The sequence below is a fragment of the Kitasatospora sp. NPDC058478 genome (assembly GCF_042720345.1).
Lineage (GTDB): Bacteria > Actinomycetota > Actinomycetes > Streptomycetales > Streptomycetaceae > Kitasatospora.
The window spans coordinates 1-56251 of sequence record NZ_JBHXML010000012.1 but is presented as its reverse complement, the minus strand read 5'-3'; the positions used below and the strand labels follow the sequence as shown (position 1 = coordinate 56251).

Annotated in this window: 52 protein-coding genes, 1 tRNA gene and 1 pseudogene (1 of these 54 cut by a window edge); 27 read left to right on the top strand and 27 right to left on the bottom strand. The window is 69.4% G+C overall.

What is annotated here, in order from left to right:
• The 7 genes from kdpC to ACFWPT_RS09270 form a co-directional block, all read right to left on the bottom strand.
• Positions 1 to 162: the beginning of a potassium-transporting ATPase subunit KdpC gene (kdpC, locus tag ACFWPT_RS09300; protein ID WP_380480738.1), read on the bottom strand. 474 nt of this gene lie to the left of the window's left edge; the window shows 162 of its 636 coding nt (coding positions 1-162); the start codon lies at positions 160 to 162; its stop codon lies beyond the left edge, outside the window.
• Positions 163 to 176: 14 nt separating this feature from the next.
• Complete coding sequence (gene kdpB, locus ACFWPT_RS09295; RefSeq protein ID WP_063348922.1) at positions 177 to 2291, bottom strand: potassium-transporting ATPase subunit KdpB; 2115 nt, start codon at positions 2289 to 2291, stop codon at positions 177 to 179.
• Positions 2291 to 3952: a potassium-transporting ATPase subunit KdpA gene (kdpA, locus tag ACFWPT_RS09290; protein WP_380480736.1), complete on the bottom strand. Its 1662-nt coding sequence runs from the start codon at positions 3950 to 3952 to the stop codon at positions 2291 to 2293. The genes kdpB and kdpA overlap by 1 nt, the downstream gene beginning before the upstream one ends.
• A 1-nt stretch (position 3953) precedes the next feature.
• On the bottom strand, positions 3954 to 4043 hold the full coding sequence (gene kdpF / locus ACFWPT_RS09285) for a K(+)-transporting ATPase subunit F (RefSeq protein ID WP_037971201.1): 90 nt from the start codon (positions 4041 to 4043) through the stop codon (positions 3954 to 3956).
• Positions 4044 to 4466: 423 nt separating this feature from the next.
• Positions 4467 to 6464, bottom strand: a complete 1998-nt coding sequence (locus ACFWPT_RS09280; RefSeq protein ID WP_380480783.1) for an APC family permease — start codon at positions 6462 to 6464, stop codon at positions 4467 to 4469.
• A gap of 287 nt (positions 6465 to 6751) precedes the next feature.
• On the bottom strand, positions 6752 to 8584 hold the full coding sequence (locus ACFWPT_RS09275; protein ID WP_380480734.1) for an APC family permease: 1833 nt from the start codon (positions 8582 to 8584) through the stop codon (positions 6752 to 6754).
• A 437-nt stretch (positions 8585 to 9021) separates the two neighbouring features.
• Positions 9022 to 9102: transfer RNA gene (locus tag ACFWPT_RS09270), tRNA-Tyr, on the bottom strand.
• A gap of 216 nt (positions 9103 to 9318) precedes the next feature.
• Here ACFWPT_RS09270 and ACFWPT_RS09265 point away from each other — a divergent pair.
• From ACFWPT_RS09265 to ACFWPT_RS09250, 4 genes are all read left to right on the top strand, one after another.
• Complete coding sequence (locus tag ACFWPT_RS09265; protein WP_063348915.1) at positions 9319 to 9807, top strand: YajQ family cyclic di-GMP-binding protein; 489 nt, start codon at positions 9319 to 9321, stop codon at positions 9805 to 9807.
• 286 nt (positions 9808 to 10093) lie between these two features.
• Positions 10094 to 10936 carry a vWA domain-containing protein gene (locus tag ACFWPT_RS09260; RefSeq protein WP_380369647.1) on the top strand — a complete coding sequence of 281 codons (843 nt, stop codon included), beginning with the start codon at positions 10094 to 10096 and terminating at the stop codon, positions 10934 to 10936.
• 5 nt (positions 10937 to 10941) lie between these two features.
• Positions 10942 to 11799, top strand: coding sequence for a hypothetical protein (locus ACFWPT_RS09255; RefSeq protein WP_380369650.1), 858 nt, complete (start codon positions 10942 to 10944; stop codon positions 11797 to 11799).
• Positions 11799 to 13988 (top strand): hypothetical protein, encoded by a 2190-nt coding sequence (locus ACFWPT_RS09250; protein WP_380369653.1) that lies wholly within the window; start codon positions 11799 to 11801, stop codon positions 13986 to 13988. The genes ACFWPT_RS09255 and ACFWPT_RS09250 overlap by 1 nt, the downstream gene beginning before the upstream one ends.
• Positions 13989 to 14260: 272 nt before the next feature.
• On the opposite strand, the gene ACFWPT_RS09245 is transcribed toward ACFWPT_RS09250, so the two are convergent.
• Positions 14261 to 15025 carry a hypothetical protein gene (locus ACFWPT_RS09245; RefSeq protein ID WP_380480732.1) on the bottom strand — a complete coding sequence of 255 codons (765 nt, stop codon included), beginning with the start codon at positions 15023 to 15025 and terminating at the stop codon, positions 14261 to 14263.
• Between the two features lie 730 nt (positions 15026 to 15755).
• On the bottom strand, positions 15756 to 16286 hold the full coding sequence (locus ACFWPT_RS09240) for a hypothetical protein (protein WP_380369658.1): 531 nt from the start codon (positions 16284 to 16286) through the stop codon (positions 15756 to 15758).
• Positions 16287 to 16542: 256 nt separating this feature from the next.
• Between ACFWPT_RS09240 and ACFWPT_RS09235 the strand changes: the two genes are divergently transcribed.
• Complete coding sequence (locus tag ACFWPT_RS09235) at positions 16543 to 16956, top strand: hypothetical protein (RefSeq protein WP_380369660.1); 414 nt, start codon at positions 16543 to 16545, stop codon at positions 16954 to 16956.
• Here the strand turns inward: ACFWPT_RS09235 and ACFWPT_RS09230 are convergent.
• From ACFWPT_RS09230 to ACFWPT_RS09220, 3 genes are all read right to left on the bottom strand, one after another.
• Positions 16901 to 17566 (bottom strand): hypothetical protein, encoded by a 666-nt coding sequence (locus ACFWPT_RS09230; protein WP_380480730.1) that lies wholly within the window; start codon positions 17564 to 17566, stop codon positions 16901 to 16903. The two genes, ACFWPT_RS09235 and ACFWPT_RS09230, sit on opposite strands and share 56 nt — an antisense overlap.
• A 436-nt stretch (positions 17567 to 18002) precedes the next feature.
• On the bottom strand, positions 18003 to 19181 hold the full coding sequence (locus ACFWPT_RS09225) for a helix-turn-helix domain-containing protein (protein ID WP_380369665.1): 1179 nt from the start codon (positions 19179 to 19181) through the stop codon (positions 18003 to 18005).
• Positions 19168 to 19989, bottom strand: coding sequence for a hypothetical protein (locus tag ACFWPT_RS09220; protein ID WP_380369668.1), 822 nt, complete (start codon positions 19987 to 19989; stop codon positions 19168 to 19170). The genes ACFWPT_RS09225 and ACFWPT_RS09220 overlap by 14 nt, the downstream gene beginning before the upstream one ends.
• Before the next feature lie 392 nt (positions 19990 to 20381).
• On the opposite strand from ACFWPT_RS09220, the gene ACFWPT_RS09215 reads away from it, so the two are divergent.
• Positions 20382 to 21332 carry a hypothetical protein gene (locus ACFWPT_RS09215; protein ID WP_380369671.1) on the top strand — a complete coding sequence of 317 codons (951 nt, stop codon included), beginning with the start codon at positions 20382 to 20384 and terminating at the stop codon, positions 21330 to 21332.
• A 115-nt stretch (positions 21333 to 21447) separates the two neighbouring features.
• On the opposite strand, the gene ACFWPT_RS09210 is transcribed toward ACFWPT_RS09215, so the two are convergent.
• The 4 genes from ACFWPT_RS09210 to ACFWPT_RS09195 all read right to left on the bottom strand — a co-directional run bounded on the left by ACFWPT_RS09210 (position 21448) and on the right by ACFWPT_RS09195 (position 27924).
• Entirely contained in the window at positions 21448 to 23349 is a 1902-nt protein-coding gene (locus tag ACFWPT_RS09210; protein ID WP_380369674.1) for a hypothetical protein, read from the bottom strand.
• A gap of 475 nt (positions 23350 to 23824) precedes the next feature.
• Entirely contained in the window at positions 23825 to 24226 is a 402-nt protein-coding gene (locus ACFWPT_RS09205) for a hypothetical protein (RefSeq protein WP_380369677.1), read from the bottom strand.
• A 5-nt stretch (positions 24227 to 24231) separates the two neighbouring features.
• Entirely contained in the window at positions 24232 to 26205 is a 1974-nt protein-coding gene (locus tag ACFWPT_RS09200) for a hypothetical protein (RefSeq protein WP_380369680.1), read from the bottom strand.
• Between the two features lie 372 nt (positions 26206 to 26577).
• Positions 26578 to 27924, bottom strand: a complete 1347-nt coding sequence (locus tag ACFWPT_RS09195; protein ID WP_380480728.1) for a transcriptional regulator — start codon at positions 27922 to 27924, stop codon at positions 26578 to 26580.
• 159 nt (positions 27925 to 28083) lie between these two features.
• On the opposite strand from ACFWPT_RS09195, the gene ACFWPT_RS09190 reads away from it, so the two are divergent.
• The 14 genes and pseudogenes from ACFWPT_RS09190 (at position 28084) to ACFWPT_RS09125 (ending at position 39705) form a co-directional block, all read left to right on the top strand.
• On the top strand, positions 28084 to 28290 hold the full coding sequence (locus ACFWPT_RS09190; protein WP_380480726.1) for a hypothetical protein: 207 nt from the start codon (positions 28084 to 28086) through the stop codon (positions 28288 to 28290).
• Between the two features lie 65 nt (positions 28291 to 28355).
• Positions 28356 to 29351: an NAD-dependent epimerase/dehydratase family protein gene (locus ACFWPT_RS09185; RefSeq protein ID WP_380480724.1), complete on the top strand. Its 996-nt coding sequence runs from the start codon at positions 28356 to 28358 to the stop codon at positions 29349 to 29351.
• 33 nt (positions 29352 to 29384) lie between these two features.
• A complete protein-coding gene (locus ACFWPT_RS09180) occupies positions 29385 to 30353 on the top strand; it encodes a thymidylate synthase (RefSeq protein WP_380369690.1) in 969 nt (322 codons plus the stop codon).
• Positions 30354 to 30359: 6 nt separating this feature from the next.
• The gene (locus tag ACFWPT_RS09175; RefSeq protein WP_380369693.1) at positions 30360 to 32078 is read left to right on the top strand and encodes a carbamoyltransferase; all 1719 of its coding nucleotides are present in this window, start codon (positions 30360 to 30362) and stop codon (positions 32076 to 32078) included.
• Positions 32075 to 33130: a hypothetical protein gene (locus ACFWPT_RS09170; RefSeq protein ID WP_380480722.1), complete on the top strand. Its 1056-nt coding sequence runs from the start codon at positions 32075 to 32077 to the stop codon at positions 33128 to 33130. Before ACFWPT_RS09175 ends, ACFWPT_RS09170 begins: the two co-directional genes overlap by 4 nt.
• On the top strand, positions 33127 to 33972 hold the full coding sequence (locus ACFWPT_RS09165) for a radical SAM protein (protein WP_380369697.1): 846 nt from the start codon (positions 33127 to 33129) through the stop codon (positions 33970 to 33972). Before ACFWPT_RS09170 ends, ACFWPT_RS09165 begins: the two co-directional genes overlap by 4 nt.
• Positions 33973 to 34076: 104 nt before the next feature.
• The gene (locus ACFWPT_RS09160) at positions 34077 to 34586 is read left to right on the top strand and encodes a topology modulation protein (RefSeq protein WP_380480720.1); all 510 of its coding nucleotides are present in this window, start codon (positions 34077 to 34079) and stop codon (positions 34584 to 34586) included.
• A gap of 37 nt (positions 34587 to 34623) precedes the next feature.
• Positions 34624 to 35424, top strand: coding sequence for a class I SAM-dependent methyltransferase (locus tag ACFWPT_RS09155; RefSeq protein WP_380369702.1), 801 nt, complete (start codon positions 34624 to 34626; stop codon positions 35422 to 35424).
• Positions 35421 to 36200, top strand: a complete 780-nt coding sequence (locus ACFWPT_RS09150; RefSeq protein WP_380480718.1) for a phosphotransferase — start codon at positions 35421 to 35423, stop codon at positions 36198 to 36200. The genes ACFWPT_RS09155 and ACFWPT_RS09150 overlap by 4 nt, the downstream gene beginning before the upstream one ends.
• Positions 36197 to 36673 carry an NUDIX domain-containing protein gene (locus ACFWPT_RS09145; protein ID WP_380379427.1) on the top strand — a complete coding sequence of 159 codons (477 nt, stop codon included), beginning with the start codon at positions 36197 to 36199 and terminating at the stop codon, positions 36671 to 36673. The genes ACFWPT_RS09150 and ACFWPT_RS09145 overlap by 4 nt, the downstream gene beginning before the upstream one ends.
• A 372-nt stretch (positions 36674 to 37045) precedes the next feature.
• A complete protein-coding gene (locus tag ACFWPT_RS09140; RefSeq protein ID WP_380379424.1) occupies positions 37046 to 38494 on the top strand; it encodes a hypothetical protein in 1449 nt (482 codons plus the stop codon).
• The gene (locus ACFWPT_RS09135) at positions 38494 to 38889 is read left to right on the top strand and encodes a hypothetical protein (protein WP_380480716.1); all 396 of its coding nucleotides are present in this window, start codon (positions 38494 to 38496) and stop codon (positions 38887 to 38889) included. Before ACFWPT_RS09140 ends, ACFWPT_RS09135 begins: the two co-directional genes overlap by 1 nt.
• Before the next feature lie 108 nt (positions 38890 to 38997).
• Positions 38998 to 39192 (top strand): annotated as a pseudogene (locus ACFWPT_RS09130) (HNH endonuclease); the annotation flags it as partial.
• A 279-nt stretch (positions 39193 to 39471) separates the two neighbouring features.
• Positions 39472 to 39705, top strand: a complete 234-nt coding sequence (locus ACFWPT_RS09125) for a hypothetical protein (protein WP_380480785.1) — start codon at positions 39472 to 39474, stop codon at positions 39703 to 39705.
• 39 nt (positions 39706 to 39744) lie between these two features.
• Here ACFWPT_RS09125 and ACFWPT_RS09120 read toward each other — a convergent pair whose 3' ends face one another.
• The 5 genes from ACFWPT_RS09120 to ACFWPT_RS09100 form a co-directional block, all read right to left on the bottom strand.
• Positions 39745 to 40365, bottom strand: coding sequence for a hypothetical protein (locus ACFWPT_RS09120; protein WP_380379416.1), 621 nt, complete (start codon positions 40363 to 40365; stop codon positions 39745 to 39747).
• A 19-nt stretch (positions 40366 to 40384) separates the two neighbouring features.
• Positions 40385 to 40618: a hypothetical protein gene (locus tag ACFWPT_RS09115; protein ID WP_380379413.1), complete on the bottom strand. Its 234-nt coding sequence runs from the start codon at positions 40616 to 40618 to the stop codon at positions 40385 to 40387.
• A 212-nt stretch (positions 40619 to 40830) separates the two neighbouring features.
• The gene (locus tag ACFWPT_RS09110) at positions 40831 to 41856 is read right to left on the bottom strand and encodes a hypothetical protein (RefSeq protein WP_380379410.1); all 1026 of its coding nucleotides are present in this window, start codon (positions 41854 to 41856) and stop codon (positions 40831 to 40833) included.
• 147 nt (positions 41857 to 42003) lie between these two features.
• The gene (locus tag ACFWPT_RS09105) at positions 42004 to 42990 is read right to left on the bottom strand and encodes an ImmA/IrrE family metallo-endopeptidase (RefSeq protein ID WP_380379408.1); all 987 of its coding nucleotides are present in this window, start codon (positions 42988 to 42990) and stop codon (positions 42004 to 42006) included.
• 1089 nt (positions 42991 to 44079) lie between these two features.
• Positions 44080 to 45063 (bottom strand): hypothetical protein, encoded by a 984-nt coding sequence (locus ACFWPT_RS09100; protein ID WP_380480714.1) that lies wholly within the window; start codon positions 45061 to 45063, stop codon positions 44080 to 44082.
• A 183-nt stretch (positions 45064 to 45246) separates the two neighbouring features.
• On the opposite strand from ACFWPT_RS09100, the gene ACFWPT_RS09095 reads away from it, so the two are divergent.
• Positions 45247 to 45369 (top strand): hypothetical protein, encoded by a 123-nt coding sequence (locus ACFWPT_RS09095; RefSeq protein ID WP_380379403.1) that lies wholly within the window; start codon positions 45247 to 45249, stop codon positions 45367 to 45369.
• A 78-nt stretch (positions 45370 to 45447) separates the two neighbouring features.
• On the opposite strand, the gene ACFWPT_RS09090 is transcribed toward ACFWPT_RS09095, so the two are convergent.
• The 3 genes from ACFWPT_RS09090 to ACFWPT_RS09080 form a co-directional block, all read right to left on the bottom strand.
• Positions 45448 to 45993 (bottom strand): hypothetical protein, encoded by a 546-nt coding sequence (locus ACFWPT_RS09090; protein ID WP_380480712.1) that lies wholly within the window; start codon positions 45991 to 45993, stop codon positions 45448 to 45450.
• A 137-nt stretch (positions 45994 to 46130) separates the two neighbouring features.
• A complete protein-coding gene (locus tag ACFWPT_RS09085) occupies positions 46131 to 46622 on the bottom strand; it encodes a hypothetical protein (protein WP_380480710.1) in 492 nt (163 codons plus the stop codon).
• 42 nt (positions 46623 to 46664) lie between these two features.
• Entirely contained in the window at positions 46665 to 47318 is a 654-nt protein-coding gene (locus ACFWPT_RS09080; protein WP_380379395.1) for an ArsR/SmtB family transcription factor, read from the bottom strand.
• 138 nt (positions 47319 to 47456) lie between these two features.
• Here ACFWPT_RS09080 and ACFWPT_RS09075 point away from each other — a divergent pair, with 138 nt between their 5' ends.
• The 5 genes from ACFWPT_RS09075 to mug all read left to right on the top strand — a co-directional run bounded on the left by ACFWPT_RS09075 (position 47457) and on the right by mug (position 52861).
• The gene (locus ACFWPT_RS09075; RefSeq protein WP_380480708.1) at positions 47457 to 48833 is read left to right on the top strand and encodes an MFS transporter; all 1377 of its coding nucleotides are present in this window, start codon (positions 47457 to 47459) and stop codon (positions 48831 to 48833) included.
• Between the two features lie 397 nt (positions 48834 to 49230).
• Positions 49231 to 50658: an APC family permease gene (locus ACFWPT_RS09070; protein ID WP_380480781.1), complete on the top strand. Its 1428-nt coding sequence runs from the start codon at positions 49231 to 49233 to the stop codon at positions 50656 to 50658.
• The gene (locus ACFWPT_RS09065) at positions 50655 to 51092 is read left to right on the top strand and encodes a hypothetical protein (RefSeq protein WP_063348912.1); all 438 of its coding nucleotides are present in this window, start codon (positions 50655 to 50657) and stop codon (positions 51090 to 51092) included. Before ACFWPT_RS09070 ends, ACFWPT_RS09065 begins: the two co-directional genes overlap by 4 nt.
• A gap of 207 nt (positions 51093 to 51299) precedes the next feature.
• A complete protein-coding gene (locus ACFWPT_RS09060) occupies positions 51300 to 52322 on the top strand; it encodes a phosphatase PAP2 family protein (RefSeq protein ID WP_380480706.1) in 1023 nt (340 codons plus the stop codon).
• Positions 52319 to 52861, top strand: a complete 543-nt coding sequence (mug, locus tag ACFWPT_RS09055) for a G/U mismatch-specific DNA glycosylase (RefSeq protein ID WP_380480704.1) — start codon at positions 52319 to 52321, stop codon at positions 52859 to 52861. Before ACFWPT_RS09060 ends, mug begins: the two co-directional genes overlap by 4 nt.
• 36 nt (positions 52862 to 52897) lie before the next feature.
• On the opposite strand, the gene ACFWPT_RS09050 is transcribed toward mug, so the two are convergent.
• The gene (locus ACFWPT_RS09050) at positions 52898 to 53797 is read right to left on the bottom strand and encodes a sigma-70 family RNA polymerase sigma factor (protein ID WP_380480702.1); all 900 of its coding nucleotides are present in this window, start codon (positions 53795 to 53797) and stop codon (positions 52898 to 52900) included.
• A gap of 73 nt (positions 53798 to 53870) precedes the next feature.
• Between ACFWPT_RS09050 and ACFWPT_RS09045 the strand changes: the two genes are divergently transcribed.
• Positions 53871 to 54557, top strand: a complete 687-nt coding sequence (locus tag ACFWPT_RS09045; protein ID WP_380480700.1) for an FMN-dependent NADH-azoreductase — start codon at positions 53871 to 53873, stop codon at positions 54555 to 54557.
• A 1-nt stretch (position 54558) separates the two neighbouring features.
• On the opposite strand, the gene ACFWPT_RS09040 is transcribed toward ACFWPT_RS09045, so the two are convergent.
• Complete coding sequence (locus ACFWPT_RS09040; protein ID WP_350876994.1) at positions 54559 to 55515, bottom strand: M48 family metalloprotease; 957 nt, start codon at positions 55513 to 55515, stop codon at positions 54559 to 54561.
• A gap of 3 nt (positions 55516 to 55518) precedes the next feature.
• Entirely contained in the window at positions 55519 to 55944 is a 426-nt protein-coding gene (locus ACFWPT_RS09035; protein ID WP_063348908.1) for a BlaI/MecI/CopY family transcriptional regulator, read from the bottom strand.
• Between the last annotated feature and the right edge of the window lie 307 nt (positions 55945 to 56251).

Here is a 56251-nt window from a genome sequence, read left to right as displayed (position 1 = left end):
GTCGGACTTCACGAGCGAGCCGTTGGCCTTCTCGGTGAAGGCGACCTGGCTGATCCCGGTGACCAGCAGCGGGTAGGCGATCCCGAGGATCGCGGTGAGCACCAGCAGCGCCCGCAGTGCGGTGAAGTGGGTGCGGACGGTCGTCGGCAGGGGCTTGGACATCGGATTCTCCTCTCTCAGCTCAGGCCGGGGATGAACTGGACGATCAGGTCGATCAGCTTGATGCCGACGAACGGCACCACCAGACCGCCGAAGCCGTAGACCCCGATGTTGCGGCGCAGCAGGGAGCTGGCGTCGGACGGGCGGTAGCGCACGCCGCGCAGGGCGAGCGGGATCAGGCCGATGATGACCAGGGCGTTGAAGATGATCGCCGAGGTGATCGCGGACTGCGGGCTGTGCAGGCCCATGATGTTGAGGTGGCTCAGGCCCGGGTAGACCCCGGCGAACATCGCGGGGATGATCGCGAAGTACTTGGCCACGTCGTTGGCGATCGAGAAGGTGGTCAGCGCACCACGGGTGATCAGCAGCTGCTTGCCGATCTCGACGATCTCGATCAGCTTGGTCGGGTTGGAGTCCAGGTCGACCATGTTGCCGGCCTCCTTGGCCGCCATGGTCCCGGTGTTCATGGCCACGCCGACGTCGGCCTGGGCGAGCGCGGGGGCGTCGTTGGTGCCGTCGCCGGTCATCGCGACCAGCTTGCCGCCCTCCTGCTCCTTCTTGATCAGCGCCATCTTGTCCTCGGGGGTGGCCTCGGCGAGGAAGTCGTCCACGCCCGCCTCCTCCGCGATCGCCTTGGCGGTCAGCGGGTTGTCGCCCGTGATCATGATGGTCTTGATGCCCATCCGGCGGAGCTCGTCGAAGCGCTCCCGCATGCCCTCCTTGACCACGTCCTTGAGGTGGATGACCCCGAGGACGCGGGCCGGCTTGGCGCCGACCTTGGTCGCCACCACCAGCGGGGTGCCGCCGGCCGCGGAGATCCCGTCGACCAGGGCGGAGACCTCGTTGCCGACCGAACCGCCGTTCTCGGTCACCCAGTTGGTGACCGCGCCGGCCGCACCCTTGCGGACCTGGTGGACCGCCTCGGCCTCGTCCAGGTCGACGCCGGACATCCGGGTCTGGGCGGTGAACGGGACCCAGGTGGCGTGCGTCAGCTCGCCCTGGGCGCGGGCCCGCAGGCCGTACTCGGTCTTGGCGAGGACCACGATCGAGCGGCCCTCCGGGGTCTCGTCCGCGAGGGAGGACAGCTGCGCGGCGCTGGCCAGTTCCTCGGTGGACACGCCCGGGGCGGGCAGGAACTCGGCGGCCTGGCGGTTGCCCAGGGTGATGGTGCCGGTCTTGTCCAGCAGCAGGGTGTTGACGTCGCCGGCCGCCTCGACGGCCCGGCCGGACATCGCCAGCACGTTGCGCTGCACCAGCCGGTCCATGCCGGCGATGCCGATCGCGGAGAGCAGCGCGCCGATGGTGGTCGGGATGAGCGCCACGATCAGGGCGACCAGGACGATCATCGACTGCGGGGCGCCCGCGTAGGTGGCCATCGGCTGCAGGGTCACCACGGCGACCAGGAAGACGATGGTCAGCGAGGCGAGCAGGATGTTCAGCGCGATCTCGTTCGGCGTCTTCTGCCGGGCGGCGCCCTCGACCAGGGCGATCATCCGGTCGATGAACGACTTGCCGGGCTCCGAGGCGATCTTCACCACGATCCGGTCGGACAGCACCTTGGTGCCGCCGGTCACCGCCGAGCGGTCACCGCCGGACTCGCGGATGACCGGCGCGGACTCGCCGGTGATCGCCGACTCGTCGACGCTCGCGACGCCCTCGACGACGTCGCCGTCGCCGGGGATGATCTGCCCGGCCTCGACCACCACGTGGTCGCCGAGCCGCAGCGCGGTGCCCGGCACCTCCTCCTCGGCCTGCGTGGCGGGCCAGTCGGTGAGCCGGCGGGCGACGCTCTCGGTCTTGGTCTTGCGCAGGGTGTCGGCCTGGGCCTTGCCGCGGCCCTCGGCGACGGCCTCGGCCAGGTTGGCGAAGATCGTGGTGAGCCAGAGCCAGACGGTGATGGACCAGGCGAACACGGACGGACTGGCGATCGCGGAGACGGTGGTGACCACCGAGCCGACCTCGACCACGAACATGACCGGGTTCTTGACCATCACCCGGGGGTCGAGCTTCTTCACCGCGTCCGGCAGGGACGCGACGATCAGCTTCGGGTCGAGCAGGCCGCTGGCCACTCTGTGCTGCGCGGCGGGCTCGGCCTTGTCGGCCGGTGCGGGGTTGAGCGTAGGGGTGGACATCAGGAGAGACCTTCCGCGATCGGCCCGAGAGCCAGGGCCGGGAAGTAGGTGAGGCCGACGACGATCAGGATGACGCCCGACAGCAGGCCCACGAACAGCGGCTTGTGGGTGGGCAGGGTGCCCGGGGTGGCCGGGACCGGCTGCTGCTGGGCGAGCGAACCGGACAGCGCCAGGACGAAGACGATCGGCAGGAGGCGGCCGAAGATCATCGCCAGGCCGAGCGCCGTGTCGTACCAGTCGGTGTTGACGGTGATGCCGCCGAAGGCCGAGCCGTTGTTGTTGGCGGCCGAGGTGAAGGCGTACAGCACCTCGGAGAAGCCGTGGGCGCCCGAGTTGAGCATCCCGGCCCGCTCCCCCGGCAGGGCCATCGCCAGGCCCGTGCCGACCAGCACCAGGGTCGGCGTGGTGAGGATGTACAGCGAGGCGAACTTCATCTCCCGGCCGCCGAGCTTCTTGCCCAGGTACTCGGGGGTGCGGCCGACCATCAGACCGGCGACGAACACCGCGACGATCGCCAGCACGAGCATGCCGTACAGGCCGGATCCCACACCGCCGGGCGCGATCTCGCCCAGCATCATGTTGAAGACCGTCAGCCCGCCGCCGAACGGCGTGTACGAGTCGTGGAAGGAGTTCACCGCGCCGGTCGAGGTCAGCGTGGTCGAGGCGGCGAACAGGCCGGAGGCGGCGATGCCGAAGCGCTGCTCCTTGCCCTCCATCGCGGCGCCCGCGGCCTGCAGGGCGGTGCCCTGGTGCTGCGACTCGGCGAAGGTGAGCAGGGCGGTCGAGGCGACCCAGAACAGGCCCATCACGGCGAGGATCGCGTAGCCCTGGCGGTTGTCCCCCACCATCCGGCCGAAGGCCCGCGGCAGCGCGAACGGGATCAGCAGGATCAGGAAGATCTCGACCAGGTTGGAGAAGCCGGTCGGGTTCTCGAACGGGTGCGCGGAGTTGGCGTTGAAGAAGCCGCCGCCGTTGGTGCCGAGCAGCTTGATGACCTCCTGGGAGGCCACCGGGCCGCCCGGGATCTTCTGCACGTCGCCGCCGAGCGTGGCCACCTCGTGGAAGCCGTGGAAGTTCTGGATCACGCCGGAGGCGGCCAGGACCAGGGCGAAGACGATCGAGATCGGCAGCAACAGGCGCAGGTTGATCCGGGTGAGGTCCACCCAGAAGTTGCCGACCCGGTCGGTCCGGTTGCGGGTGAAGCCCCGGATCAGCGCGCCGACGACGGCGATGCCGACGGCCGCGGAGACGAAGTTCTGCACCGCCAGGCCCGCCATCTGCGCCAGGTGGCCCATCGCGGACTCACCGGCGTAGGACTGCCAGTTGGTGTTCGCGACGAACGAGATCGCGGTGTTCCAGGCCTGGTGACCCTCCATCTGCGGAACGCCGAGGTTCAGCAGCAGGTAGCCCTGGAGGCGGATCAGGCCGTAGAGGAAGAGGACGGAGACGGCCGAGAAGGCCAGCACCGAGCGGAGGTACACCGGCCAGCGCTGATCGGCGTCGCCGTCGACGCCGATCACCTTGTAGATGCCGCGCTCGACTCTGAGGTGCTTGGTGGTGGTGAGGAGCTTGGCGATGTAGTCGCCAAGGGGGCGGTAGCACAGGGCCAGTGCCCCGACCAGGGCAAGGGCCTGCAACCAGCCCGCGAGAGTGGATCCCATGTCAGAACTTCTCCGGGAAGATCAGCGCCACGACGAGATAGCCGACGAGCGCGACGGCCACGATCAGACCTGCGATGTTCTCCGCGCTCACAGCTTCTCCACCCCCCGCGCGATCAGGGCGATGACGGCGAACACGGCGACCGTGACACCGACGTAGATGAGATCGGACATGGGCTCCACCAGAGCGGTTCGGGAGACTGCCGCGGGCGGGCCGGGGGCTTCGCGCGGCGCCGGCGGACGACCGGCAGATGCAGCAAAGCAGCCGTCAGAGGCGCGTTATGGCTCCCTGACGCCCTCCATACGGGTGACTGCGGGACGTTGACGCGACCTTGACGCCCGCTTCACCGGGCCGTGACCGTCGTCATCAGGCCGTGATCGACCCGGCGCCGGAACGCCGGAAGCCCCGGGATTCCGGGGCTTCCGTACGGGTGGGGGTGCGGGTGGGGGTGCGGGCTCGTGCGGGCTCGTGCGGGCTCGTGCGGCCGGGGCCGAGGGGGGCCGGATGCGGCTCCGGTCAGACCTTCTCCGGCGCCGGGAGCCGCTCGTACCCGCTCCCCGGGGCAGGCTCGCCCCGGCGCACCGCGCCGGGCGCCCGGCGCGACGGGCCGCCCGCGCGCCCGGAGGAGGTCAGCTGCCACGGCACGCTGATCACCATCACGCCCGCCGTGAACAGCAGCCGGCTCTTCAGCCACAGCGCCGACTGGTTGTGCAGCAGGTGCTCCCACCAGCGGCCGACCACGTACTCCGGGATGAACACGGCGACCGCCTCCCGGGGGCTGTCCCGGCGGTGCTCCCGCACGTACGCCAGCACCGGCTTGGTGATCTCCCGGTACGGCGAGTCCAGCACCTTCAGCGGCACCCGGACGCCGGCCTCCGTCCACTGCCGCTCCAACTCCCCGGTGGCCTCCGGCTCCACCGCCACCGTCAGCGCCTCCAGCGAGTCCGGCCGGAACGCCTCCGCGTAGCCGAGCGCCCGCAGCGTCGGCTTGTGCAGCTTGGACACCAGCACGATCCCGTGCACCCGGGCGGGCCGCGCCGACTCGGCCTCCGGGTCATCCGCCGCCAGCTCGGCGGCGACGCCGTCGTAGTGCCGGCGGATGCCGCGCATCATCAGCCACAGCACCAGCGCGGCGACCACGGCCAGCCAGGCGCCCTGGGTGAACTTGGTGAGCAGCACGATCACCAGCACCAGCGCGGTGACGACCGCGCCGAAGGCGTTGATCACCCGGGAGCGCAGCGCCGAGCGGCGCACCGCCGGATCGGTCTCGGTGGCCAGCGCCCGGTTCCAGTGCCGGACCATGCCGATCTGGGACAGCGTGAACGAGGTGAAGACGCCCAGGATGTACAGGTGGATCAGGCTGGTGACGTTCGCGTCGTACAGCCAGAGCAGCCCGCCGGCCACCACCGCGAGCGCGATGATGCCGTTGGAGAAGGCCAGCCGGTCCCCGCGGGTGTGCATCTGCCGGGGCAGGTAGCGGTGCTCGGCCAGGATCGACGCCAGCAGCGGGAAGCCGTTGAAGGCGGTGTTGGCGGCCAGGATCAGCACCAGCGCGGTGACCGCCTGGATCGCGTAGAACAGCACGCTGTGGTCGCCGCCGAAGATCGCCGCCGCGAGCTGGGCGATCACGGTCTGCTGGGGCGTGCTCGCGCAGTCGCCGGGGAAGCCGGTCAGCCGGCAGGCGCCGCCCTCGGTGATGTGCACCTTGGCGATCAGCGCGAGGGCGGTGATGCCGGCGAACATCACCACGGCCGTGGTGCCCATCACGGCCATGGTGCGCGCGGCGTTCCTCGCCTTCGGCGCCCGGAACGCCGGGACGCCGTTGGAGATCGCCTCCACCCCGGTCAGCGCCGTACAGCCGGAGGCGAACGCCCGCAGGCCCAGCATCAGCAGGCCGAGGCCGGCCACCGTGTCCTTGCCCTCCTCCGGGAGGATCCCGTACGAGGCGCTGGACGCCACCGGCGCGTCGCCGAGCGCGACCCGGACCAGCCCGGTGACCACCATCAGCAGGATGCCGCCGATGAACAGGTACGTCGGCGCGGCGAAGGCCTTGCCGGACTCCCGGACGCCGCGCAGGTTCACCGCCATCAGCAGCAGCACGAAGCCCAGCGCCAGCCAGACCCGGTGGCCGGCCAGCGAGGGCACCGCCGAGATGATGTTGTCCACCCCGGAGGCCACCGACACCGCGACCGTCATCACGTAGTCGACCAGCAGCGAGGCGGCCACCACCAGACCGGAGTTGGCGCCGAGGTTGCGGGACACCACCTCGTACGAGCCGCCGCCGCTCGGGTAGGCGTGCACCACCTGGCGGTAGGACATCACCACGACCGCCATCAGCGCGACCACACCGGCCGCGACCCACGGGGTCAGGTAGAGGAAGGCGGCGCCACCGACGGTGAGCACCAGCAGGATCTCCTGGGTCGCGTAGGCGACCGAGGAGAGCGGGTCGGAGGCGAAGATCGGCAGCGCCAGCCGCTTGGGCAGCAGCGTCTCGCCGAGCTCCTCGCTGCGCATGGCCCGGCCGATGACGAGGCGCTTGAGCGCCTGGGGCACGTTGAACACGTTGGCGAGCGTAAGTTCGGTCGGACACGACGGAATCCGTTGCGGCGCCGGCCCGGCACGTCCCGCCCTCATGGACTTCCCGCAGGTCAGGGCCACTGCGGGCGGGCACGTGCCGGGCGTATCGAGGGCGTTAAGGCCGCCCCGTTAAGACTGCGTCAAGATGCCAGGTTGTTATCGGGCGTCCAGGGTGTGGACGCCCGGGGTGTGGACGCCCAACACCTCGGCTGCACCGGCCCGGGTCACATCCGCATCCGCAGCCGGCAGACCACCGCGTCCGTGTGCCGGCGCAGCGCGCGGTCGATCACGGCACCGCGCCGGTTCTGCAGCGCCCGCTGCCACCAGCGGGCCGGCTCCACCTCCGGGATCAGCACCGTCAGCCGGTCGTAGGCGTGCTCCTCGCCGAGCCGGTTCACGAACGCGGCGATCGGCTGGCCCAGCCGGCGGCGGTCCTCCGGGATCTCCACCAGCGGCACGCCCGGCTGCCACAGCTCCCAGTCCCGCCGCAGCGCCTCCGCCTCGGACTGCTCGTGCACCACCGTCACCGCCAGCACCTCGTCGCCGAGCGACAGCGCCGCCGACAGGCCGTCCCGGGTGAGCCGGGTGATGGCCGTCACCGGCACGACGACCAGGCTGCGCTGGCGGGTCACCGCGCCCGGCACCCGGCCCAGTTCCAGCCGCTCGCCGATCAGCCCGTAGCTGCGGTGCACCGCCTCGAACAGCACCACCAGCAGCGGCAGCGCCACCACGATGCCCCAGGCGCCCTCGGTGAACTTGGTGCCGGTCACCACCACCGTCGCGACCCCGGTGAGCAGCGCGCCGAACCCGTTCAGCGCGGCCTTCCACGCCCAGCCGGCCGGCCGGTGCACGGACCAGTGCCGGACCATGCCGACCTGACAGATCGTGAACCCGACGAACACGCCGATCGAGAACAGCGGCACCAGGCTGTTCACGTCCCCGCCCGAGCCGACCAGCAGCGCCGCCGACACCAGGGCGAGGAACAGCACCCCGTGCCGGTGCACCTGGCGGTCGGCCCGCAGCGCGAACACGTGCGGCAGGTGGTTGTCCCGGGCGAGCAGGTGCAGCAGCACCGGCAGCCCGCCGAAAGAGGTGTTCGCGGCCAGCCCGAGCAGCACCACGGTGGCGAACTGGACCACGTAGAACGCGGCGCCGTGGCCGAGCGAGGCGTCGGCGAGCTGGGCCAGCACCGTGACGCCCTCCACCGGCTGGAGGTGGAAACGGCCGATCAGCACGGCCAGCCCGATCAGCATCACGCCGAGCAGGGCGCCGAGCGCCACCTCGGTGTGCTGCGCCCGCCTCACCCGCGGGGTCCGAAACGACGGGACGGCGTTCGCCACCGCCTCCACCCCGGTCAGCGCCGAGCACCCGGCCGCGAACGCCTTGAGCAGCAGCAGCGCGCCGACGGTCGTGGCGTTCTCGGCCAGCGTCGAGGCGTGGCCCGCGGCGGCCTCGGTGCTCGCCGGGCCGTCCCGGAACAGGCCGACCACGATGATCGCCAGGATCGACACCACGAAGACGGCCGTCGGCGCCATGAACCAGCGCGCCGACTCGGCGATCCCCCGCAGGTTCACCGCCGTCACCAGGGCCAGCACGCCCAGGCACAGCCAGACCCGGTCGTCGTACAGGCTCGGCACCGCCGAAGTCAGCGCCGCCACCCCCGCGGTCACCGAGACCGCCACGTTCAGGATGTAGTCGATCACCAGCGAGGCGGCCGCCGTCAGCGCCGTCCGCCGGCCCAGGTGCTCCTTCGCCACCGCGTACGCGCCGCCGCCGTCCGGGAACGCCGCGATCACCTGCCGGTACGACGCCACCAGCACGCCCAGCAGCACCGCGATCGCCACCGTCACCGGCAGCGTGAAGCCCAGCCCGTACGCGCCGGCCGCGGCCAGCACCAGCACGATCGACTCCGGCCCGTACGCGACCGAGGCCATCGCGTCCAACGACAGCGCCGACAGACCGCCCAGCGCACTCAGCCGGTGCCGCTCGTCGCCCGCACCGGCGTCCGGCGGCTCGGGTTCGGCCGTGACGGCCGGGGTGGTGATGGCGCTGGACATCGGACGGAACCTCCGCGATCGGTAGTTCCTCCGATCCTGCGGGCCGCACCCCTGCCCTTCCCCCGACCCCTACGCGTTCCTGACGCCGCCCCAGGAACCATTGACGGGCCCTTGACGCACCGCGGGAGAGCTCATGGCGGGGGGCGGTGGCGGGGATGGGTGGGCCGCTGTCCCGGCGGGCGCCGGTTGGGAAGACGACCAGCTCTTGCGAAGAACCCCCGGCGCGCCCTACGCACACCCGGGACACCACCACAATCACGCTGAACGGCCCCACCCACCCCCGCACCCACTCTGCTGCCTACTGCCCGTAATTGCAAGCAATGCGCAATAAGTGTGCCCGGCCACCGGCCCGGCACCGCCACGGCCCTCACGCGACGCGAAAACGACAACAGCCCCCGATCCGCGTCTCCGCAGATCGGGGGCTGTTCTCTATCCTGTGGCTGGTGCAGGGTTCGAACCTGCGTAGCTTGCGCGGCAGATTTACAGTCTGCTCCCTTTGGCCGCTCGGGCAACCAGCCAGGATTTCGTCTCCCGGGGCGTACGCCCCGTTCGACGTCGTAAACAATACCTGATGCCGGGGGGTGCTCCGCCACTCGATAGGTCACGTGATGATCAAGGGCCGCGGCGTGGCTGTCGGGGGCGGGGGCGGGGTACCGCTGGATAGGCTGGGGAGGCGGACGCCCGGTGGGGCAGGCCGTGCCAGTGAAGCCAGAACATCAAGGAGACCAACACCCATGGCCGACTCCAGTTTCGACATCGTCTCGAAGGTCGAGTGGCAGGAGGTCGACAACGCGATCAACCAGACCTCCCGTGAGATCGCCACCCGTTTCGACTTCAAGGGCGTCGGCGGCGAGATCAGCCGCTCCGGCGAGAAGATCGAGATGAAGGCCAACGGCGAGGAGCGCGTGAAGGCCATCCTGGACGTCCTACAGGGCAAGTTCATCAAGCGCGGACTGTCGCTCAAGGCCCTGGACGCCGGTGAGCCGCAGCTGTCCGGCAAGGAGTACAAGATCTTCGCGGACATCAAGGAGGGCATCTCCACGGAGGATGCCAAGAAGGTCGCGAAGATCATCCGCGACGAGGGCCCGAAGGGCGTCAAGGCGCAGGTCCAGGGCGACGAGCTGCGGGTCAGCTCGAAGAGCCGCGACGACCTGCAGACCGTGCAGGCCCTGCTCAAGGGCAAGGACCTGGACTTCGCGATCCAGTACGTGAACTACCGCTAGTCGACCCCGCTGAGCTGCGGAAACGCAGGCTCCAGATGGCCACAGGGCACAACGAGGGCACTTCGGCGGGGACAGCCCCGATCGCCGTCCTCGTTGTGCCCTCCTCGTCCCGCCACGGGTGAACGCGGAGGTGTTCGGCCACAGAGGCTTCCGGCTCCAGAACACGGTGACTCCATAGCACACCATCCGCTACGATCGGCTTCCCTGGGGGGTCAGGCTTTCCCGCACGTGTTCCTGTGCCGTGCGATTCGGTCCCCCGTCGCGCAAGAGGAGCCGGGTCACCGAGATGCCTTACACCGCCGAAATCAGCCGCACCAACCCCGGCTGCTTCATCTTCCTGGTGGACCAGTCCGCCTCGATGAGCGATCCCATCGGCAGCGGCGAGACGGTCCAGCAACGCGCCCAGGTCGTGTCCGACGCCATCAACCGGCTGCTGACCGAGCTGTCGGTCAAGTGCGCGAAGGAAGAAGGCGTCCGCGACTACTTCCACGTCGCCGTGATCGGCTACGGCCACACCCAGGTCGGCTCCGCCTTCACCGGCGCGCTGGCCGGGCGTGACCTCGTGCCGCTGAGCGAGATCGCGAACAGCCCCGCCCGTCTGGAGAGCCGTACGAAGAAGGTTCCGGACGGCGCCGGCGGTCTCGTCGAAACGACCGTACAGTTCCCGGTCTGGATGGACCCGGTCACCAACGGCGGCACCCCGATGACCCGGGCCCTCGGCTACGCCGACTCCCTGGTCGCCCGCTGGGTCGACCAGCACCCGGGCGGCTTCCCGCCCATCGTCCTCAACCTGACGGACGGCGAGTCCACCGACGGCGACCCCACGAGCGCGGCCATCGGACTCGCCTCGCACGCCACCGCCGACGGTCCGGTGCTCCTCTTCAACCTGCACGTCTCCGGGGCGAGCGGAACTCCCGTCACCTTCCCCGACAGCGAGAGCGAACTCCCGGATACCTACTCCCGGTTGCTCTTCCACATGTCGAGCGTGCTGCCGAGCCACATGCGTTCCTACACCGCTTCGCAGGGCCACCGTGTCAGCGAGGCCACGCGCGGTTTCGTCTACAACGCCGACATCACGTCCATCATCGAGTTCCTCGACATCGGTACGCGCGCCACGGAACTACGCTGAACGGCGTGGGCGCGCACTCAACGCCCCTTGACGTCCAGCACTTCCGCGTGCCCAAGACGGGCAACTCGTTGGAGGAGTGCGAGGACGCCATCGAGGCCTCGTTGTCTTCCGACACCAGTTCGCTCTTCGCCGCCGTGTCCGACGGGGCGTCCGAGAGCCTGCTCGCCGGAGCTTGGGCCAGGCAACTGGTGAAGGGCGCGGTCGCGTCGATGGTGGCTGCCGATGAGCGGGGGGATCGGCAGGGCGTCCTGTCCGGGGCCTTCGTCGAGGATCTCCTGGCCCGCACCGTCGACCAGTGGGACGGGTACCTCTCGACGTACCAGGCGGAGCGGGCGGCCAGCGGGCGGCCGATCGCCTGGTACGAGCAACCGGGTCTGCAGAAGGGGGCCTTCGCAACGCTGACGGCCGTTCACGTGCAGGCGGTACCTCCCGGTCCGGAGGGTTCCGAGGCGGTGCCACGCTGGGCCTGGCGTGCCCTCGCCCTCGGCGACAGTTGTCTCCTCCACCTCCGTGACGACCGCCTGGTCACTTCGTTCCCCATCACGGACGGCCACGGATTCGGTATCACCCCTCAACTTCTGAGCAGCCGCAACCGGGACGCCACGCTGATCGCCAGCCGGATGTCGACCGCAGCGGGCGAGCTGCGCACACACGACGAGATCCTCCTGGCAACCGATGCCCTGGCGGCGTGGCTGCTGTCGCACCCCGAGATCGAATCGGGCGGAGCAGGGAAGCAGTTGGGCAGGCTCGCCGATCTGGGCGAGGAGACATTCGCCGACTGGCTCCATCACGAGCGGGCCGAGTCCCGGATGCGCAACGACGACGTAGCCCTCATTCGCGTGCGGGTGAAGACGGAGGGGTGATGGCGGTCTCCCCCGCTGGTGGACCTGTCGCCGGACGCAGATTTCCGACCGGCGCGAACTATGTGGAAGCCCTTCAGAACCCCGCGCTGTGTTTCGAGGACCCCGATCTCAAACACGGTACGGTCCAGCAGAGCCCCGTGCTCGGGCCGAAGGCGATCTCAGGGAACTTCGCGAGCGTCTTCTCCATCACCGCCCCGGGTGGTCAGCGATACGCGCTGAAGTGCTTCACCCGCGACAGCAGCACCCTGGAGGCCCGCTACCAGGCCATCAGCAAGCAGCTCGCCGGCCTCAGGCACGCCAAGCTGTCCCAGCCCTGGCCGGTCGGAATCGAGTATCTGCCGCGGGGCGTCCTCGTCGCCGGCCAGTGGTACCCGACCCTGAAGATGGCCTGGGCGGAGGGCACCAATCTGATCACCTGGATCGACCGGAACGTTCGGGACTCGACGGCCATCCTCAGGGTTGCCGAGCAGTTCTCCGCACTGGTGGCCGACCTGGAGAAGCTCGGCATCGCCCATGGCGACCTCCAGCACGGAAACCTCCTGGTCGCGTCCGACTGCACATTCCGCCTCGTCGACTACGACGGAATGTACGTTCCGGACCTCAAGGGACAGGGGTCCACGGAGAACGGCCACCGCAACTACCAGTCCCCGAGCCGCACGAGCTCGGACTTCGGCCCCTCGATGGACCGCTTCTCGTCCTGGATCATCCACCTCAGCCTGGTCGCGATTGCCACCGATCCCGACATCTGGGCTCAACTGCACGACGATCAGGGAGAGTTCCTGATTCTGAAGGAGGATGACTTCAAGGAGCCGCGGTCCTCGCTGGTCTGGAGCCTGCTGCTGACCCATGCGGACCCGAACCTTCGAGCGCTGGCCGCGCAAACGCACAGCCTGCTCACTGCGGGCACCCACGCGGTACCGGCGCTGTCCACAGCCGGTGCGATTTCGACCCAGCGTCCGACTCCTACGGCAGCCCCTGCGAACGGAACCCCCTCCTGGCTTGCCGGGCACATCCCGCCACCACGCAACGCCCCGGCGGGAAGCAGCGGGAGTGCCGGCACGATCACCTCCGGGGGCTTCGCGCGTCGCCGAGCGACCGATGTCCTCTCCGGCGTCCTCGCACTGACCGGGTCGGCCGCCCCCGTGGCGCTGACCGCCATCAGCGTGATGCCCGCCGGTTACGGCTATCTGGCCGCTGCCCAGATCGGGGCTCTCCTCGTGTCCGGTGGCGCCCTCCAGGCCACGCGGTCCTCCTGTCCCGAGGTCAAAGCCTCGAAAGCCCGGCTGCGGGCGCTTCAACAGCAGGCGGGAACGGTGGAGGACCCGGCGGCAGCAGTGCAGAAGGTCCGCGAGGAGATCGATGCCCTGGCCAAGGTCAGCGCGCACCGGGACGCACAGATCAATCAGCAGATCAAAAACCTCCAGGCCAAACTGCGCGACGAACAGGCCCGGATCACGAGCGCGCTCAACAAGGAGACCGGCAGCCTCCGGACGAAATTGAGCACGCTGGCCACCACGGAGCAGAAGCGGCTGGAAGCCGCGCTGGCGTTCGCGATCAGGACACACGTCCGGGAAAGACTCGGCCGATCCTCCATTCAAGAGGTCAAGAGGCTCTCCAATATGGGCTCGGGGACAGTCACCGCGCTGGTCGCCGCCGGCATCCGCACGGCCGCCGACTTCACCGGTGTCCGGTATATGCAGAGCAGCCGGTACAACAACCGCGACGCGTTCCTCATCAGGCCCAACGGCCAGGAGGTCAAGGTTCCGGGCGTTGGCGAAGTCCGGGCCGCCGCACTCGAAAGCTGGCGGACCTCGCTAGAGCAACGAGCCCAGAAGTCGGCTCCGACCAGTCTGAGCCAGCAGGAGCGAACGGCGATCCGCCAGCAGTTCGCCGCGCAGAAGAAGCAGCACGAAGCCGACATCGCGCGGGCCGAGAGCGCGGCTTCACTGAAGCGCACTCAGCTCCAACAGCGCATCACCACCCACCAGCAGCAGGCCAACACGGAGAAGCAGCAGCACCAGACGGCTACTCAGAAGCAGCGCGCGTTGCTCCTCCAGCAACAAGCCCAACTCGCCAGCGCGAGCGCCGCCCACAATCTGCTGGTCGCCCAGCTCTCCACGGCTGTCGAACAACATCGCCGCGCCTTCGGCCTGCGCCGGTACCTCCGCTTCCTCGCGACGAACCGCTAGGGCCTACCTGGGATCGAGATCACGTTGCGGGGAAAACACGTGACAGGAGTTTTCCGGGTCAGCGCCGCAATCGCCGCAGACTCGCAGGTCAGCGGGGCGGAAACGCAGGCTCCAGGTGGCCACAGGGCACAACGAGGGCACTTCGGCGGGGACAACCGCCACCGACGACCCTCGTTGTGCCCTTGCCGAGTAGGGCTGACTTCTGACCGGCGGTGCGGGCACCAAGTCGGTCATCGACACCTCAGTCGATTCCGCGTCGCGCCCGGAACCCGTCAGTACTTTGCGTCCGCCAACGCCGCAGCCGCGCTCCGGATGTCACCGGCAGCCGAGCTCAGCGACGACGGCAGATCAGCCAACCGCGAGAGGGCGCTGGCGGCGTTCGCGAGCAGTGGGGCATTGTCCTGAAGGTGGCGCAGGTCACGGCTGGCCTCATGCAGCCAGGGGGCGTTGTCCTGAAGGTGCTGGAGCCCGTTGCTGGCCTCGTGAAGCATCCAAGCCGTGTCCTCGGAGACCCCCAACCGGCTGCCGCGCAGCACCTCCAGGTCCGACCTGAGGACCTTCATCAGGGACGCCAGTTCTGGCATCTCCTTTGCGATGCTCCCCAAAAGGGGGCCGATCCGCTCGACGTACGCTTCCTGCGCTTCGTAGATCATCTCCACCAGCCGCGCCTCGGTCAGACCGCTCAGTCCCGCCAGGGCGTCTCGTCCGTCCGCCTCACGAACGCGCTTCCACTCCTCCAGGATCTCCACGGTGTAGTTCTCTCCGCCTGCCCCGTCGACCCGCTTATGGTGCACGTTGCACAGCAGCAACAAGTTGGCGAAGCTGTTCCTCTGCTCCAGGGTCCACATCGCGTCGAACCGCTTCCCCTCCGGCTTGAGGGCTCGGATGTGCGCGATGTCGAGATTCAGCATCGGCTCCCCGTCGATGACGCGTACGGTCGGAGCCCCGCAGCGCGGCGCGTAACATCCACCTCGGGCCAGGGTCATCAACGCGGCCACGGTGGCGTTGCTGTAGTTCCGACGCAGTTGCTCGGCCATGGCAGTCCTCCTCGTCGAGTTGAACACTCCATCTCGCACGGTAGAGGACGCAACTGACAACGCGCCCTGAGATCAAGCCAGTTGGCCCCAAGGACTTACGTTCGAGAAATGACCCCACGTTGCACGACGGCTCTGTGGTAGATGGTGCACGTCCAAACGGCGGCCACCCGCTTCGCGGCCGACATGCCTACCGTGAGAGCGCCACCCGACACTCAACGCCTTGGCCTGGGGAGGCACATCGAGGGTGCGCTACTGAAGACAGCCTCGATCGCCGTCCTCGTTGTGTCCTCCTCGTCCGGCCACAGGTGCGTGTAGGTGTTGAGCGTGATCGACGGCTTGGCGCGGCCGAGCTGCTTCTGCACCGTCTTGACGCTCTCGCGGTGCTTGATCAGCCTCCGGCGACCTGAAGGGGTACTCCGTAGCCCGGCCCGGCGACCTCAAGACCGACGGCATACCCAACTACCTTTCCGGCAGCAAGATCGCCCCTGATCTCTCCCTGCCCAAGCTCCAAGCACTCCTCGCCACCAGCGCCCCGGAGGAGCACCCCACCGCCCTCCGCTACCGCCACAGCACCAGCTGGCAGCGCACCACTGACGCCCTCGACACCCTCCACCTCACCGAAGCCGACGGAGACACCGGGGACAGCGCGCTCGCGCAGGCCCAGATCACCGCCCTCGGCGACATCATCAACGCCACCGCCCAGCGAGCACCCGACGAGCTGCGCGCCGAACTACAAGCCGCCACCCGCACGTTCGCCCGCGCCCAACACTCCCGGGTACGCGCCGACCACCGAGCCGCCGCCGACCTGCGTCGGGCCGCCCGCGACATCCTCCACGCCGGCGACGGACCCGGCGGCAACGCCCTCACCGTCCTGATCGCCGCCCTCGTCTGGGCGGCGGTCCTCGCCGGCCGCTGGCACCAGGCCCGTGGCCACCACCAGCAGGCCCAGGCCGCCCAGCTCGCCGTCCAGCACCTGCAGGGCGCCTACGACCAGGCCGCCGCCGAACACCTCGCCGCCCTCGCCCACCGCCAGCCCGCCCAGGAGACGATCAACGACCTCGCTCACGACCTCCGCGCCGCCATCCCCAGCCACGCCGCACGGATCCTCGCCGACCCCACCTGGCCCGCCCTCGCCACCGTCCTCGCCGACGCCGAAGCCAGCGGCCACCAACCCCGCCAACTCCTCACCGAGGCAGCCGCCCGCCGCGAACTCGCCACGGCTCGCCAGCCCGCCAAGGTCCTCCTCGGCCGCATCCAGCACACCAGCCGTAACCCCAAACCCAACCGCGCCGCCGACGCCGCCCGCCTCCGCACCACCAGGCCCGTCACACCCGCACTCGGCACGGATCAGCCGGCCCTGGCACACCAGCCCGGACTCAACCCCCAACGCCGCAAGCGCTGAACCCCGAGGCTAACGGCCCCGGAACGCACAGAAGCGATTCGCCAGACCACCACCGAGCGACGGCCACCAAGCCGCCGACAGCCGCGCATCCACATGCAACTCCCCAAGGAGAGCCTTGACCACTCCCAACCTCGTCAACCGCAACATCATGAAGCTGCTGTTCGACGCGGACTTCGTCTACCGCGACGACACCAACACCTGGTCCCACCAAGACGGGCGCCCGTTCAGCGAGCCCGAGCAGGCCATCGCCGACGCCGCCGGAGAGGAAGAGCTCGAAGCCCTCTTCGACGTGTACAAGCTCCTGCTGAAGCGAGACCTCGTCGACCCGCTCGACGCCCTCCGCGTCCTCGCCTACCGGTACTGGATCGCGCTCCCCGACCACGCCGCCACCGGAACTGGCCTCGTCGCCACCATGACCGACCAGGACCGCGCCGAATTCCAGCGCCTCCTCCCTGAGGCTCCCGACGTGCTGTTCAACACGGCAGTAGGACTCCGCGTTCACGGACGACCAGCTCTTCGCCCTCGGTGAGGCTCGCGAACGTGATGACCTCATCCAGCAAGCGGAACGCGCCGCCAATCTCCCGGCGGGCGGTGACGATGCGTTCGGCCATATCTGGGCTGGCATCGAGTACCTGAGCGATCGTCTGGGCATTGGCGCTGTTCAGATCGAGCAGCCCGCCGTCGTCGTACCCGTTGCCTCGGCCCGGTCGGCCGATACCCAGCTCACGGGCCATGGCAGGATCGTCCTGAACGATACGGCGCGCCTCGGCCCGCAGGGCTCGGGCCTGTTGGGCCACGGCGAGAGCGCCAGCGGGCTCCGAAGCGGCCGGTATCGGCTGCTGAGCGGTGTTGCCATAGATCAGGGATCGGTACGGCGAGGCGAGGATCAGGGCGATGATCATCCCGGCGAGCGCGGTGAAGCCTGCGGCAGGAGGGATGAGTAGGCCGCCGGCGAGGACGGCGGTGAACACGATGGCCAGGCGGCGAGCCTTCGCTGCATCGCGCTGATGAGCGCGGGACAACCGCGTGGAGGCGTGCCAGAACGGTGCGCAGGCGAGCAGGCCTACGCTCAGGATCGGCGTAAGGACGTACCAGAGGCCGGGACGACGTCGGTCGGCTTGGGCAGGGTGCTGACTCACGGGCTCAGCGTATCGATGACCAGACGTGAGGTATGCCCGCAGGAATCGACCAGACCAACGAACGCCTATCGCAAGCTGCGATGGCCGCCCGCCACCCCCAACCTTCGTCCTACAAGCTGACGGCCAAGACGTACGCGGGCCAAAGTCACCAAGGCAGCTCGGCAACGAGCAGGAACCTGCAACGGAATACAAGTGGCGGGAACACGAGCTGGAGACCGCCGACGTCACCGCCGCGCGAGGCGCCGCGAAAGACGAGCAGGTGTGGGCGTCCTTCGACGAGATGTACCGAGGCCTCGGCTTCGACGGGCTCTTCCGGCACACCTACCTCAGCTGACCGAAGAACCCGAGCGCAAAGGCTCTTCGCCAGCGAAGAGCCGATAGGGAGACCGGCATCGAGCCGGTCTCCCTATCAGCCAGCCATGGCCAGGCCTTGGCGTCAAGAATGACTGCTGATCAGGCGAAGCACCGGGCGCTCATTCCGCACTCCCAGCAGCTCACAGACGCGTTCCGACTTCCAAGCGAGTTCACGGGCGAGCTTCTCGACCGTGAGGCCGTCCTCCTCGGCCGCGAGTTCGAAGGCCTGGCGCAGGAGGGCGGGCTGTTCGCCGGAGAAGCCGTTGACCGACTCGGACGCGAATCCCGGCTGCCCTTCGAGCGCGCGCAAGCGCTGGTAGGCGCGGCTGGTCGTCGCATCCGAGGTCAGCCCGAGTTCACGGCAGCGGTAGATCAACGAGTGTATGGAGACGCCCCAGGTGCGCCGCAGTTCGGCCAGGCGCGCGAGGTCCATGCGGCGAGGGAGGAGCGGCAGGATGCTGGACTGCGGGGTGAGGAACTCGGCCGCGAAGGCGTCAGCTTCCTTCTCCTGCCGGCTGTCCCCGGTGGCGTCGCCGTGAAGCACCAGATGACCCAACTCGTGTGCGGCGGTGAAGCGGTGCCGGTAGACGTCATCAGCACGATTGGACGTCAGGACCGCGAGGGGCCGGGCAGTCCGGGAGGAGAATGCGTCGACAGTTGTGGCCGATGTGTCGCCCGCCGGCGGCATGACCACGATGATGCCGTGGGACTCCATCCGCCTCACGAGGTGGGTGACCGGACCGTCCCCCAGACCCCAACGGCAACGCAGCTCTCGCGCCGCCGCCGCAGGCTCTGTCGGTAGCTCTTCGCCGGGATGCACCTCCCCTCCGGCAAAGCCGGGCAGGTCCACGGCTGGCAGCTGTACCCGCAGCTCCAGGGCGTAGGTCAGTTCCCAGACCTGCTCGGCGAAGGCCAGCGCCCGTTCGCGCTGGGCCTTCGGAGTGCTGCGAAGGCTCCGGAAATGAGCCATCGAGGCATCGAGGCGGCTGCTCGGCCGACCGGCCAAGAAGAACGACAGCGGCACGCTGAGGATGTCCGCCAGGCCGGGAACCAGCTCCGGTCTGGGCTTGGCAACTCCCGTCTCGTACTGGCCGACGGCGGCCGGCGTGACACCGAGCCGCTCAGCGACATCCTTCTTGGTCATCTCCGCCAGTCGGCGGGCCTGGGTGAGCCGGGCTGGATCGAAACCGTCGATGACGGCACGAGGGGTGATCCCACGTTCTTCCAGTCCCGGGATGAGGTCTTGCCTAGTTCGTCGCATCGTTTTCGTTGATCTGAGGGTTCGCTGGTTCCGCTTCGGTCAGTGGCGTCACGTTGAGCGTTCGATCCACGTTCGAACGGGACGACATGGCAAGAGTAGGCGTCTCACCCTGGTCGAAGCTGGTGTGCTCCAGAATTGCGGGTCCGACCTGAGCCGGGATGGACGACAGGCGCTTCCCATGGAAGGTGACGGTCTCCGGAAGCGGCAGTGCCTCCGGTCCGCCTACCCAGTCCAACAGCCCGTTGGCGCTGGGAGCGGCGATGCCCCACTGCGCCTCCAGAAGGTCCGAGGAGTTGCAGGCAAAGGGCACCAGGACAAGACAGGTGTCCGGAGGCACAGCGGTGAGACCGCCGTGCAGTTCGACTGCCGGTTCCTCGGGCGGTGCGGCGAACTCGAAGTCGAAGGCGCCCTGGACAGTTGTCGGAGCCGCCGGAGCCGGGGCGAAGGCGAACAGCTCCCGGACCATCCCGGAGTTGCTGGGTACGCGCGCGGTCAGGATGTCGGACCGGGTCCTCGCGTAGAGGAACGGGTAGATCAGGCCTCGTCCGACCAGCATCAGCTCGAATGGGAAGCGGTACGGCTTCACCGGCTTGGCCCCGGGAAGCTCCCTGAGCTCCTCGTAGACCCGCTCGAACTGGCCGGCCCACCGCGAAGTCCCGAACGGGTGCTTCGTCCGGACGTCCGCCTGCTCCTGGACGGCCTGCGCATTGGCCTGCATGTTCCGGAGGGCCTGGCCCAGCCCGGTACGGACGGCGAGCGCCTGCTCACCGAACAGCTCGGTCATCCAGGGAGAGAGCGGCACGTCCATGCGTCAGAGCTCCTTGAGGTCAGCACTTTCCATCGAAGCACATCACAGCCAAGCGCACTTTAGTTGATGTCATAGAACTTGCACAAGCGCTTCAGTGGGTCAGGTCGCAGGTGGTGCCGAGGGCAGCTTGCTCTGGCGCTGGATGTTCACTGCGGCTGGTTCGGCTGCCCGGCTGGACCGCAGCCGCTCACGACCTATCGCGATGGCAGTAGCTGACACTCAGCGGTCACCGAGAGGTCGGTTGCGCCCGGCGGATGTGTGATCGCGATCGCTCGCCGATCGTGTCGATCTTCGAACGGTGCGTGTGCTACGTTCCGTGGCCTAACCACAAATAGGCGACCCCGGCAGCGCGCCAACGCTCCGGGGTCCGGCACCAGGAGTGGTACCTCCCGATGCGCGTCCATCGTAGCGCCCACGTGCGCAACTTCACCGTGCTCCCCAACGCTGTCCTGCAGTACCGACGGCTCTCCTACACCGCCCGCGGCCTGCTCGCGGACCTCCTCTCCCGGCCCGACGGCTGGCGCGAGGACGGTCGGCACATGGCCGACACCAGCCCGCAGGGCCGGGGCGCGATCCGCAAGGCCCTGAAGGAGCTGGCCGAGGCCGGCTTCTATCGGGTCGAGAAGATCCGCATGCCGGACGGCACGATCATCACCGAGACCCATGTCTACGACACCCCGCAGCTCACGGTGCTGCCGGGTGTCACCCGTCCGGCCTCCGGTGAAGCGACCACCGGTGGCGCTGGCGTCCTTGTAAAGGACCTGGTGAAAGAACCCTCCCATCCCGCCGAGCCGGTCCTCGCCGACCAACCGCTGACGAGGACGGGAGGGCGGTCGGAAGACCCCGAGGAGGAGACCGCCGAGCAGCCCGTGGCGGTGCCGGACGAGCAGGTCCGCGAGGCGGTTGCCACGCTGTTCCGAGTGATCCGGCCCGAGCCGCGCCTGCGGCTCGGCCAGGCCGAAGCCGAGGAACTCGCGCCCCTCGTCGCGCAGTGGCTGGAGCACGGCGCGACCCAGGCCGACCTTGCCCAGGCCCTGCTGCCGGGCCTGCCCGCCCCGATGCACTCGGCCGTCGCGGTGCTCCGCTACCGCCTGGAGCGCAAGATACCGCCCGTCCAACCCGCTGTACGACCCGCAGCGACCCGGTACGCCGAGTGCTCCAAGTGCCACGACCCGGTGCCCCAGCCGGGCATCTGTCGGGCATGCGCGGGCCTCGGTGCGCGAACGGTCGGCGTCGGCGGGAGCGAGCAGGTCACCCGCAGCGGCGCGGCGCGCGCCAGGGACGCCTTGCGCGCTGCCAGGACCGCTGGCCTGCACCTGGGCAGCCTGGCGGCAGCCCAGTAGTGCGGCACCAGCGTCACTGAGCTGGCCGCCGTCACGCCGCCATGAGACACCAATCAACGATCAGAGGTAGCTGGCGACAAAGACAGCCAGAGCGGCTCCAGCCGAACCCTGTGAGCTACGAAGGGGTATTGGAGAAAGCCTCCGCCGCCGATGCTCCCGACAGCCACTGACGCACCCAGCGGTCTTCCCGATTGCGCCTGCCCTCCTGCCCTTGTTCCTGGCTGTGTCCCTCTATCAGTCCGGTCAGACTGTCCAGCAGCGCGTCACCCGCGAGGCCGTGGGCAAACGGGGCGACCGTGGCGACCGCTGCGATTGTCGAGGGGCCGCCGTGCGCAATGGAATTTCGTACCGACCGCAGCCGGCACACCGCACGTGACCATGTGCCTTCCAGCGCGCTGTACCACTCGGCCCGAGAATCGCTGTCCGCGAGGCGGTGGACCAAGTCGGTTGCTCGCCTACGATTCGGCATGTTCTCTGGGTAGACGGCAGTCAGGAAAGGGAGACTGGCAATGACCTGGGCGAGGTCGACACGAAAGCCAGGCGACGCCTCATGAAGGACAAGGGTCCTGCGACGCCGTTCGATCTGTGCTGCGGTTTGAGGGTCGAGATGGTTTCGGTGGTCCAGTGCGCGCCATGCCAACTGCACGAGGCGCCCGGCGATCTGCGTATGGATCCACGCGTTCTTGTAGTAGCAGTCAAGGAATTCGTACCAGGGCCCTCCCGATGTCGCGGCGGAGAGGATCTCCAGGATTCTGACGTCGAGGATCACAGCAGGGTGGGCGGGCTGGGTCCCAGTGCTTTTCCACCAGCCGATCGCGTCAATCACGGCCGCTAGATCTGAGCTCGTTTCTGGCAAGAACGGGATAACACGCGGGGCGAGTTCGGAGAGCCGTCGGGCGGTCACGTCGAGGTGGCCGAACGGCGCCTGCTCCGTGCGGTCCTCTTCTGGCTTGCTGAAGAACTCGTCGGTGCGGTACCCGTCCCCGAAGTGGATGTATCCGTTGAACATCTGCCAGCCATGCTGTGCTTCGGGGAACGAAGCGGCAGCAACCAGCGATCTGGCCTGGAGTTGGGAATCAACCGGGGCGGCGGACCGCGCCCGGACCCCGAGGTCCACCCGGGCTATCACGACGTCTCTTCCTTCGGGCAGCAGATCGGCGGGGAAGTCCGCGTCAGGCGAGCTGATCTCCACCGGAAGGGTGTGCTTGTGCGGGCCGTTCTCCACGATGGTCCCGTGCAGCCAGTCGCGATGGTAGAGCGTAACCGGGCCAAACTCCTGGACCATCTGGCCGATCCGAGCATTGTCGAATGCGTGCCACACAATGTGGTGGGCATCACGTGGCGGGATCTCCAGTACGCGTCTACACAGGCCGGCGCGCTCTGAATGCGGCAAACCAGCAGGTTGTGTGTAGAAGCTCGGCAGGCCCTTCGGGCTCCTAGCGAGACCGTCCTGTTCTCCGAGAAGCACTTGTGCGCTCCTTATTGCTGTGGCCTGGTCGTACAGGATTCCAGTCACGACCTGAAAGAGCCGGTCGGCATCACGGTCCGAACGATGCAGGAGCGTTCTCAGCATACGGACGAGTCCGGTCACGTCGTCGGCCCCTGCCGGCCCCTGCACCATTTCCACCAGGTCGTTCCAGACCGCCCCCAGGAGCTGCGTACTGGCCAAGGCAGTGTCCAGACTGCCCGCCAGCACTACTGCTCGTGCTCGAACCTCCCCCCGCGCCTCAGGCAACTGCCCCAGGGCCAGGGACAGGTCCGCCAGGGACACGCCCAGCACACTACGTGCGCGGCCTGGGAGACGGCTGGTCGCGTACGCAAAGTCCGCGATCGCTGATTCCCAGGAACGCCGGTGCTGTGTCGTGTAGGGCCGCGAGTCACCAAGCCACTCGCGCAGTTGGTCCAGCGCCTCGACCCATCCCAGGTCACGCTCATTGGCCTCGTACTTGCGGTCCCTCAGCGCATGTGCCAGTTCCGTGCACCAGGAAGCCCTGGTCTCTCCACCCTTCACATACATGTGTCCAGTCTGGCAAATAGCCGGCGCCAGTATGACCAGTCGTCGCCACGAGCCCGTTTCCACACATCTGTCGTCCCATCCACGCAGCACGCTTGATGCGCTCGCTGACCAAGGTCTCGAAGGTGTAGCTTGTTGCCTGCGCTGCCAACTGGCGACCGGCGGGTTTCAAGGCACACCGCAAAGCGGACTCGACTTGAGTCCGTCCGGTCGGCGGAGCGGCTCTACGCCGTGACTGAGGGGGCCTCTGTGGCATCTTCGGACAAAAAGCGCGCGTATTGCACAGATCTAGGCCAGAAGGTCCTCAGGTCCCTCGTGGCCCGAGTACTCATCGAGGCTCTTCTCTGGACAGCGCGGCACTTCCTCTAAAGGTGCCGAGGGGGCCGGTCTTCCCGGCCCCCTCACATAATCTGCCGTCCCAGTGGCCGCTGAGCCCTGCCAGCAGAGAAGATGCCTTCCTCTCGAACTGCCCGCAGAACTAGTAGTCCCCACCGGACAGGTGCCGCCTAATTGTTCTGTCAACTCTGATCTGTTCGCGGTCTAGGACAGACACGACTTCGACCGAGACGCCCACATCCACGTCCGTTGCGGGCTCAAGGACCTGAACGCCCGCGAACGCCTCGCGAGCTGGCCTCGTCGACTCCCTATATGAGCACGACGTCCGCCACCTCGGTCGCCGCCGCGTCAGATGCGTCTTCCGGCGCTCCTTCCACCACTCCAATCGGTCCGGCGAGTCCTGTGGGAAGACAGTCTTAACCACGCAGTAGGCCAGCACCGCCAGAATCGCGAGTGCGGTCACCCATGCCGGCATCTGGGAAGGAGCCAAAGCGACGATAGAGGTCGCAATTGCGGACTTGCTACGCTCCAGGAACAACGACACCGGGCCTACCTGGCCTTCTTCAGGAGGTGCTGCGGGAAGCGCGCCGATACCGCCTGTTCGACAGTGCTCCTGACATCTCGGTTACGCCGCTGACCAGGCTTTGAATGGATAGGAGGACCGTATGACCGAGTTGAGGAGAGGGCCGACTTGATCAAGGCGCACTGCTCAAGGAACGTGCGCTGATACTGTTCGCTGACAGCATCCAGGACCGTACCTGACCGATCCATGGGACCGTCATAGGGGAGCCTAGCGAGTACCGGGGTACCCCACCGCGCAAGCTCGGCGTCGACCTGGTAGACAAAGTCATCAAAGACTTCAATGTCCTGCATCGGCTGCTGAAGGATCAAGCCACTGATTGGAACCCGATCGAACGGGATGCAGGTCAGGTTGCGTTCGCGCCAAGCCATCGCTGCCTCCGCAGCGCTGAGCGGGATCTCCCGCTTCACGGCATCTCCGTCGCGGCTCTCAGTGATCGTCACAGTGGTCTCGTAGCCCCCACTGCCAACGAGCACGAGGTAGTCATCGGCATGCTCATCTACGTAGGGCCCCATACCGTGATCGTCAAAGCCGTCGCTAAAGACGATCCAATCGAATTCCTGCCGTGCGCGTGTGAGTACAGGTTGCATCTCACTGCGATATCCATAGGAGGTGTAGTCGTAGAGGTCCCCTTCCCCGGGCACGATGCGAAGCCTTCGCCAGGAGGTAGCGTCGGCCGGTGACATTGGACGCTGCGCAGTTGGCCACTCCGGCTCTCCATATCGCCGAGGGATCCGCGACGGTCGATCACTTTGCGATGTTGTCAGGACGAGGACTCGGTCACCTTGCAGAGCCCACGCAGCACCGATCTGGGTGGCGGCTCGACGCAGCTCCCACGGGCTCTTGGAGAACCGGGGAGCCAGCAGCTGAATGCAACGACCGAGAGAGACTCGTTGGCTTCTGTCGGCATCAGCTGCGGGCCCGCCACGCGTGACGACATCCGGCACCACTGCGGAACCCCCGCCCCGGCCCGGTCGACTGGGAAATGGGACCTCGCCCAGTACCTCGAAGGAGCGAGGCTTCGTCGACCTTCGCACCGCTGGAGCGTCCGCGATCACGGTGCGGACAGTGAGCACGCTGGCCCAACCGCTCGGAAAGCGAGAAGGTGCAACGAACCGCAGAACACAAACGCCCTCGCTGCAATCGTGGTTGGCTAGGTCAACAACAAGACCTGGGCCTGCGATGGGGTCTTGCAACACGGAGACGAGCCGCTCATCGTGTACCGCACTGCCTGATGTCAGCCCGCGGGTGATCTGCCAGTCAAGGCCGTGGTCGGCCAATTGCGTGCTGACGTTCAGGCTGATGTGGCCCGCCAGACGATCCCACAAGCGAATGCGGCGCAAGACAGCACTGGCAAGTTGCCCTGCTGAATTGTGGTGATCAATCTCCGTTGCCCGACGAGGGCGGCCTCGGCGATAGTTCCGAAAAGGCAGAGGTGGTAGAGCACTTGGGTCAATGCTCCACAAGGGCGTACGTCGACGACTCTCCAATTGTGACTGGTAGTCAGACAGGACCGAGCCAAGGTCAGTCTTCTCCAGAGACTTGAGCACGAGCACTCCGCAGTCCGGATTGCGTGCGAAGGCGATCTCGACACTGGTCCCAACAGCTTTGGCCCACAGGTCTTTGATGCCGCGTACCGACTTGCGAGTGTCCCGGTAGGGCAGTAGCTCAAGAACTGGGCTCACAAACTCAGGGCTTTCGAACCAAACGTCAAGCCGAGCGCGCTGTGGCACAACTTCGGCGATGCCCAGCGGGAACCGGCTGGGGGTCGTTGGCGAGCCGATGCGCTGCAGAAGCAACGACTCAAGCAATGACTGGGTTTCTGTCGGTGCGGGGATCAGCACAGACCAGTCCGCCAAGGCTTCGACGCGGAGCCTTGCCCCACGCAACGACTCTCCGGTGAGCTGCTCTCGGGCACTGGCTACTTGCTGGTGGATCGACATCGCGCGACAGTCCTTCCCTGTTGCCCCGACCTGGCATAGAAGGCGCGTGCGAATGGTTCATTAGCTCGTACGACGGCCCTGACATCAGCGAAGTGGGTTGTCCGTCGGCATCACAGGGTCGGTTCGGGATACCCGGAGCTGGCCGCTTCGCAAGGGCCAGGCGGGAATACTTGATCGCATCCTGGGGATGGATGTCAAGTCGGTCGCACCAGGTTTCCCAATTGCATCGAAAGCGGCCGGGCATCCTCCGTTTTGGCTGCACCGAAGCAGCTGGCTCCAACACAGGAACCAGCTGAACAACTAGTGATCACAGAATCCGTCGTGCCATGCCGGGAGCCGGCAGGTCGAAATGGTAGAAATCAGCAGTTCTGATCAGGCCGCCATAGCCGGCAGCGCGCGCAGGCGCTCGCGGAACTCGGCGACGGCGGGCTCAGCAGCGTACGGCTTGAGGTAGCCGTCGAACTTGGTGAGGCGGTTGACGGCGCGCACGGAGTGGACCTTGGTTTCGAGGAGGCCGAGGCCGCGGTTGGCGGCGTCGAGGGCGCCGTCGAGGTCCTTGCCGGCGAGGCGGGCGGTGGCGAGGCGGCCGGAGCGGACGGCCTGGTCGCGGGGGACGGCGTGGTCGATGGAGGAGGCGAGGGCGCTGGTGGCGCGCTCGACCTGGCCGGCGCGGAGCATGATCTTGCCCTCGGTGGAGCTGAGCTGGGCGTCGCCGTACCAGGAGAGCCAGCTGGGGAGTTGGTCGCCGCCGTTCCTGGTCCAGAGGTCGTGGGCGCGGTTGAGGGCGGAGCCGGCCTTCTGGTGCTGGCCGTCGCGGGAGAGGCTCTCGGCGTGGTGGAGCTCGAGGTAGCTGCGGACGCCGGGCTGCATGGTCGAGGGGGTGTTGGCGAGGGCGGTCTCGACCTGGGCGACGCGCTCGGCGGGGTTGCCGGCGTCGGAGAGGTGGACGCCCATCTCGGCGAGCAGGAAGGCGCCGAGGGCGTCGTCGCCGACGGTCTTGGCGGCGCGGAGGGCGCCGAGGTAGTACTGCTGGCCGGCTGAGCGCAGGCCGCTGTCGTAGGCCATCCAGCCGGCGATGTAGTTGACCTGGGCGGCCAGGCCGTAGAGGCGGGCCTCGACGGCTTCGGTGTGGCGGCCCTGCTTGAGCAGGGCGGTGATGATCGCGAGGTCGCCGCGGGCCTGTTCGATGAGGCGGGCGCCGCCCATCTGGGCGTCCAGGGTCTGGAGGGTGGCGACGCGGGCTTCGAGGGTGTCGACCATGGAGTCGGTCACCTGGTCGCCGCTGAGGGCGGAAGCGAGGGCTGGCGAGGCTGAGGCCCAGCTCGCGGCGACGGTGGCCATGGCGGCCCCGGTGATGGTGAGAAAGCCCCGCCGATCCATATGACCACTCCTGACCAGTTCCACCAGTACGTCCACGGTACCGGTCTTCGTCCACGGCGCCGTGATGCCGGTCACTTCCCAGACCGGAAGCCATCGCGGCCACGGATTGGCAACCAGGGCACGGGGGTTGACGCCCAGGAGGTCGGCCAGGACGTACTGGGCGTCCGGCTCGGGCTCCTGGCCTTGCTCCCACTTCCAGACCAGCGTCCGGTTGGTCGCCAGGTGGATCTTCAACGCGGCACCGCGGTCGCGCATCATGCCCGCGAACTGGTTCTTTCCCCATCCGCGTAACTGCAGCAGGTAGGTGAGCGGGTGGACCGCCAGCATGCCTTCGCTCATCTCAACCCCCGGCTCTGTGGGCCCTGTTGGTGAGCGTAGTGCTACCCGCCGCAGCGCGGGCGCTCTCGGAGAGAAACCCCCTGGAAACGTTCCGCAACACTCCGCCACACCGCGACGCTGGACCAGCCGTCGTCCGAAGAGAACGGAGGGGACCCAGCCATGGACGCAACCGCGAACCCGCAGCGAGGTCGCCACCGCGGCGCGCACCGCGACCCGCTGGGTGTCGCATTCACCGTGCTGTGGGGGCTCGGCCACATCGTCACGCTCGCGCTGCTCGGGACCGTCGCCCAGCACCAGCTCGGTGCCGAGCAGCAGTTCGCGGCACCGCCGGCACGCACTCTCCCGGATCGGGAGCCGGTTGCTTGAGAGCGCCCTGCTCCCGTGTTCGGTCCGTCATCCCGTCTCAACTCATCTCCCACCGGGGGACCTTCATGCAGCACACCCTGACGCACCCCCGCACCACCCTGACCAGGGTGGTCGTCACCGGTGCGGCCGGATTCATCGGCTCGCACCTGGTCGACGCCCTCCTCGCCGACGGGACAACCGTCATCGGCGTGGACCGCCGCGACCCGCGCACCGACGCGGACGCGGCGGCCAACCTCACCGGAGCCCTCGACCACCCCGGCTTCACCTTCGTCGCCGCCGACTTGAGGACCTCCCCGCTCCAGGCCCTCTTCTTGCAGGCCGACGCGGTCTTCCACCTCGCCGCCCTGCCGGGTGTGCGCGGCTCCTGGGGCGAGCGGTTCGCCGAGTACACCGCCAGCAACGTCTTCGCCACCGAACGCGTGCTGGCCGCCTGTGAGGACGTCCGCGTTCCCCGGCTGGTGTATGCCTCCTCGTCCAGCGTCTACGGGACCACCGGAGGTGGCGCCACCGGCGAAGAGCGCACGCCGAGCCCCGAGTCCCCGTACGCGGTCAGCAAGCTCGCCGGTGAACAGCTGTGCCTGGCCCACGCGGGCAAGCCCACGTCCACGGTCACCGCAGTGGCGCTTCGGCTGTTCACCGTCTACGGGCCCCGTCAGCGCGGCGACATGCTGATCGGCCGCGCGCTGGCGGCAGCGCTCGGAGGTCCGGCGCTGGACCTCTACGGGGACGGCCGTCAGAGCCGCGACTTCACCTACGTCGGCGACGTGGTCTCCGCGGCCGTCGCCGCCGCGACCACCGCGATCGGCACGACCGTCCTCAACATCGGAGCCGGTGTCAGCACCAGCGTGCTGGAGGTGCTGGACGCCGTCGAGGAACTGAGCGGGCACCCGGTCCCGATCAACCAGCGGCCCGCCCAGGCCGGCGACGTGGAAACCACCCTCGCCGACCACTCCCGGGCGGCCGACCTCCTGGGCTGGACCCCCGGCACGGACCTCCGGCGGGGCATCTTCCGCCAGCTCACCCACCTGACCGCCGACTCCCCGCAGCCCGTCCGCGCCTGAACCACCTCGCCCCACCGTCCCACCGGAGGAATCGTGTTCGTCACCACCGCGGACAGCGCGAACGTGCTGTTCACCCGCGCCAGCAAAGCCATCCTCACCCAGGGTCGCAACGTCGCGCCGCGCGGCATGGCCACCGCCGAACTCATGGGCGCCTACCTCAAGCTGAGCGACCCGACGGCCCGGATGGTCCACCTCAGCCCGCACCGCGTGCTCAACCCCGCCTTCGCCGCCGCCGAGACCGTCTGGATCCTCTCCGGCTCCAGCGACGACTGGATCCACGACTTCAACAGCCGCCTGGCCGCGCTCACCGACCACGGAGCCCTCCAGGGTGCCTACGGCCCGCGCCTGCGGCGCTGGCACGGGCGGCTGGACCAGCTCGACTACGTCCGGCGGCAGTTGACCCGCGACAGCGAGAGCCGCCGCGCCGTCGTCCAGATCTTCGACCCGGGCCGCGACACCGCCGGCCACAAGGACGTCCCCTGCACCCTCGGCTACCGCTTCTACCTGCGCGAGGGCCGCCTGGAGATGCACACCAGCATGCGGAGCCAGGACGTGTGGCTCGGCCTTCCGTACGACCTGATCACCACGACCGTCCTGCACGAGCTGATGGCCGGCTGGCTCGGTGCCGAGGTCGGCGACTACCACCACCACATCGACTCCCTGCACCTGTACGCCCAGCACCAGGACACCGCCTGGCACCTGGCCCCGGACGCGCCCGCCTCGCCCGCGTGGCAGCCGCTCGGCATCCCGTGGGAGGACTTCGACCTGGTGATGAAGCAGGTCACGATGGGCGAAGCGGTCGGCCACCCGGTCTGGGACGGCTTCGCCGCCGTCCTGGCCAGCTACCGGCTATGGAAGGCCGGGCACCGCGACGAGGCCCGCGCCACCGCCGCCGAGGTGCCGGGGCCGCTGCCCGAGGCCCTCGCCACCTGGTACGACCAGCGTGAGCACCAGGTGCCGCTCGCCGCGATGCCCACCCCGGCGATCCCGGCGAAGAGGTGACCGACGATGACCACCCGCCGAAACACCGTGCTGGGCCTGTGCTCCTACACCCACGACTCGGCCGCCGCCCTGCTCATTGATGGCCAACTCACCGGGTTCGTCGAGGAGGAGCGGCTCAGCGCCGTCAAGCACGACAAGAGCTACCCGGCCAAGGCCATCGACTGGCTCCTCGACGAGGCGGGCCTGACCCGCGCCGACATCGGCGCCGTCGCCTACAACTTCACGCCGCAGAACTACCTGCGGGCCATCCCCGCCGCGCTCGCCCACGCCGTACGGCCCAGTACCGCGGCACGCGCCCTGCCGAGGGCCCGGTCGTTCGCCCAGGTCGCCGCCAACACCCGCCAGCGTCTGACCTGGCTGGCCGGCAACTTCCCGAACGCCACCGTGCGGCCTGTCCTGCACCACCGCGCCCACGGCCTCTACGCCTTCGCCGCGTCCGGCTACGAGGAGGCCGCCGTCCTGGTGGTCGACAGTCTCGGCGAGGTCCAGGCCACCACCATCGGCCACGCACGGCAGAGCGCGCGCGGCTGCGCGTACCGGATCGTCCACGCCCTCGACGACCCCGCCTCCCTCGGATACGTGTACGGCGCCGTTACCGAGCACCTCGGGTGGCGGCGCGGGGACGAGGAGGGCACCGTCATGGCCCTGGCCGCCCTCGGCGACCCGAAGCGCTTTCGGGCCCTGTTCGCCAAGGCCGTCCGGCTCACCACCAACGGCTTTGTGCTCGACCACCGGCTCATCGCCCTGCGGGTCATGGACCGCCGCTACCCCCGGCTCACCGCCGCCTTCACCGCCCTCACCTGCCCACCGCGCCGACCGGACGAGGAGATCGCCCAGGTCCACGCCGACCTCGCCGCCGCCCTCCAGGAACGCACCGAGCAGGTGATGCTGCACCTCGCGCGAATCGCCCGCGAGCGCACCGGCGCCCGGCTGCTGTGCGTGGGCGGCGGGGTCGCGATGAACTGCGTCAGCATCGGCAAGATCATCGCCAGCGGGCTGTTCGACGAGGTCGCCGTCCCGCCCGCCCCCGGGGACTCAGGCACCGCGATCGGCGCCGCAGCCGCCGTCCACCTCGACCGGCACGGCGACCTCCCCGCCGGGCTGGCCCGCGCCTGCTACCTCGGCCCGTCCTTCCCCGGCCTGGAGCTGCCCGCCGAGCCTCGGCCCGGAATGACCGCACGCCGCCTCGACGACGTGGCCGCCTTCGCAGCCCGCGAGCTGGCCGAGGGCGCGATCATCGGACTGTTCCAGGGCGGCGTGGAGGCCGGTCCCCGGGCGCTCGGGCACCGCTCGATCCTCGCCTCCCCGCTACGGCCCGGCGTCGCCGACCGGCTCAACTCCACCGTGAAGTTCCGCGAACCGTTCCGCCCGTTCGCCCCGGTCGTCCTGGCCGACAAGGCCGCCGACTACTTCACCCTCGGCCAGGAAGCGCCGTTCATGTCGATGGCCTCCCCGGTCACCGACCTGGCCCGCCAGACGATCCCGGCGATCGTCCACACCAACGGCACCGCGCGGGTACAGACCCTCACCCCCAGGGACAACCCGCTCCTCGCCGACATCCTGACCGCCTTCGCCGAACTCACCGGCGTGCCCGTGCTGATCAACACCTCCCTGAACATCAAGGGCAAGCCGATCTGCGGTACCCCGGAGATGGCGCTGGACTGCCTCGCCGAATCCGGCCTGGACGCGCTCCTCATCGAGGACTGGTGGGTGACCAAGGCATGAGGATCGGCTACAGCTGCTGGGGCTTCCTCGGCTCCGGCGTCACCGACACCCCCGACGGCGGACGCAGCCACCGCCGCACCCTGGTGGACGGCCTCATCGCCGCCGGCCACGAGATCGTCCTCCTCCAGGCCAACCGGGACCTGGTCGAGGCCGGCACCGACCTCACCGGCACCTACCGGTGGGACGACGGCCTGCCTGAGATCGACGCCCTGTTCCTGGAATGGCGCTGGTCCATCCCCGGCCGCAACACCACGGCGTGCGGCACCGACGGGCACACCTGCGACCTGCACCGGCAGCAGGAAATCCTCGACCACTACACCCACCGGCACGCCGTCCGCACGGTCCTGTGGGACAAGGACCTCAAGCTGCCCGTCGACGACCCGCTGCGGGCCGTCGGGCACGTCCAGGTGTGCGAGCCGGCCCTCCACCCGTCGCCCGGAGCCGTGAGCCTGCTTTTCCCGGTCGCCGACGACGCCCTCGACCAGGCGCATCCGGGTGCGCTCGCGGCCCACGGGCGCCTGCTGCCGCTGGTCTACGTCGGCAACCAGTACGACCGCGACGCCGCCTTCGACGAGTTCTTCGCCCCGGCTGCCGCCCAACTGCCGCATCGGGTGGCCGGGAAGTGGAACGGCACCACCCGCTGGCCGCAGGTGAACTTCACCGGCCGCATCCCCTTCGACGAGGTCGCCCCGCTCTACCGATCCGCGGTAGCCACCGTGCTCCTCGCGCCCGAGCGGTACGCGCGAAGCGGCCAGTTCACCCAGCGCCTCTTCGAGTCCGTCCTCGCCGGCTGTCTGCCGCTGGCCCCGCACACCCTGCGTGCCGCGGAACTGGTTGTGCCGCGCGAGCTGATCGTCACCGGTGCCGCCGGCGTTGTGGCCACCGTCACCGAGCTCGCCCGGATCGCGGGCAGTCAGGCCCACGTCGACCTGATCGCCCGCTGCATCGACCACCTCGACCCGTTCCGCCTCACCCGCCAGCTCCGCACCCTCACCGCCGCGCTGGCCGGCACCGCCATCCCGCCCCTGCTGATCGAAGGAGCCCGCGCATGACCCAGGCCACCGCACCCGTACTCCCCGGCATCCAGCGGGTCGAGAAGCTCTACCTGGAGCTGCTGTTCCGCTGCAACTTCTCCTGCACCACCTGCTACCACGGCGAGGACCTCAAGCGCCCCGACACCGTCACCGTCGACCAGGCCACCGCCGCCCTCACCTACTTCGCCGACCACTACGACACCCACTGGGTGTGCCTGCTCGGTGGCGAACCCCTCCTGTTCGAGGGCCTGCCCACCGTCCTGGCCTCCGCCAAGTCCCTCGGCTACCGCACCGAGATCTGCACCAACGGCTACAAGCGCCGGGCCTTCCTCACCCGGGCCGCCGAACACCTGGACATGCTCCGCGTCTCCCTGGACGGAGGCACCGCCGAGGCCCACGACCGCATCCGCCGCCCCGGCTCCTTCACCGCCGCCTTCGACACCCTCGCCTGGGCCCACGGCCGCAACCTCCCCATCGGCGCCACCTGCACGCTCACCGGCGAGAACATCACCACCATCCCCTCCCTCGCCGAGCGCCTGCGCGACCTCGGCGCCCGCGACCTGATGCTCCACCGCGTCCGCCTGGTCGGCAACGCCGCCGACAGCGGCATCACGCCCGTCACCTGGGAACAGACCCAGTACCTCCACGAACAGCTGACCGGCATGGACCTGGGCGACATGAAGGTCAACACCGACATCCTGCTGCCCGAGCGGTGCCCGCCGCCCAACGACGTCGTCGAGAAGCTGGAGATCTCGCCCGACGGGCGCGTCTACCTGTCGTGCGCCGAGGTCGCCGGCCCCGGCCGAGAGGTCCGCTACGACTTCGACCAGGCCGCCCTGGTCACCGTCGACGCCGCGTGACCAGCGCGAAGCGTCCCGGGCCGGGCGCCGGCCCGGGACGCGCCCCGCGCGGACCGAAGCGACCACTGTCCGGCCCGTCGCGCGGCTCGGTAGCCTGTAGCGACATGGACAGGATTGCCATCATCGGCTGCGGCGGCAGCGGCAAGACCACCCTCGGACGCCAGCTCGCCGAGAAGATCAACGCCCCCGTCACCCACCTCGACGGCGTCTACTACGACTCCGACTGGAACACCCTGCCGCCGGAGAAGTTCGCCGCCATCCAGGAGGAGCTGGTCGCCGAACCGCGCTGGGTGATCGACGGGAACTTCGCCTCCACCCTCCCCATCCGACTCAAGCGGGCCGACACCGTCGTCTTCCTCGACATCCCCCCGATCGTGTGCCTGTGGGGCATCCTCCAGCGCCGCCGCCGCTACCGCGGCGGCCAGCACACCGAGCAGGGCGTGTTCGACCGCATCCACTGGGGCTTCATCCGCTACATCCTCGGCTACCGGCGCCAGATGCGGCCCAAGGTCCGCGCGCTGATCGCCGAGCACGTCGGCCACGCCCGCGTCGTCACCCTCACCAGCCGCCGGGCCGCCCGCCGGTTCGTCGCCACCGTGCCCCGGCAGACATGACCTGACCCACTTCGTACCGGGAAGGCTCCACCTGTCCATGACCGCCAACCCGTTCCTCGACGCTGCCCGCGTCCGCCACGACCTGTACGCCGACGCGGGCCGCATCACCCAGCGCACCAGCGCCCTGGCCCGCGCCAAGACCGCAGGCCCCCACCCCGCCACCGTCATCGCCGACCTCGCTGCCAGCGGCCTGCGCGGCACCGTCCTCGACATCGGCTGCGGACGCGGCACCACCACCGTCGCCCTCGCCGAACGGCTCGCCCCGCCCCGTCTCATCGCCTTCGACCAGTCCGCCGCCCTCCTCGCCGAAGCCGAGAGCAGGCTCGCTGGACACACGGGCGTGGAGATCATGCGAGGCGACTTCCACGCCATCGTCCTGCCCAACTCCTCGGTGGCGGTGGCCACGGCCGCCTTCTGCCTCTACCACTCGCCCCGGCCCGCCGCGGTAATCGCGGAGATCGCCCGCTGCCTGGCCCCCGGCGGCCTGTCGATCACGGTCACCAAGTCCGCCGACAGCTACCGCGCCCTGGACGAGGTGATCGCCGCCAGCGGACTGGACCCCGAGGCCGCGAGCCGGCCGAGCCTGTACGAGACCTTCCACAGCCACAACCAGGCCGACATCGTCGCCACCTGCCTCGAGGTGCAGCAGGTCCTCCACCACGAACACCGCTTCCGCTTCACCGGCGCCGACCACATCGCCGCCTACGCGGCCACCAACCCCAAGTACCAACTCCCGCACGAACCGGCCGAGATCGCCCGACGGCTTCGGGGCACCGTCGGCGACGGGCCGCTGGAGACTACCTCCACCGTCACCTACGTCGTGGCCGTCCGCCGATGAGGACCTTCACCAAGACCTACACGGACCCCCAGCTCCAGCAGCGCACCCTGGCCCACTACCGGTGGATCGCCCGCACCAACCCCAACGTGCGCATCCCCCAGGTCCTCCAAGTCCGCTCCACGGCCATCGACTTCGAGCACCTCGAAGGCCGCCACGGCACCGCCGACGACCTGCTAACCCTGGCCGGCCTCCTCGGCCACCAGCACACCACCGCCCACACCCGAGACCTGCACGCCGCCCGTCTGGACACGCCCCACACCAGCGGCGACGTCACCCTCGCCGGCTTCGCCGACAGCCGTCGCGAACGCCTCCACCAGCTCCTGGCGACCGGCACCGTGCCGGGCTCGGCCCTGACCCGCGAGGCGATCGACGGCTGGCTGGAGCGGGCCGCCACGATGCCCGCCGCCTTCTACAAGGACGCCAACCCGCGCAACTTCCTCACCACCAACACCAGGGTCGCCGTCATCGACTTCGACTCCCTCACCCTCGCGCCCTTCGGCTACGACCTCGCCAAGATCGTCGTCACCACTGCCATGACCACCGGCCCACTGCCCGAGGCCACCATCCGCCAGGCCGTGGACACCTACAACCGTCACCCGCAGCACCGCGGCCTGCCCGGTTGCACCTGGGGCGAGTTCGCCGCGTGGTGCGAGTTCCACCACGTCCTCACCGCGCCCTACCTCGGTACCAACAACTACCGGTTCAGCTGGCACACCGTGAGGCCGACCTGGACCACCGATGCCCTCCGGCATTTCGACAAGGAGTGGACACCGTGACGCCCAACAGCGTGATGAACAGCCGGAACGCGGTCTGCGTGATCGTCCACGACAAGGACACCGACACGATCGCCGCCCTGCACTACGCCGCCCGCAACTGGTCCCCGCACCCGTCCTGGACCGTCCCCGGCGGCAAAGCCGAGCCCGGCGAACCCCTCGACGAGGCCGCAGCCCGCGAACTCAAGGAAGAGACCGGCCTGCTCGTCGACCCGGCCGACCTCGAACTCGTCCACGTCATCCACGTCGAACAGGGCTGGGACCAGGCCGGCCAGTTCGTCCTCTTCGTCTTCGCCACCGACAAGTGGACCGGCGACCTCACCAACACCGAACCCGACAAGCACCTCACCGCCCGCTGGGTTCCCTCCGGCCACCTCCCCGAACCGACCTTTCCCACGGCCACGCAAGCGCTCGCCGCTTACCGCGATGGCGGTCCCGCCTTCTCGCGCTACGGCTGGGAGGCAGCGATGCCATGACGTCAAGCCTGCAGGGCTCGTCGAGGGCTTCCTCGACGAGCCCTGCAGCGCGAGCACACACTGTTTTCTCGTTCGGCGGATACGCCCCGTTGCTGCTTGGTACGGTCATCCCGCAAGTTTTTCTGTGATCATCTGGCTTCGGGGGGTGACCGGGTGACGTTAGGGGGCTGGGCGGAAACAACCGCTTCTGCCAGGCGATTCGACGGGTCAGGGTCGGGGGAAGACAGCGACCATCTGAGCGATGGGCCAGGCGTCCCAGTTGGGTCGGCATCTACGCACACATTTGCTCCGGGGCTCTCGGAGGTGACCCGCAGGCTCTCGGCGATCGCTTATATGCGACCCGACCATCTGGCTGGTCTCTCTGCCCGCCTGGTGGCGAAGATCAGCGGAGGGCGAGGGAAGGGCTCCGGCGCAGCCTCTTCGGCTGGCGGCGAGGAGCAGGGGGAACCGAAGGTACTGGTCGGCGAGGAGTACGTCAGCTGGGTCCGTCGGCGCATTGCGAGCGGTCGCCCACTACCGTCGTTCGGTTACGACGAGTCCCTGGTACTGGGCCACTGTCTTCGCGCGCAGCGCCTCCGCTACTTGAGACGGCCCTTGATCGCGCTTCTGGCGGTCCCCGGCATCGCCGTCGGTCTGCTGCGGTTGGTGTCGCCGGAGTGGGCCATCGGACTTGCCGTCACGGGCATGTGGCTGGCCTTCTACCTGGACCGACTCGCAGCCCAGCAGTTGCTCTACCGGATGCGGCCATCGGAGTTCATGGCCGGCCGCCACTCCCGGCCTGCCGGAACGGCACACTTCCTGGAGAGGCGATTCCAGTCATGGGCTCTGCCCTACACCCGGGAGTGGCGAGGCAAGAGCGCTCCGAAGGAACACTTCATCGGGGCCGGCCGCTTGATCTGGTCCACCGCATCGATCGGCATCGATGTGGAGCCGGCTCCGAGACGTCCACCCGAGGAGCCTGAGCAGAGCGAGGAAGCATCGTCACCCCGTATCCCGGTACAGATGGAGAAACTGGCCGAATCGGGCCCACAGGACACCGCTACCTCCTTCAGGAACTTCACGGTGGAGGAGCTCTACGCCTTCGTGGCCGGTCGCCTTATCGACCCCGCTCCGTCCCACGCCCCTGGGCACCCGTTCGCCAACATCGAGGTGCTGGGCGTTGCCGCCGTCTCGGCCAACCGGTGGGGCCAGCTCGACGACCCGACCTGGCAGAGCATGGAGTCTCTCGCCGCCGGGCACCCTGACGGCGGGCCTGGACCGTATATCGCTCGCCGCTATCTGTGGGCGCGCATCGTCTCGTGGGGCGGTGAGATGGCTGCCTCGATCCTGGTCAACTTCGCCTACGAGAGTGGTTTCCTCCGGGTCACCGTCCGCCCACATCTCATGCCACCGCTCAACAGCGCACTCGCGGCGTCGGCGAGCCCACTCTCCCCGGCGTCGTGGCGCTGGCAGCGGACCGCGTGGCTCCAGGCCCTGGGTGACCTGCTGGGTGCAGCGAACCGTCTCATCTCCACACGTGTCGCGCCGCCGAAGCCTTCGCTGGATCAGGGTGGCCCTGTGAGCCTCCGTGAGACGTACTCGACTCGGTACATCGACGAGATGCACATGTACGAGGACGCCCGCCGTTACGTGCAGATGGTGCAGAGCAGGGTCTTCGACACGGTCGAGGCGTTCCTCGGAAACCATCAGATCGACACCCGGTCCTACCAAGCGCAGGCCACGGCCATCTACAACTTCGGCGTCATGGCCGGCGGCGACATCACCGGCAACATCCAGAACGCACCCGGTGCCGCCGGCACCTTCCAGAGCCAGGAGGCATGATGCCTTTCCGCCGCGAGCCCCGCCCGAACCCGTCTCCCGCCCATGGCGGCATCAGTGCCGGGGGCAACATCACGGGCAACATCCAGAATGCGCCGGGCGCACAGAACACCACGCAGAGCCAGCACGTGGCCGCCTCTGCCGATGAGGCACTCGAAGAAGCACGGCGGCACCTGCAGCAGCTGCGTGAGGCCGTCGAACAGCACTCTGTACAGCTGGCACAGCCGCAAGCTTGCCTCGAAGAGATCTCGGCCGTCGAGCAACGCCTTCACCGAGCCGGAGAGGACCCTGTCGGACTACGCGTCCTCATGAACTCGGTGTACCAGCACTGCGGTGGCGTTCCGGGCCTGGTCGCCATCGCGGCCTTGGCGCAGCAGACGATCGCCTCGCTGGCCTGAACCACAGCGGTGGGCCTGCGCCATCCCCGCGGGCGGAGCACTGGCGAGTTCACAGCCAGCGGAACGCCAAGAGGGCGTCGTGTCAGAGCAGTTGAGTAAGCTCGCCGTATGCCTGCCGGACGTCACGCTGTACCGCGCGAACTGCAGCGCGCCCTCCTGGTCGAAGCGGGGCATCGATGCGCGATTCCTACTTGTCGAGCGACCCCCGTAGAAATGGCTCACATAGTTCCATGGTCAGAGATCCGTACACACGAGTTCAGCAACATGATCATACTTTGCCCGAACTGCCATACTCGTTACGATCAAGGCCACATTGATCGGCTTGCGATGCGGCAGTACAAGGCCGGCCTTCGGGGATCCGCAGACCGAGTTCACTTACTCGACGCCTATCGTAATTTCCAAGCGGCGATTGACTGCTGGACGGAGTCCATAGCCGATCCACGCTGGGATGACGTCCGCTCCGACACACCTGCACTGCGATGCACCCTCATCACCAGGTGCGGCCACGATGGTGGACGGGCACAACGATCGCTGGACAGCCTCACCCGGGTCGCTGCCGAAGAGGCTTCGGGGGAGGCAAAGATGCTCTACGGATGGGTTAAGTCGTGGGCCGACGATGTGGCCGACGGTCTTTGGCCGAGCACCCACCCTGGCGCGACCGAACACGATCCGTACGACCGCGGCGAGATCGAGTATGCACTTCACCGCGCGATCTGCATTGAGCTCGGACTTGAGGTGGGCGCGCTTCCCCTATTCGTCGATGCGACGAATGACGGCTTATCTATCCAGATTGGAGGTACCGGAAAGATCTACTGAGCCCATTGCGACCTGGCTGCCTCGGCCCAGGCGGATGCGTTAACCCCACAGGCGCTTCCACCACGGAAGCAGATCACGCAGGTGGATACGGACGGCATCGAGGTAGGCGGTCTCGTACTGAGCGAGTTCACTGAGGTCGATGACGGTCAGCGGGATGTTCATCTGTGCATCGGCTGTGATGGCTGGTGCTTCCCAAGCTTCGTGCATGGCCGTGCCGGCAGTCCGGCGGAGGTGTTGTATGAGGTCCTTGTAGGCCTCGCCGACGGGAGGCGACTCAAGACCGGTCCAAGCAAGGTGGTAAGCGAGTTGGGCCTGGGTCTCACGGAGGATCTCCGAAAGGCGGACCCGCTCCTCTGCGGCTTGGTCGACGTGTCGACGACGGATCGCGTAGGGCATCTCCCTGTAGGCGGTGTATGCGACAAAGGCTTCTGCGAAAGCCGTTCGCAGGCGGATGCGCTCCTCTTCTCGGGAGCGGCTTCGGGCGAGCCACAGATTGATGGTTGCGGTGAGAGCGGCTGCGAGGACGACCCCGGAAACTACCGCAGATGTCAGCACCCCGCCCCCAGTCGTTGCGGGTCCGGGGGCTGGGAACGGAACAGATGGTGTCGTGGTCACCGTGATTAGGGCGGGAGAGGGCAGCGCCGGGGTTGGCGAGGTCATGCCGCCCCTCCTGGTTCGACTACACGCTGGGCTCGAGCATGCGGTGCGGGGCTTCCTGCCCCGGCCACTCACCAGTTCGACGCCACCACTCCTCTTTGAGCAAGTGCGCCGCGATCAGGCCGAGCAGGACCGCTGGTCCGTCGCGGAGCAGCCACCGCTGCTCCGCCGGGTCGTACGGGTACCAGATGCAGAGGGCGCCGTCGTTGTACCGGTGCGGCGACTCGCTCGGTCCGTCACTGTAGATGTGCGGCACTTGGGAAGGGTAGTGACCAAACGCAATGGTGATGGTCTGTCGGGGAATGTCCGGCAGGTCGAAGGGCACTGCAAGGGCGAAACCGCCACGGTACCGATGCGGGGGCTTTACGGCTCTGGTAGTCACGCCACAGGTTTCGATACCACGCTGGAAGGCGAAGCGAAGCGCCGGCCTGGTGAACCAGGCCGGCTCTTGCCACGCCGTTCGCCGGCTCACCGGCCCTCAGGTAGGACGCCGAACGAACGGACGGCGGGGATGGCTGCGGGAAGGCCACCGAGCCCAAGGGTTGCGGTGGAGAGAGGGCCTGGCCGCCGCAGCTCACTGATCTTCAGAGCGAGGCTGCTGGGAGACGGATCGTCGATGTACTTGTAGAAGGCCTTGGAGAGGGCGGAGAGTACAGCGTCGCGATCATCGTCGTGGTCGATTGCCTCCTGCAGGGCAGTAGCCGCCGTACGCAGCCTGCGAGAGGCGGTGTCGCGCGGGACAAGCAGCCGAACGTTCGGTGATACCCCCGCGGGGTCGACCGTGGCGCTGCCAGAGTCGACCCGGCGGGCCGCCTTCGCGAGGACCGTGCTCAGCGCGACAACCATGCCCATCCCGGGCTCGATGAACTCGCAGGCCCAGACAGTCAGGTTGTGGGAGGAGAAGCCGGGGACGGAGTACTGCTTGTTCCACGCCTTCAGCAGACGCACGACCCGGCGTCGGGTGCGCTGGAGGGAGGCGCCTCCCGAGGTGAACAACTTGACGTGATGCTCGGGGTCGGAGGCCTCCCATGTGTTGTTCTTGAGGTTTGGAATCCACAGCCCCGGCGCATCCTTGCGGGTCAGCGCGACGACCAGGTCCACGGTGGGGTCCTGCCCGTCCACCGACTGACCGAACGTCAGCTTTGGCCCGCGCTTGGAGGTCCCGCACCGGGCATTGGGATACACCTCGCGAACTGCGGGGCCCAACAGTCCGCAGAGCTTGGCCGAGATGTCGGCAGGGGTCTCGCCACCCCCGTCAGGCCCGAGTCCCGGGTAAACGCGGCGATCGAGGACGAGTCCGCCGTCTCCGTCGCCGACCGGGTGGATGAAGGTGTGCTGCGCCAGTGATCCACTGGCGTAGGTCCGCAAGGAGCCGGGGAACTCCTCGGCCGTGGAGCGGACCAGGGCCAGCCGCTCTCGGGCCGCCGCGAGCGGCTCGGCGTGGGCGTCGATCTGAGAGCGAATGTCGTCCAGGATGTCTTGGGTGCGTCCCATCAGTTTCTCGATTCTCACTACTGGGCGTCAGAGCCCCGGCTTCAGACCCGCCACAGCAGGCCGAACAGCCTTGTAGCTGCTCACCAACACCTGACGTCACATCGTTAGAATCGTCCGGCCAAGGTTCACCTGTTACCGGAAGAGCGGTCAAGCACAGTCGCGACAGGTGACACTGGCGCCATCGAACCGGCTCGGAGCCAGCACAAGGAAACATCGGTCGCAGGCGCGGTCCTTACCCATGCGGGCGGTGACGCAGCCACAGTGCGAGTCGGGGCATGTAGCGACGCCGCAGTGTTCGCACGGCGCGGTGCTGACCTCGAACGCCTCTCCGCAGGTCTCGCAGACCCACGATGTGCCGTACCAGGAAGCACCGGTGCCCGGCCGCGGGGCCGAGTACCTGCGCCAGGGGGCATTGTCCGGAACGAGGACCGCAACGAGGTAGTCCTCGTCGCACCAGGCAGCCTGTCCGTACAGCAACTCACTTTGCTTGCCTGAGCGATACTCCACGTACGTCCTGTCGTGCTGTGCCGTAGTCCCGGTCCGCAGCGCTCGCTCGACAAGGGGGTTGCCGGACTGATCAGTACCCCGGGCTGGGGGGATCAGACTGCGGGAGATGCTGAAGATCGTGGTGCCGTCGCCGTCGAGCAGGAGCACAGCACCACCCGCGAGATATTCCGCCGCCCGGACGCAGCACGCCTCACGCGACGCCCGCGAGTGGCGGAACATTTCGACGACATCCGTTGCGGACGGCCCCCGTAGCCGCACGTTCGCGGGGATCTCGCTGTCTGGAATCAGTACCCGAGCTGCGAACGCGTCGCATGCAGCATCCTCGAAGACTTCCGAGTCCTGCCAAGCAAACAGAGCCTGGCCGAGGCCGGGGTCGGTCTGCTGCAGGTGGTGCCCCAGTTCGTGCAGCGCAGTGAACCCGCGGCGCCGGTACGACCGGGAGGTGCCAACCACAAGCGTCGGCGGATCTGTCTGATCCATATAACTGCCGGCAACCGAGCATCGGCCTTCCCCATCCTCAGGTGCCGTCACGACCTGAAGGTCTGGCCAGGAGTTCAGCTCGGTCAGTGGATCTTCGCGCAGCGCTGCAAGAGAGCCTGGGTGGATCCTCTCGACTGCGGCGATCATGGCCCGCGCTTGCGGCGGTGCCTCCTCTACGAAGCGGCGCCGCATTACGTACCCGATCCGGCAAGGTCTTCACCGCGCAGGAACTGCCGGAGTCGACCTTCCCAGTCTGGATCTGCGCCACCAGTTTCGCGGGCAGCCAGCGCGAACGCCCCATAGCCACCCGTGAGGCGCGCATCCCCTTCACTGACGCCCAGCCGCTGGGCCCTGCTCCTCCAGGTCTGTCGCCAGCGGGGATGCTCCGCCGCTGCTACCAAAGCCGGTGGGAGGGGGCGTACCGCAGCGGCGACCGCTTCAACCGGCAGGCCTGTCACTTTTGCGACCCCCTCGGCCTGTCCCGGGGCCAGGGGTGTCGAACCCCGCAGGATCCTCATCACTTCCGGCTGAGAGAGCCCCAACGCTGTGCCCAGAGCCGGCAGGTCGGGGAGGCGGCCCTTCAGTAGCTCTCCGAGCGATACGACCTTTGCCGATCCCTCTGCCGCAGGCAGGCCAGGCGCCATCCGCAAGGCTTCGAGATCATCTTCAAGGACAGCTCGTACGTCTTCGGAAGCGTCGAAGACCGACACAGGGGCGATGCCCTGTCGGGCTCCCGCGGGTACGGAGGGTGCTCCGCCGGCGGCCGTCTCCGCAGCCCACGCCACGAGATCAGGTTCCCAAGAATCGACTACGCGGTCGAGGACACGCGTAGGAACTGGCCCAGCCAACCCTGCCCACACCGTTGTTTCTACCTCGAACACAGTGCGGTGGCCATCGACCACGAGGCTCGCTGCATCTTCACCCGGAGGGTCGATCGTCACCGGGACAGCGTGAACCTCGCGGGTCGCGAGTTCCAGGATCAGCACGAGGAGACTGGTCTCCTCCCAGCATGCACGCCATACCTGCCCTGCCGCGAGGCAGACTTTCTCGGGACCACCGAACCTGGCACGAAGCCCTTCGTTCGACAACTGCTGTGGTGCCATGGCCACAGCGGCCAGTTCAAGGAAGCGCTGGGGTACACCTGGTCCACTCATGGAGTCCTCCCGGCTGACATGGCTGAACAGCTCCACCCATGTTTGACGTCACAACCATCGCGGTGTCCGAGGGACCACGAGGTCACTCCACGTCGTGACTTTCGGTGCACAGCCTGATCACCTCCAGTCCCACACCGTGAACGTCATGCTCTCCAACCAGCTGCCTGAGCTTCTCCCGAAGGCGCTTCACCTTTAGGGCTGCCTGACTCCTGCCACATCCCAACAGCTCCTGGACCCTAGCCTGCTGGTCGGCAATGGGTACAAGGAGGCGCTCCTCCGGTGACAACGTCCCCACGATTTCCACTGCGGTGACGGCGGTGTCGAGTTCTGCTTCGGCAGCAACCACTACCTCTTCAGGCGTTGGGGCTCCGTCTCGGTGAATCCCCTCGAACTCGTCCCCCGTGGTCACGATCACCGGGTCGAGCACGGTCGGGAACCGTGCAGCGAAGACCGCGACCAACTGAGCGATCTCCATCGATCCAGCAGCCGCGCTAAGGACAGCAGTGACCAAGGCGACGAGCGACGTCTTGTCGGCGATTGGTGCCCGACGCGTTGTGCTGGACCACTTCGGTATCTTCACTGTCTGGACCGCATGAGAGGCAGTTGTCAGGTCACCGGTGGCGCCTGACCATGGATTCCATCCGCTTCCCGCCAGCCTCCATCGCTTGGCTCCGGACTCGCCTTCGGAAACCTGCTCGAAGTTTGGCTCGGAGGACAGCACTGCCTCCAATCGGCGGCGCAATGCGCCCAGGCCCGTCTGGCGGGCCCTGTCGATCAACCAGTTCCGAATCGACCTGCGCAGGATCCGACCCATCGAAGCATCGTCGGTTGCGCGGCTCAGCAGGTCGGCATTGAGGGCCTTGACCCGGTCCGCAAGGAAGTCGCCGAGCAAGTCCTCCCAGTCGGCAACCTGCCACCCCGATGCAGGAGCCAGTACGGGGAATCGTCGGGCTTCCTCCCGCACCAGCCTGTAGACCAGCTCCAGCCCTCCATACCCCAGATGGCCAAGATGATGAAGCTCTTCGAACTCGGAGATGGCTGGCCTCCCTCCACGGCTGACGGACACGGTACGCCCGGCGGCAATCCTTTGTCCCGATCTTGGCCATCCAGGTAGGGATCGGTTACTGGAGGCCTCGACAACAGCGTTGGCACCCTGCTCGGGCTGGACGACTGAACGCCACAGCCCGAGCGCTATCTCTCACCTTCCAGCCCTGCGAAGTGCTGCGAAACGAGGGCACATCCAGGGCACATGCGGGCGGAAACGGCGCTGACCAGTGAAAACTCCCGACAAGAGTTTTCCCAGGTCAGTGCCATGCTCGGCAGAAAACAGCAGGTCAGCGCGACGCTCGTGCAGTACGTGAACTACCTCTGACCCCTGGAGGGTTGTGCGGAAGGGCCCCGCCCCCGGGAGTTTGAGCTCCCGGGGGCGGGGCCTTTCGCGTGGATGGGGTCAGCCGGCGGCGGGGTGGGGGTGGGTGGCCGTGGCGAGGGCTTGGGCCTGGGCGCGCAGGGTGGCGAGCTGGTCCAGCAGGGCGGCCGGGCCGGAGGTCTTGGCCCGGGTCGGGGCGGTCGCCGTCGGGGCGGCCGGGAGCTGGGCGATCAGGCTCTGCAGGGTGGCCTGAAGGGTGGCGACGAGCTGCTGGACGGCTGCGGGGTCGGGGGTGGTGGACGTGGTCTCCGCGAGCAGGCCGGCGATCTGGTTGATGACGTCGCCGAGAGCCCCGAGGGCCGCGCTCGGGTCCGGGGTCGCGGGCAGGGCCGGGACGGCGGGCACCGGGACGGTCGGCAGGGCCAGGTCGGCGGGCAGGGCGAGGTCCGCCGGCAGGAGCGGGGCGGAGACCGCCACGTCGGCGGGCGCCGGGATGGCGGCGGGGTTCGGGGCGGAGGCGACGGTGGTGCGCGGGGCCGTGGCTTCGTGGCCGGCGGCGGACGCAGTGGTGACCACGGTCAGCGCGAGGGCCGCGATCAGCGCGGCGACCATCCGGGTGGCACGCATGGGTGCTGCTTCCTCTCAAGTGCGAGTCAGGCGGGATCGCCTGCTCCACACGGTGGGGCAGCATTCCTGACGCAGCCACCGCAGTTACGCCGAACGGCGCGCGGCAGCCGGCCGACGATGAGCCACCCGACGACAGGTCAGTCGGCGTCCGCCCAGCCGCTGGTGCCGCGGTGGGCGGACAGGCCGACGGACGCGAACTCGTCCACCCGGCCGGCCTCGGTGCGGGCGCCGATCCGCCGCAGGGCGCGGGAGATCGGGGAGCCCTCGGGCGGGAAGGGTTCGAACTCGCCCTTGGTGAGCGGGCCGAGGACGATCCGGCCGTTCTCCCAGACGGCGGCGCGCTGGGTGCCGCTGCCGCCGAAGTACTCGGCCTCGACGCAGGCGATCGGGCCCGCCTTGGACCAGGCGGCCAGCCGGAGTTCGAAGCCGCCCGGGTGCCAGCCGAAGCCGGCCGCCTCGGCGGGCTTCGTCGAGCCGCCGTCGGTCTGGAGGGCGGAGAGTACCGCGGGGGTGACCGGTATCAGGGCCAGCCCCTGCGCCAGCGGCACCACCCGGGCCGCCGAGGTTTCTGCCGCGGCCACCGCCAGCAGCTCGAATGTTCCTATCAGGGCCTGGAGTTCATAGGACATGCCGGTCATCGTGTCCCACCGCACCGACAGTCGGCGCGGAGTTTATGATTCCGTGCCCGGCTGGAGTCCGTAGAGCAGGGTGAAGACCGTCACGTCCACCGCGTCCTCGGCCGTGCTGGGCGCTTCCGCGTTCAGTTCGTCGATGACTGCGGCGAGTTGGGTCCGCAGCCGGATCAGCCGGTCCGGGCTGAGCCGCAGCGTCGAGTGCACGAACAGGCCGGGCGGCCCGACCGATCCGTCCCGGGGCGAGCTGAAGTCCAGCCGCCCGCCGAGGACCTGTGCCCGGAAGTCGCCGCGGACCCGGTCGATGGCGGCCAGGATGGCGTCGTACGCCTCGGAGCGGCCCGGGGAGTCGGCGGTGAACATCTCCGGGGCGAGCCGGATCGACTCCTGCGCGGCGGCGTAGCGGCTTTCGACGATGCCGGAGACCAGCCGGGTGCCGGCCACGATGACCAGCCCGGCCTTCTCCAGCTGCTTGATGTGCCGGTAGAGCTTGGTCTGCGGTTCGCCGAGCGCGGCGGCGATCTCCTTGGCGGTGAGCGGGCGTTCCTCGCCGGATTTCAGGGCGCCGAGGATGGCCAGCCGCAACGGGTCGGCCAGTGCCTTGAGCACGGCGACGTCGGCCACCTGGCGTTCCTTGACCCAGGTGGTGGGTTGCTCGCCGCCGTCGGCGGGTTCCAGATCGTGCTCGGCCACGGGCACCACCTTGGCAGATCGGCCGCGCCGCACGCAATCACGCTCTGGTGAGCGCTCACCCTTGCGCAACCAATCATGCTTCCGACATCATTCACGACAACGTGAATGATGTCGGAAGCGCGAACGGCGGGGTGGGTCATGGCGGGGAACAGAACGGCGGCTGACGAGTCAAAGACGGCGGAGGAGGCGCCAGCGAAGGCCGAGGCGGCCCCGCCGCCCGTCCCGCTGCGACGGAACCTGCGCTTCCAGGCGCTCTGGGCCGGCCAGGCCGCCGCGACGCTCGGCATGCGGATCGGCGACACCGCTTTCCCGCTGCTGGTCCTCGCGCTCACCGGTTCCTCCACCGCCGCCGGGGCCTTCGGGGCCGTACAGATGGTCACGACGCTGCTGCTGGGCGTCCACGGCGGTGTGGTCGCCGACCGCCTCGACCGCCGCCGGGTGCTGATCGCCTCCGACGCCGCCCGGCTGCTCGTCACGGCGACCGTCCCGGTTGCCATGGCCTTCGACCGGCTGACCCTGGCCCACCTGCTGCTCGTCGCCGCCGCCGTCGGGGCGACCATCGCGTACAGCGGCCCGATCCGGCTGCTGGCGCTGCGCTCGGTGGTGGCGCCGGAGCAGCTGCCGCAGGCGCTCGCCCAGGACGAGGCCCGGATGACCGGGGCCGCGCTGGCCGGTCCGCCGCTGGCCGGCTTCCTGTACGGGCTCGGCAGCGCGGTGCCGTTCCTCGGCACCGCGCTCGCCTCCCTGCTCGCGCTGGTGGCCGCGCTCGTGGTGCGCTTCCCCGGCCGCCCCGCCCCCGCACAGCCGAGCGGCGAAGCCGACGCGCAGCCGAGCGGCGAAGCCACCGCACAGCCGAACCGCGAACCGGGCGGCACGGAGCCGGCCCCCGAGTCCGGCGGCGCCCTGGCCGGGTTCCGCCTGCTCGCCGCCTCCCCGCTGCTGCGCTCCGCCCTGGCCGTCCTGCTGGTGGTCAACCTCGCCGGGACGGCCCTGATGCTGCCGGTGATGGTGCTGCTGCGGGACGGCGGCACGGGCAGCGCCGGGATCGGCCTGGCGCTGGCCGGCGAGGCGGTCGGGGCGCTGGCCGGAACGGTCCTGGTGTCCCGGCTGCACCGGCTGGCCGGGCCGGGCGTCCTGCTGCTGCTGGTGGCCTGGACCGCCGTGCCGGTGACGCTGGCGCCGCTGCTGCCGGGTGGGGTGGTCACCGTGTTCGCCGCGCTGTTCGTGGTGGGGATCGGCGTTCCGGCCCTGCGGGTGATGCTGGACCTGCTGGTGTTCCGGCAGGTGCCGGACGAGCTCCGCGGCCGGGTGATCGCGGCGACCATGACGCTGCTGACCGCGGGCATGCCGGCCGGGACGCTCGGCAGCGGCCTGCTGCTGGACCACCTCTCCCCCGCCGTCGCGCTGACCGCGATCAGCGTCCTGCTCGCGGCCGCCCTGCTGCCCGCGACCGTGAGCCGTACGCTGCGTCGCGCCGCCTGGCCGGCCCCGCAGGATCCGGCGGCCCGCCCCTGACAGTCGCTCACCCGTGCGGGTGCACGCCGCATGCGGCGTCCTCGGCAACCGGGTGAACTGGCCGGGTACGGCCCGCCCCGGGGCCCTTCCCGGGCGGCGTCCGCGCCCGGGGCGCCTCCCGCCCGGACGTCGCGCAGCCGACCGGGGCCGTACCGGAGGAGGACAGATGGGTTCCACGGACGCGCCCTCGCCCGGCCGGGGCGGCCCCGGCGAGGCCGCTGCCCCCGACGGTTCCAGCAGGTCCGGTGACCCGAGCAGCCCTGGTGAGCAGGGAGACCCCGGCGGCCAGGGAGGCCCTGGTGACCGGGGGAGCCCCGGTGGACCGAGGAGCCCCGGCGCCCCGACCACCCGCGAGCGGACCGGCTCGGTGGCCGCCCGGGTGGTCACCGCCCCCCGGATGTCCTGGCTGACGCTCGCCCTGATGACCACGAGTTCGGTGGCCAGCCTGCGCTCCGCCCCGACCATGGCCGTCTACGGCCTGGCCTGCGTCTTCCTCTACCTCGTCCCGGCGCTGGTGTTCCTGCTGCCGACCGCGCTGGTCTCCGCCGAGCTGGCGTCCGGCTGGGAGGGCGGCGTCTACCGCTGGGTCTCGGAGGGCCTGTCGAAGCCGCTGGGCTTCCTCGCCGTCTGGTGCCAGTTCGCGATGACGATCTTCTACTACCCGTCGCTGCTGGCGTACGTGGCGTCGACGATCGCGTACGTGGTGAACCCGAGGCTGGCCAGCAACGGCCCGTACACCGCCGTGGTGATCATGGTGCTGTACTGGACCGGCGTCTGGGTCTCCTCGCGCGGGACGAAGGCCGTGGCCGGCCTGTCCTCGATGGGCCTGGTGATCGGCACGCTGATCCCCGGCACGCTGCTGGTGGTGCTCGGCTTCGTCTTCCTCGGCCAGGGCAACGGCTCCGCCGCGCCGATGGACTCCGCGCACCTGCTGCCGCAGTGGGCCGGCCTGGCCAGCCTGGTGCTGATCGTCAACAACTTCCTCAGCTACTCCGGCATGGAGATGAACGCGGTGCACGTCTCCTCGCTGCGCGATCCGGCGCGGGAGTTCCCCCGCTCGATGTTCACCGCGTCCGCGATGGTGCTGCTGATCTTCATCCTGCCGGCACTGGCGATCAGCTGGGTGGTGCCGTCCAGCGAGCTGAGCCTGACGGCCGGCGTGATGCAGGCCTTCGACGCCTTCTTCCAGTACTTCGACATCGGCTGGCTCACCCCGGTGATCGCGGTGGCGCTGATCTCGGCCTCGCTCGGCGGCATGCTGACCTGGCTGGCCGGACCGTCCAAGGGCCTGTTGATGATCTCCCGGCAGGAGGGCTACCTGCCGCCGTTCCTGCAGAAGCTGAACCGGGAGGGCGTCCAGCAGAACCTGCTGGTCGCCCAGGGCGTGGTCACCACGGCGATCGCCCTGCTGTACGCGCTGATCCCGAACGTCTCCAGTGCGTACTGGATCTTCTCGGTGATCACCACGCAGGTGTACCTGATCGTCTACCTGCTGATGTTCACCGCCGCGATCCGGCTGCGCCGCACCCGGCCGGACCACCCGCGCGGCTACCGGGCCCCGGCGCTGGTGCCGATCTGCGTGGTCGGGCTGCTCGCCTCGGCGTGCGCGATGGCGATCGGCTTCGTACCGTCCTCGCAGTTCGGCAGCGGCAGCGTCTGGACGTACATCGGGATCGTCGGCGGCGGTCTGCTGGTCCTCGGCCTGCTGGTCCCGTACCTGTTCCTGCGGCTGCGCAAGCCCGGCTGGCGCTCCCCGGAGGCGGCGGCGGAGCTGGCCGCGCAGGAGTCGGCCGAGCTGCGCGGCGCCGCGGGCGGTGCGGCATGACCACGAGCCTGATGGCCTCCCGGCACCGCTGGATCTACCTCGGGGCGATCGGGCTGCTGGTCGCGATGCTGATCACCGGCCTGCTCTCGTTCACCCGGCTGCACGCCACCGACCAGGCCGACCGCAAGGCCGGGCAGCTCGCCCGGGCGCTGGGTTCGGCCGGCTATCCGGTGCCCGCGCGGGACCAGATCGTGCACACCCTGGGCGAGGACGGCGGCGCCGTCTGCGCGAACCCGTCGAACGCGCTGACCCAGGCGCAGTGGACGTCCGGCATGTCCAACGGCGCCGACGGGCCGGGCCAACGGCCGGTGCTGTCCGACCGCGACGCGGTGCGGGCCGAGGCGATCGTGCTCTCGGTGTACTGCCCGGGCAGGCTCGCCGAGATCCAGGACAAGATCGACGACCTCAACTTGCAGGACACCGTCCGCAAGTAGCCCGCCCGGCTTTCGAGGAGGACCCGACCGTGCCTCGACCCTTCACCACCGAGGACTACACCCCGCACGAGCTGGGCTTCGTCTCATGACGGGGCCGTCACCCCGCTGCTCCGCCGTCAGAACGGCGGCCCTGCTGTGCGATTTTCTTACGAGGCGGTCATGGTTCACCCAGCGTCCTCCAAGTTTGCGTTGGTAGTTTCGGTGAGCATGACCAAGCTGCTCAGCCCGGCCCCGCCCACCCCGGCGCGGGCCGGGCGACTGCGACCCCTGACCGCCCGCCCCCGTCGTACCGGCCTGTCGAGACTCCGGCTGCTGGCCTGGCCGGTCTACCTGACCGCGCTCGTCTGGTTCCTGCGCACCCAGGGCATGGCCTTCGCCAACGACGTGGTGTTCCTGTGGCTGATCGGTGCCCTGCTGACGGCGGCCGTGCACAGCGGGCACGGCCGCCGCGGCTTCCTGCTGGTGCTGCGCGACTGGGTGCCGGTGATGGCCGCGGTCTGGACGTACTCGCTGCTGCGCGGCTACGGCGCGCACACCCCGTGGGCCCCGCACTGGCTGCCGCAACTGCGCGCCGACGAGGTGCTCGGCTTCGGCGAGACCTGGACCGTCCGGCTCCAGCACGCGCTGTGGACGCCCGGCTCGCCGCACTGGTACGACTACGCGGCGACCGTCGTCTACCTCTCGCACTTCTTCCTGGTCTTCGTCCTGCTCGCGGTGCTCTGGCGGCGCCGGCACGACCGGTTCCGGCAACTGCTCGCCTGCTACCTGCTGCTCACCTTCGCCGGCTTCGCCACGTACCTGCTCTACCCGGCCGACCCGCCGTGGCTGGTCGCCCAGGAGGGCCACCTGCCGGGGCTCACCCGGGTCGTGTGGGACGTGATCTCCACCAGCGGGCTGCCGCAGGCCAACTCGCTGGTCGAGAACGGCAGCCAGTTCGCCAACGACGTCGCCGCGATGCCCTCGCTGCACTCCGCCTACCCGGCGATGCTGCTGTTCTTCTTCTGGCCGACGGCCCGCCCCTGGCTGCGGGCACTGCTGGTCGCGTATCCGCTCGCGATGGCGTTCACCCTGGTGTACGGCGCCGAGCACTTCATCGTGGACATCTTCGCGGGCTGGGCGTACGCGGCGGCGGTGGTGTTGGGCCTGCGCCGGCTGCGGAACCGGCGTACCCGGCTCATCAGGGAGCGGGCAGACTTGGCCGGGTGCCGAACCAGTCCCTCCCTCCCGTGAAGCCCACCGCCGAACAGCTCCAGGCGGCCAAGGACACCACCATCCCGGACGTCACCGGGCCCGGACTGCGGGTGCTGTTCTGCGGCATCAACCCGGGCCTGTGGTCCGGCGCCACCGGGCACCACTTCGCCCGCCCCGGCAACCGCTTCTGGCCCGCCCTGCACCGCTCCGGCTTCACCGCGCGCCAGTTCCGCCCGGACGAACAGGGCGAACTGCCCGCGCTCGGCCTGGGCATCACCAACGTCGCCCCGCGCACCACCGCCAAGGCCGACGAACTGACCGCCGAGGAACTGCGCGAGGGCGGCGCCGCGCTCACCGAGCGCGTGCTGCGGCTGCGCCCGCGCGTCCTGGCCGTGCTCGGCATCGGCGCCTACCGGACGGCCTTCGGGCAGCGGCGGGCCGCGATCGGCCGCCAGCCGGAGGGCATCGGCGACACCGCGGTGTGGGTGCTGCCCAACCCGAGCGGGCTCAACGCGCACTACACGCTGGACGCGCTGGCCGCCGAGTTCCGCCGGCTCCGGGAGGAGCTGGACGGCTGAGGGCTGAGCTGCCGGAGTGGCCGGGGCACGACCCGGTCACTCCGGCAGCACGGCCAGCTCCAGGGCGGCCAGCCGGGCCGGGTCGGCGACCACCTCGTAGCCGGCCACCCGGCCGTCCGCCACCGCCACCCGCAGCACCAGCCGCAACCGCCCGCCCGGGGCGATCACGATCCCCGGCACCCCGTCCACCAGCGCCACCGCGCCGAACCGGGCCCGCCGGCCGAACACCGTCGTCTCCCGGGCCACCGTCTCCGCGCCCCGGGCCACCAGGGAACGCCCGGCCGGCAGCGCGGCCGGATCGGCCCGACGCACCACGTCCGGCGCCAGCACCGCCAGCAGCGCGGCCAGGTCCCCGCCCCGGGCGGCGGACAGGAACGCCTCCACCACCCGCCGGTGCCCGGCGAGCCGCTCCGGCGGCAGCGCGGCCGCCCCGCGCACCCGCTGCCGGGCCCGGCTGGCCAGCTTCTTGGCGGCCACCGGGCTCCGGCCGACGATCGGCGCGATCTGCTCGAACGGCACCGCGAAGCCGTCGTGCAGCACGAAGGCGACCCGCTCGGCCGGCCCCAGCCGATCCAGCACGACCAGCAGCGCCCGGCCCACCGAGTCGACCAGCAGCGCCTCCCGCTCCGGATCCGCTCCCTCGGCCCCCGCGCCGGCCGCCGGATCCGGCAGGCCGTCCGGCAGCGCGTCGCCGGCCGCCTGCTCACGGCGCACCGCGCGGGCCCGCAGCACGTCCAGGCAGATCCGCGACACCACCGTGGTCAGCCAGCCCGGCAGGTTGTCCAACTCGTCCGGGCCGGCCCGGTCCAGCCGCAGCCACGCCTCCTGGACGGCCTCCTCCGCCTCCCCCGTCGACCCGAGCATCCGCTGGGCGACCGCCCGCAGCCGCCCCCGCTCGGCCTCGAACCGCGCCGCCAGCACCTCGTCCCGGTCCATCGGTCACCTTTCCTCGGCCCCGCCCGTCACACCGATGACGATCCACCCAGCACCGAAGTGACGGGAGAACGCTGTGACCACCACCACCCTGCTGCACCTGGACTCCAGCATCAGCCTCGGCGACTCGGTCAGCCGCGCGCTGACCGCCCGGTTCGCCGACGCCTGGCGCGCCCGGCACGGCACCGCCGGCCGGTACGTCTACCGGGACCTCGCCGCCGAGCCGGTCGCCGCGATCGGCACCGGGTACGCCATGCTCGGCCGCCGCGTCGAACGCAAGGGGACCATCCCGGCCTCCGACGTCGCCGCCCTCGCCGAAGGCCCGGACGAGGAACACGAGTGGTCCCTCACCCACCCGCTGGTCGACCGGCTGCTCGCCGCCGACACCGTGCTGCTCGGCGTGCCGATGTACAACCTCACCGTCCCGGCCGTGTTCAAGGCCTGGATCGACCGGATCAGCTTCCCCGGCGTCTACACCGACCCGGCCACCGGCGAGAGCCTGCTGCGCCGCACCCGGGTCGTCGTCGCGGCCGCCCGCGGCGGCGGCTACGGCCCCGGCACCCCGCGCGAGGCCTTCGACTTCCAGACCCCGTACCTGCGGGCCTACTTCGCCAGGCTCGGCGTCCCGGCCGAGCACCTGCACATCGTCCCGGCCGAACTCACCCGCGCCGACGACATCCCCGCCCTGGCCGGGCTGCAGCCGCTCGCCGCGAAGTCCCTGGCCGACGCCGAGGCCGCCCTGGACGCGCTCGCCACCGCCTGATCTACAGCGGGGTGACGGCCTTCAGCACCACCAGCAGGGCCACGGCGGCGTTGAGCGCGCACAGCGCCGACGCCGCCGTACCGGCCGCGGCGACCATCGCGGCCAGGCCCGCCCGGGTCTTCGCCGGGGGCCAGTTGCGGGACGTCGGCACCGGGCCGAGCAGTGCGGCGACCCGGCGCGGCACCGGGCCGGGCGCGGGCGCGGGGGCGGCGAAGGCCGCGAAGCCGGGCGCCGGCGCCGCGTGCGACACCAGGGCCGCCCGGGCCACCGCCCGCGCGGTGATCCGGCGGTCCCCCACCTCCTGGGCCGACTCCTCGTCCGCCCAGCGCTCCGCGCTGAACGCCACCGCGTACTGCAGCGGCCGCAGGAACGGGTTGACGCAGGCGGCCAGCTGGGTGGTCAGCAGGTACCGGTGGTGGCGGTGGCGCAGGTGCGCCCGCTCGTGCGCGAGCAGCGCCTCCCGCTCGTCCTCGGGCAGCCCGGCCAGCATCCCGGTGGAGACCACCACCCGCCCCGGCGAACCGGGCAGCGCGTACGCGTACGGGCTGCGGTCCGGCAGCACCGCGAGGTCGCCGGCCGACTCCGGCCCCGCCGGCAGCCCGGTCAGCGCCCGCCGGGCCCGGGAGCGCACCCGCAGGTGCCGGCCGACCGTCCGGGCACAGGCCGCGGCCACCAGGACCAGCAGCCACATCGCGGCCGTCCCGAACGTCTCGTGGTACGGCAGCGCGGCCCGCACCTCCGGGTCGGACCAGCTGTCCGGCAGCGGGTTGCCGGGGATCTGCGCGGTGCCCACCACGCCGATCAGGCCGAGGCAGAGCACACTGCACACCGCCATCACCGCGCTGATCACGGTCATCAACCGGGCCGCACCGCGCGGGTGCAGGTGCTGCTCGGTGAGACGCGCGATCGGCACCGCGGTCAGCGGCAGGATGAGCGGGAGGAAGACGAAGAAGCCCACGGGTCAGCTCTCACGGTCGGCCGCTGCCGGATCGACGGACGCGGCGTCCAGCAGCGCCCGCAGCAGGTCCTCGTCGTGCGGGAGCAGCGCGCTCACGAAGCTGGCCAGGACGGCGTCCCGGTCCGCTTCTCCGTCGAGCATCCGGCGCATCCGCAGGGCCGCCAGCCCGGCCGCGTCGGAGGAGGCCTGCCACAGGTAGGAGCGGCCCGAACGGGACCGCGAGACGGCGCTCTTGGCGTGCAGCCGGGACAGGATGGTCATCACGGTGGTGTACGCCAGGTCGCCCTCCAGGCGCTCCTGGACCCACCCCGCGGTGGCCGGGCCGGGCGCCTGTTGGAGCACAGCGAGCACCTGTGCCTCCAACTCGCCCTGGCCGCGCCGTCTGACGGGCGCTTCCGCGGCCGCCGAGGCGTGCCTCTCGTCTGCCATGACGGCCCACTCCCTCCGGATGCCGCGCCCCGTAGCCGGCGGGGCACGCGTTCATCCTAACGAGCGCGGGCCCGGCGCGAACCGGTTCGCGCCGGGCTTCCCGCCTCCACCGCCCTCGACGCGTCGCCCGAACGGCCCCGGCCCGGTTGCCCGGCGCCCCGGCCCGGCGGACGGTCGAAGTCCGTACGGTCCGCCCGTAGGCCTGTTCGGCCCCTGGAGTCTCAATGATGAAGTCAAGATGCCTGCGCGACCGGTGGGGCGGAGGTGAAGATCCGGTTGTCGCGCAGGAGCGCCCACAGCACGTTCG

What these genes read in the sequence shown, in the direction of transcription:
- ACFWPT_RS09275 (WP_380480734.1), bottom strand. Translation starts at nt 8,584, where the DNA reads ATGTCCAGCGCCATCACCACCCCGGCCGTCACGGCCGAACCCGAGCCG.
- ACFWPT_RS09050 (WP_380480702.1), bottom strand. Translation starts at nt 53,797, where the DNA reads ATGGACCGGGACGAGGTGCTGGCGGCGCGGTTCGAGGCCGAGCGGGGG.
- ACFWPT_RS09190 (WP_380480726.1), top strand. Translation starts at nt 28,084, where the DNA reads ATGGACGCAACCGCGAACCCGCAGCGAGGTCGCCACCGCGGCGCGCAC.
- ACFWPT_RS09135 (WP_380480716.1), top strand. Translation starts at nt 38,494, where the DNA reads ATGCCTTTCCGCCGCGAGCCCCGCCCGAACCCGTCTCCCGCCCATGGC.
- ACFWPT_RS09260 (WP_380369647.1), top strand. Translation starts at nt 10,094, where the DNA reads ATGCCTTACACCGCCGAAATCAGCCGCACCAACCCCGGCTGCTTCATC.
- ACFWPT_RS09120 (WP_380379416.1), bottom strand. Translation starts at nt 40,365, where the DNA reads ATGACCTCGCCAACCCCGGCGCTGCCCTCTCCCGCCCTAATCACGGTG.
- ACFWPT_RS09110 (WP_380379410.1), bottom strand. Translation starts at nt 41,856, where the DNA reads ATGGGACGCACCCAAGACATCCTGGACGACATTCGCTCTCAGATCGAC.
- ACFWPT_RS09195 (WP_380480728.1), bottom strand. Translation starts at nt 27,924, where the DNA reads ATGAGCGAAGGCATGCTGGCGGTCCACCCGCTCACCTACCTGCTGCAG.
- ACFWPT_RS09210 (WP_380369674.1), bottom strand. Translation starts at nt 23,349, where the DNA reads ATGTATGTGAAGGGTGGAGAGACCAGGGCTTCCTGGTGCACGGAACTG.
- ACFWPT_RS09075 (WP_380480708.1), top strand. Translation starts at nt 47,457, where the DNA reads ATGGCGGGGAACAGAACGGCGGCTGACGAGTCAAAGACGGCGGAGGAG.
- ACFWPT_RS09170 (WP_380480722.1), top strand. Translation starts at nt 32,075, where the DNA reads ATGAGGATCGGCTACAGCTGCTGGGGCTTCCTCGGCTCCGGCGTCACC.
- ACFWPT_RS09185 (WP_380480724.1), top strand. Translation starts at nt 28,356, where the DNA reads ATGCAGCACACCCTGACGCACCCCCGCACCACCCTGACCAGGGTGGTC.
- ACFWPT_RS09065 (WP_063348912.1), top strand. Translation starts at nt 50,655, where the DNA reads ATGACCACGAGCCTGATGGCCTCCCGGCACCGCTGGATCTACCTCGGG.
- ACFWPT_RS09085 (WP_380480710.1), bottom strand. Translation starts at nt 46,622, where the DNA reads ATGTCCTATGAACTCCAGGCCCTGATAGGAACATTCGAGCTGCTGGCG.
- kdpA (WP_380480736.1), bottom strand. Translation starts at nt 3,952, where the DNA reads ATGGGATCCACTCTCGCGGGCTGGTTGCAGGCCCTTGCCCTGGTCGGG.
- ACFWPT_RS09105 (WP_380379408.1), bottom strand. Translation starts at nt 42,990, where the DNA reads ATGATCGCCGCAGTCGAGAGGATCCACCCAGGCTCTCTTGCAGCGCTG.
- ACFWPT_RS09245 (WP_380480732.1), bottom strand. Translation starts at nt 15,025, where the DNA reads ATGGCCGAGCAACTGCGTCGGAACTACAGCAACGCCACCGTGGCCGCG.
- ACFWPT_RS09220 (WP_380369668.1), bottom strand. Translation starts at nt 19,989, where the DNA reads ATGGACGTGCCGCTCTCTCCCTGGATGACCGAGCTGTTCGGTGAGCAG.
- ACFWPT_RS09150 (WP_380480718.1), top strand. Translation starts at nt 35,421, where the DNA reads ATGAGGACCTTCACCAAGACCTACACGGACCCCCAGCTCCAGCAGCGC.
- ACFWPT_RS09090 (WP_380480712.1), bottom strand. Translation starts at nt 45,993, where the DNA reads ATGCGTGCCACCCGGATGGTCGCCGCGCTGATCGCGGCCCTCGCGCTG.
- ACFWPT_RS09035 (WP_063348908.1), bottom strand. Translation starts at nt 55,944, where the DNA reads ATGGCAGACGAGAGGCACGCCTCGGCGGCCGCGGAAGCGCCCGTCAGA.
- ACFWPT_RS09280 (WP_380480783.1), bottom strand. Translation starts at nt 6,464, where the DNA reads ATGCGCAGCGAGGAGCTCGGCGAGACGCTGCTGCCCAAGCGGCTGGCG.
- kdpB (WP_063348922.1), bottom strand. Translation starts at nt 2,291, where the DNA reads ATGTCCACCCCTACGCTCAACCCCGCACCGGCCGACAAGGCCGAGCCC.
- ACFWPT_RS09215 (WP_380369671.1), top strand. Translation starts at nt 20,382, where the DNA reads ATGCGCGTCCATCGTAGCGCCCACGTGCGCAACTTCACCGTGCTCCCC.
- ACFWPT_RS09160 (WP_380480720.1), top strand. Translation starts at nt 34,077, where the DNA reads ATGGACAGGATTGCCATCATCGGCTGCGGCGGCAGCGGCAAGACCACC.
- ACFWPT_RS09175 (WP_380369693.1), top strand. Translation starts at nt 30,360, where the DNA reads ATGACCACCCGCCGAAACACCGTGCTGGGCCTGTGCTCCTACACCCAC.
- ACFWPT_RS09225 (WP_380369665.1), bottom strand. Translation starts at nt 19,181, where the DNA reads ATGCGACGAACTAGGCAAGACCTCATCCCGGGACTGGAAGAACGTGGG.
- ACFWPT_RS09060 (WP_380480706.1), top strand. Translation starts at nt 51,300, where the DNA reads ATGACCAAGCTGCTCAGCCCGGCCCCGCCCACCCCGGCGCGGGCCGGG.
- ACFWPT_RS09125 (WP_380480785.1), top strand. Translation starts at nt 39,472, where the DNA reads ATGCTCTACGGATGGGTTAAGTCGTGGGCCGACGATGTGGCCGACGGT.
- ACFWPT_RS09070 (WP_380480781.1), top strand. Translation starts at nt 49,231, where the DNA reads ATGTCCTGGCTGACGCTCGCCCTGATGACCACGAGTTCGGTGGCCAGC.
- ACFWPT_RS09165 (WP_380369697.1), top strand. Translation starts at nt 33,127, where the DNA reads ATGACCCAGGCCACCGCACCCGTACTCCCCGGCATCCAGCGGGTCGAG.
- ACFWPT_RS09095 (WP_380379403.1), top strand. Translation starts at nt 45,247, where the DNA reads ATGCGGGCGGAAACGGCGCTGACCAGTGAAAACTCCCGACAAGAGTTT.
- ACFWPT_RS09250 (WP_380369653.1), top strand. Translation starts at nt 11,799, where the DNA reads ATGGCGGTCTCCCCCGCTGGTGGACCTGTCGCCGGACGCAGATTTCCG.
- ACFWPT_RS09155 (WP_380369702.1), top strand. Translation starts at nt 34,624, where the DNA reads ATGACCGCCAACCCGTTCCTCGACGCTGCCCGCGTCCGCCACGACCTG.
- ACFWPT_RS09200 (WP_380369680.1), bottom strand. Translation starts at nt 26,205, where the DNA reads ATGTCGATCCACCAGCAAGTAGCCAGTGCCCGAGAGCAGCTCACCGGA.
- ACFWPT_RS09265 (WP_063348915.1), top strand. Translation starts at nt 9,319, where the DNA reads ATGGCCGACTCCAGTTTCGACATCGTCTCGAAGGTCGAGTGGCAGGAG.